The organism is Paenibacillus glufosinatiresistens, from assembly GCF_031470375.1.
Classification (GTDB): domain Bacteria; phylum Bacillota; class Bacilli; order Paenibacillales; family Paenibacillaceae; genus Paenibacillus_AQ; species Paenibacillus_AQ glufosinatiresistens.
Genome location: NZ_JAVFHT010000026.1, coordinates 1 through 44723 on the forward strand (window position 1 = coordinate 1; position 44723 = coordinate 44723).

At 57.5% G+C, this 44723-nt stretch carries 42 protein-coding genes, 1 tRNA gene, 1 rRNA gene, 1 other RNA gene and 2 riboswitches; of the genes, 32 read left to right on the plus strand and 13 right to left on the minus strand.

Features of this window, described 5'->3' with window-relative positions; all coding sequences use genetic code 11:
- Positions 1-403 precede the first annotated feature (403 nt).
- From guaB to RBI05_RS18110, 9 genes are all read left to right on the plus strand, one after another.
- Positions 404-1861 (plus strand): IMP dehydrogenase, encoded by a 1458-nt coding sequence (gene guaB / locus RBI05_RS18070; RefSeq protein ID WP_150459786.1) that lies wholly within the window; start codon positions 404-406, stop codon positions 1859-1861.
- 151 nt (positions 1862-2012) lie between these two features.
- Positions 2013-3404, plus strand: coding sequence for a D-alanyl-D-alanine carboxypeptidase family protein (locus tag RBI05_RS18075; RefSeq protein WP_310552062.1), 1392 nt, complete (start codon positions 2013-2015; stop codon positions 3402-3404).
- A gap of 87 nt (positions 3405-3491) precedes the next feature.
- Entirely contained in the window at positions 3492-4373 is an 882-nt protein-coding gene (pdxS, locus tag RBI05_RS18080; RefSeq protein WP_310552063.1) for a pyridoxal 5'-phosphate synthase lyase subunit PdxS, read from the plus strand.
- 19 nt (positions 4374-4392) lie between these two features.
- Entirely contained in the window at positions 4393-4983 is a 591-nt protein-coding gene (pdxT, locus tag RBI05_RS18085; protein ID WP_310552064.1) for a pyridoxal 5'-phosphate synthase glutaminase subunit PdxT, read from the plus strand.
- Positions 4984-5095: 112 nt separating this feature from the next.
- Positions 5096-6385 (plus strand): serine--tRNA ligase, encoded by a 1290-nt coding sequence (gene serS, locus RBI05_RS18090; RefSeq protein ID WP_310552065.1) that lies wholly within the window; start codon positions 5096-5098, stop codon positions 6383-6385.
- A gap of 70 nt (positions 6386-6455) precedes the next feature.
- A tRNA-Ser gene (locus RBI05_RS18095) sits at positions 6456-6544 on the plus strand.
- A gap of 129 nt (positions 6545-6673) precedes the next feature.
- A complete protein-coding gene (locus tag RBI05_RS18100; protein WP_150458255.1) occupies positions 6674-7015 on the plus strand; it encodes a hypothetical protein in 342 nt (113 codons plus the stop codon).
- A 22-nt stretch (positions 7016-7037) separates the two neighbouring features.
- Complete coding sequence (locus RBI05_RS18105) at positions 7038-7193, plus strand: small acid-soluble spore protein P (protein ID WP_310552066.1); 156 nt, start codon at positions 7038-7040, stop codon at positions 7191-7193.
- 105 nt (positions 7194-7298) lie between these two features.
- Complete coding sequence (locus tag RBI05_RS18110) at positions 7299-8378, plus strand: hypothetical protein (protein WP_150458253.1); 1080 nt, start codon at positions 7299-7301, stop codon at positions 8376-8378.
- 56 nt (positions 8379-8434) lie between these two features.
- On the opposite strand, the gene RBI05_RS18115 is transcribed toward RBI05_RS18110, so the two are convergent.
- On the minus strand, positions 8435-9025 hold the full coding sequence (locus tag RBI05_RS18115; protein ID WP_310552067.1) for a GNAT family N-acetyltransferase: 591 nt from the start codon (positions 9023-9025) through the stop codon (positions 8435-8437).
- Positions 9022-9516: a tRNA adenosine(34) deaminase TadA gene (gene tadA, locus RBI05_RS18120; RefSeq protein ID WP_310552068.1), complete on the minus strand. Its 495-nt coding sequence runs from the start codon at positions 9514-9516 to the stop codon at positions 9022-9024. Before tadA ends, RBI05_RS18115 begins: the two co-directional genes overlap by 4 nt.
- A 297-nt stretch (positions 9517-9813) precedes the next feature.
- On the opposite strand from tadA, the gene RBI05_RS18125 reads away from it, so the two are divergent.
- Positions 9814-12129, plus strand: a complete 2316-nt coding sequence (locus tag RBI05_RS18125; protein WP_310552069.1) for an ATP-binding protein — start codon at positions 9814-9816, stop codon at positions 12127-12129.
- Positions 12116-12820, plus strand: coding sequence for a 23S rRNA pseudouridine(2604) synthase RluF (rluF, locus tag RBI05_RS18130; protein WP_150458249.1), 705 nt, complete (start codon positions 12116-12118; stop codon positions 12818-12820). Before RBI05_RS18125 ends, rluF begins: the two co-directional genes overlap by 14 nt.
- Before the next feature lie 91 nt (positions 12821-12911).
- Here the strand turns inward: rluF and motB are convergent, their stop codons facing one another.
- A complete protein-coding gene (gene motB / locus RBI05_RS18135; protein WP_150458248.1) occupies positions 12912-13805 on the minus strand; it encodes a flagellar motor protein MotB in 894 nt (297 codons plus the stop codon).
- A complete protein-coding gene (gene motA, locus RBI05_RS18140) occupies positions 13783-14589 on the minus strand; it encodes a flagellar motor stator protein MotA (protein WP_150458247.1) in 807 nt (268 codons plus the stop codon). Before motA ends, motB begins: the two co-directional genes overlap by 23 nt.
- Before the next feature lie 210 nt (positions 14590-14799).
- On the opposite strand from motA, the gene RBI05_RS18145 reads away from it, so the two are divergent.
- Positions 14800-15093, plus strand: a complete 294-nt coding sequence (locus RBI05_RS18145) for a hypothetical protein (protein WP_150458246.1) — start codon at positions 14800-14802, stop codon at positions 15091-15093.
- Between the two features lie 193 nt (positions 15094-15286).
- A complete protein-coding gene (locus tag RBI05_RS18150) occupies positions 15287-15574 on the plus strand; it encodes a 4a-hydroxytetrahydrobiopterin dehydratase (RefSeq protein WP_310552070.1) in 288 nt (95 codons plus the stop codon).
- Positions 15575-15651: 77 nt separating this feature from the next.
- Here the strand turns inward: RBI05_RS18150 and RBI05_RS18155 are convergent, their stop codons facing one another.
- The 5 genes from RBI05_RS18155 to RBI05_RS18175 form a co-directional block, all read right to left on the minus strand.
- Positions 15652-16104 carry a GNAT family N-acetyltransferase gene (locus tag RBI05_RS18155; protein WP_150458258.1) on the minus strand — a complete coding sequence of 151 codons (453 nt, stop codon included), beginning with the start codon at positions 16102-16104 and terminating at the stop codon, positions 15652-15654.
- Between the two features lie 256 nt (positions 16105-16360).
- Entirely contained in the window at positions 16361-16852 is a 492-nt protein-coding gene (locus RBI05_RS18160) for a C40 family peptidase (protein ID WP_150458244.1), read from the minus strand.
- Positions 16853-16857: 5 nt separating this feature from the next.
- Positions 16858-17000, minus strand: a riboswitch (cyclic di-AMP (ydaO/yuaA leader).
- A gap of 364 nt (positions 17001-17364) precedes the next feature.
- Positions 17365-17850, minus strand: a complete 486-nt coding sequence (locus tag RBI05_RS18165; RefSeq protein WP_310552071.1) for a C40 family peptidase — start codon at positions 17848-17850, stop codon at positions 17365-17367.
- Positions 17851-17855: 5 nt separating this feature from the next.
- A riboswitch (cyclic di-AMP (ydaO/yuaA leader) is annotated at positions 17856-17994 on the minus strand.
- Between the two features lie 242 nt (positions 17995-18236).
- Positions 18237-19070 (minus strand): hypothetical protein, encoded by an 834-nt coding sequence (locus tag RBI05_RS18170; RefSeq protein ID WP_310552072.1) that lies wholly within the window; start codon positions 19068-19070, stop codon positions 18237-18239.
- A gap of 11 nt (positions 19071-19081) precedes the next feature.
- Positions 19082-21124 (minus strand): M1 family metallopeptidase, encoded by a 2043-nt coding sequence (locus RBI05_RS18175; RefSeq protein WP_310552073.1) that lies wholly within the window; start codon positions 21122-21124, stop codon positions 19082-19084.
- A 123-nt stretch (positions 21125-21247) separates the two neighbouring features.
- On the opposite strand from RBI05_RS18175, the gene RBI05_RS18180 reads away from it, so the two are divergent.
- Positions 21248-21751 carry a YwhD family protein gene (locus tag RBI05_RS18180; RefSeq protein ID WP_150458256.1) on the plus strand — a complete coding sequence of 168 codons (504 nt, stop codon included), beginning with the start codon at positions 21248-21250 and terminating at the stop codon, positions 21749-21751.
- Positions 21752-21852: 101 nt separating this feature from the next.
- On the opposite strand, the gene RBI05_RS18185 is transcribed toward RBI05_RS18180, so the two are convergent.
- The 3 genes from RBI05_RS18185 to RBI05_RS18195 form a co-directional block, all read right to left on the minus strand.
- The gene (locus RBI05_RS18185; RefSeq protein ID WP_150458241.1) at positions 21853-22338 is read right to left on the minus strand and encodes an AbrB/MazE/SpoVT family DNA-binding domain-containing protein; all 486 of its coding nucleotides are present in this window, start codon (positions 22336-22338) and stop codon (positions 21853-21855) included.
- 212 nt (positions 22339-22550) lie between these two features.
- A complete protein-coding gene (locus RBI05_RS18190; RefSeq protein WP_310552074.1) occupies positions 22551-23213 on the minus strand; it encodes a DNA-3-methyladenine glycosylase in 663 nt (220 codons plus the stop codon).
- A gap of 73 nt (positions 23214-23286) precedes the next feature.
- Positions 23287-25347: a transglycosylase domain-containing protein gene (locus tag RBI05_RS18195; RefSeq protein WP_310552075.1), complete on the minus strand. Its 2061-nt coding sequence runs from the start codon at positions 25345-25347 to the stop codon at positions 23287-23289.
- A gap of 197 nt (positions 25348-25544) precedes the next feature.
- Between RBI05_RS18195 and RBI05_RS18200 the strand changes: the two genes are divergently transcribed.
- From RBI05_RS18200 to argS, 3 genes are all read left to right on the plus strand, one after another.
- Positions 25545-26741, plus strand: a complete 1197-nt coding sequence (locus RBI05_RS18200; protein ID WP_310552076.1) for a WD40/YVTN/BNR-like repeat-containing protein — start codon at positions 25545-25547, stop codon at positions 26739-26741.
- Positions 26742-27241: 500 nt separating this feature from the next.
- The gene (locus RBI05_RS18205; RefSeq protein ID WP_310552077.1) at positions 27242-27682 is read left to right on the plus strand and encodes a DUF1934 domain-containing protein; all 441 of its coding nucleotides are present in this window, start codon (positions 27242-27244) and stop codon (positions 27680-27682) included.
- On the plus strand, positions 27679-29367 hold the full coding sequence (gene argS / locus RBI05_RS18210) for an arginine--tRNA ligase (RefSeq protein ID WP_310552078.1): 1689 nt from the start codon (positions 27679-27681) through the stop codon (positions 29365-29367). Before RBI05_RS18205 ends, argS begins: the two co-directional genes overlap by 4 nt.
- A gap of 130 nt (positions 29368-29497) precedes the next feature.
- Here argS and RBI05_RS18215 read toward each other — a convergent pair whose 3' ends face one another.
- Positions 29498-30682 (minus strand): S8 family peptidase, encoded by a 1185-nt coding sequence (locus tag RBI05_RS18215; RefSeq protein ID WP_310552079.1) that lies wholly within the window; start codon positions 30680-30682, stop codon positions 29498-29500.
- 389 nt (positions 30683-31071) lie between these two features.
- On the opposite strand from RBI05_RS18215, the gene rpoE reads away from it, so the two are divergent.
- The 15 genes from rpoE to RBI05_RS18290 form a co-directional block, all read left to right on the plus strand.
- Positions 31072-31629 (plus strand): DNA-directed RNA polymerase subunit delta, encoded by a 558-nt coding sequence (gene rpoE, locus RBI05_RS18220; RefSeq protein ID WP_310552080.1) that lies wholly within the window; start codon positions 31072-31074, stop codon positions 31627-31629.
- A 289-nt stretch (positions 31630-31918) separates the two neighbouring features.
- Positions 31919-33526 carry a CTP synthase gene (locus tag RBI05_RS18225; protein ID WP_310552081.1) on the plus strand — a complete coding sequence of 536 codons (1608 nt, stop codon included), beginning with the start codon at positions 31919-31921 and terminating at the stop codon, positions 33524-33526.
- A 250-nt stretch (positions 33527-33776) separates the two neighbouring features.
- On the plus strand, positions 33777-34163 hold the full coding sequence (locus RBI05_RS18230) for a response regulator (protein WP_310552082.1): 387 nt from the start codon (positions 33777-33779) through the stop codon (positions 34161-34163).
- A gap of 250 nt (positions 34164-34413) precedes the next feature.
- Complete coding sequence (fba, locus tag RBI05_RS18235; RefSeq protein WP_310552083.1) at positions 34414-35268, plus strand: class II fructose-1,6-bisphosphate aldolase; 855 nt, start codon at positions 34414-34416, stop codon at positions 35266-35268.
- A gap of 212 nt (positions 35269-35480) precedes the next feature.
- Positions 35481-36734, plus strand: a complete 1254-nt coding sequence (locus tag RBI05_RS18240; RefSeq protein ID WP_310552084.1) for a UDP-N-acetylglucosamine 1-carboxyvinyltransferase — start codon at positions 35481-35483, stop codon at positions 36732-36734.
- Between the two features lie 367 nt (positions 36735-37101).
- Entirely contained in the window at positions 37102-38469 is a 1368-nt protein-coding gene (gene rho, locus RBI05_RS18245; protein WP_310552085.1) for a transcription termination factor Rho, read from the plus strand.
- A 17-nt stretch (positions 38470-38486) separates the two neighbouring features.
- Positions 38487-39770, plus strand: a complete 1284-nt coding sequence (locus tag RBI05_RS18250; protein ID WP_310552086.1) for a radical SAM protein — start codon at positions 38487-38489, stop codon at positions 39768-39770.
- A 147-nt stretch (positions 39771-39917) separates the two neighbouring features.
- Entirely contained in the window at positions 39918-40115 is a 198-nt protein-coding gene (rpmE, locus tag RBI05_RS18255) for a 50S ribosomal protein L31 (protein WP_150458227.1), read from the plus strand.
- A 223-nt stretch (positions 40116-40338) separates the two neighbouring features.
- Positions 40339-40607, plus strand: an RNA gene (ffs, locus tag RBI05_RS18260) — signal recognition particle sRNA large type.
- Between the two features lie 148 nt (positions 40608-40755).
- The gene (dnaX, locus tag RBI05_RS18265; RefSeq protein ID WP_310552087.1) at positions 40756-42510 is read left to right on the plus strand and encodes a DNA polymerase III subunit gamma/tau; all 1755 of its coding nucleotides are present in this window, start codon (positions 40756-40758) and stop codon (positions 42508-42510) included.
- A 40-nt stretch (positions 42511-42550) separates the two neighbouring features.
- Positions 42551-42862, plus strand: a complete 312-nt coding sequence (locus RBI05_RS18270; RefSeq protein WP_150458225.1) for a YbaB/EbfC family nucleoid-associated protein — start codon at positions 42551-42553, stop codon at positions 42860-42862.
- A gap of 32 nt (positions 42863-42894) precedes the next feature.
- On the plus strand, positions 42895-43494 hold the full coding sequence (gene recR / locus RBI05_RS18275) for a recombination mediator RecR (protein ID WP_150458224.1): 600 nt from the start codon (positions 42895-42897) through the stop codon (positions 43492-43494).
- Between the two features lie 158 nt (positions 43495-43652).
- Entirely contained in the window at positions 43653-43910 is a 258-nt protein-coding gene (locus RBI05_RS18280) for a DUF2508 family protein (RefSeq protein WP_150458223.1), read from the plus strand.
- Positions 43911-43938: 28 nt separating this feature from the next.
- The gene (locus RBI05_RS18285) at positions 43939-44205 is read left to right on the plus strand and encodes a pro-sigmaK processing inhibitor BofA family protein (RefSeq protein WP_150458222.1); all 267 of its coding nucleotides are present in this window, start codon (positions 43939-43941) and stop codon (positions 44203-44205) included.
- Between the two features lie 341 nt (positions 44206-44546).
- Positions 44547-44723: ribosomal RNA gene (locus RBI05_RS18290) — 16S ribosomal RNA — on the plus strand; the annotation flags it as partial.

Genomic DNA, 44723 nt, shown 5'->3' on the forward strand with positions numbered 1-44723 from the left:
ACCGAAGGGTCCTGGGAGAGTAGGACGCCGCCAAGCACAGATAACCACTGCCGATCTTTCGGCGGTGGTTTTTTGTTGTAGAAGAGGAAATAATAAGGGTGCCCTTTCCGTTGCGGTGTCCTCCATAAGCAGACAAATGTGTGTGAATTCGCTTCCGCCACGCAGGATAAGGTGATCCTGGAGAGGTCCGTGTTAATTTCTTGACAGGGTAGGGGGCCTTTGCTAAGATGGCAATAATAAATTTTGGGGACCGGCATTTTCAATTCGGGATGGAGCCGCAGTCTGACCGGACTGCGGCAGCCGAAAGGACTGTCCATCCGAGAAGGACTGAACTTGAAGATTCTTCATTTTGGCAGAGTTTGCAGGCCCGACAGTTGAACCATTTGAAGGAGGAATGACCCAGGTGTGGGAGGACAAGTTTGGCAAGGAAGGTCTGACGTTTGACGATGTGCTGCTGGTGCCGCGCAAATCGGTGGTGCTGCCGAAAGAGGTCGATGTTTCGACCCAGCTCAGCAAGAATGTGAAGCTCAATATTCCGCTGATCAGTGCGGGCATGGACACCGTTACCGAAGCGGCAATGGCGATTGCCATGGCACGTGAAGGCGGCATCGGCATTATTCATAAGAATATGTCGATCGAACAGCAGGCGGAGGAAGTAGACCGGGTAAAACGGTCCGAGAGCGGCGTCATTACCAATCCTTTTTACCTGAATCCCTCACACAAAGTTACAGACGCCGATCGTCTGATGGGCAAATACCGGATTTCGGGTGTTCCAATTGTGGACGAAGAGAACAAGCTGGTCGGGATTATTACCAACCGGGATATGCGCTTCATTCATGACTTCAATGTTCCGATCAGCGATGTCATGACACGCGACAATCTGGTTACCGCTCCGGTGGGAACGACGCTTCAAGAAGCGGAAGTCGTGCTGCAGAAGCATAAAATTGAGAAGCTGCCGCTGGTGGACGAGAACAATATCCTCAAGGGGCTCATTACCATTAAGGATATCGAGAAGGCCATTCAGTTCCCGAACGGAGCGAAGGACGCACAGGGCCGCCTGCTGGTTGGCGCAGCCATCGGGATTTCCAAGGATACGTTCGATCGCGCCGAAGCGCTGGTCAAGGCAGGCGTCGATCTGATTACGGTCGATTCGGCGCATGGCCATCATATCAATATTCTGGATGCCGTCCGGAAGCTGCGTGAGCTGTATCCGGAGCTGACCATCATTGCGGGCAATGTCGCCACGGGCGAAGCCACGCGCGATCTGATCGAAGCCGGCGCTTCTGTGGTGAAGGTCGGTATCGGTCCGGGCTCGATCTGTACAACCCGCGTTATTGCCGGGATCGGTGTACCGCAGGTAACGGCCATCTACGATTGTGCGGCTGTGGCCCGCGAGTACGGGATTCCCATCATCGCCGACGGCGGGATTAAATATTCGGGCGAGATTACCAAAGCGATTGCAGCGGGCGCCCATGCCGTTATGCTGGGCAGCCTGTTCGCAGGTACGGAAGAGAGTCCTGGCGAATCGGAGATCTATCAGGGACGTAAATTCAAGGTATACCGCGGCATGGGCAGCATGAGCGCCATGAAGCAGGGCAGCAAGGACCGGTATTTCCAGGACGACGACAAGAAGCTGGTTCCGGAAGGAATCGAGGGTCGGGTTGCTTTTAAGGGGCCGCTCTCCGATACGGTTCACCAGTTGATCGGCGGTCTTCGCTCCGGCATGGGCTATTGCGGTACCAAGTCGCTCGAAGAACTCCGCAATGACACATCGTTCATCCGGATTACGGGTGCCGGTCTGCGCGAGAGTCACCCGCATGATGTGCAGATTACGAAGGAAGCGCCCAATTATTCCCTCTAATAAATAGGTACGAAGTCGGTGGCATCGGAAAATCGGCGAGGCAGCAAGCAGGCGGACAGGACGAATTGATCCTGTCCGTCTTTTTTTGAACATACCCCTGTGATAGAATAGAACAAGCAATGGATCAGTACCATAAAGGAGCGTAAAGGCATTGAAACTCAAGAAGCACGACAAGACGAAGAGAAGGAATCTCGTTAAAAAGACGGCAACCACGGGTTTGCTTATCAATATGCTATTATTCTCGGCCGTTCCGGTAATGGCTTCCGCCAGCTCTCCGGCCCCCAGCGCCCAGCCCGCAGCTGTGGCTGCACCCGCTGCGAAGCAGACGGTCAAACTGCCGACGGTAGAGTCGCTCAATCTTAATCTGCAATCGGCCATTCTGATGGAGCCGACGACGGGGCAGGTGCTGCTCTCCCTCAATGCCGACAAGCCGCTTCCTCCGGCAAGCATGACGAAGATGATGACCGAGTATCTGGTGGCGGATGCCGTGAAGAACGGGCAATTCGGTTGGGATACGCAGGTGACGGTAGGGGAGAATGCGTCGAAGCAGATCGGTTCGCGGATTTTTTTGGCGCAGGGCGATATCCACACGGTGAAGGAATTGTACATAGCGATGGCCGTCGGTTCGGCCAACGATGCGACGGTGGCACTGGCGGAGTTCATGTCGGGCAGCGAGCAGGAGTTCGTCAGCTTAATGAACCAGACCGCGCAGAAGATGGGAATGAAGACCGCGTATTTCATTAACTCGACCGGGCTCAGCCGGGCCGATATGCCCGAGAAATTCCGGCCTCAGACCGATAAGGAGACGGTGATGTCCGCCAAGGATGCAGCGATCCTCGCTCAGCATATCGTAACCGAGCATCCAGACTTCAGCGAATTTACAACTATTCAGTCCTATAAATTCCGGGAACGCGATACGGCTCCGATGATTAACTACAACTGGATGCTGGAATCGAACAAGAATATTCCGAACTTCAAAGCCTACGCCTATGAGGGTCTGGACGGTCTGAAGACCGGACACACCTCCAGTGCCGGCAACTGCTTCACCGGTACCGCCGTTCGGGACGGCATGCGACTGATCAGCGTCGTCATGGGCGCCGATTCGGAAGCGCACCGCTTCACAGAGACGAAGAAGGTATTGGACTTCGGGTTCAATAACTTTGAGGTGCAGCAGGTGGCCGCTCCGAAGGCTGTCATTGCTGGACATGAGACGGTTGCCGTCGATAAGGGCAAGAAGAGCAAGGTGGGCGTTGTAACAGACGCAGGAGCCACATTCATGGTACTCAAGGGTACGAATGCGCCTGCCATTGCGACTACAGTGAAGCTGGACGAGAACTCCAAGCTGGTAGCGCCGATCGCCCAGGGGACCAAAGTCGGCAAGGTGACGTATGTCTATACGATAAACGGCATGCAACCCCAGCAGACGACAGTAAATCTGATTACTTCGGAAGAGGCAGAGAAGGCGGGGTGGTTCAAATTGTTGATGCGCGCCATCGGGGATTTGTTCCGCGACTTGTTCAAAGGCATCAAAAACCTGTTCTAGAATTCCGAGTAAATTCGTTGTATATTTGACCGTTCTGCGGTAAAATAAAAAGTTAGATTTAGATCGATTAATCGGGAGGCTGGAACGATGGAAACGGGAACTTCGAGAGTTAAAAGAGGAATGGCTGAAATGCAAAAAGGCGGCGTCATTATGGATGTCATGAACGCCGAGCAAGCTAAGATTGCCGAGGCTGCCGGCGCAGTTGCCGTCATGGCCCTGGAACGCGTGCCTTCCGATATTCGCGCCGCCGGCGGTGTTGCCCGGATGGCCGATCCGACTATTGTCGAAGAAGTCATCAAAGTGGTCAGCATTCCGGTTATGGCCAAGGCTCGTATCGGCCATTATGTAGAAGCGAAGGTGCTGGAGTCGCTGGGCGTCGATTACCTGGACGAGAGCGAAGTACTGACACCGGCCGATGAAGTGTTCCATATCGACAAGAACGACTTCACGGTACCTTTTGTCTGCGGAGCCAAGGACCTGGGCGAAGCGCTGCGCCGCATTAGCGAAGGCGCATCGATGATTCGTACGAAGGGCGAACCCGGAACCGGCAATATCGTGGAAGCCGTTCGACATATGCGTCTCATCAACAGCCAGATCCGCAAGGTGCAGAGTCTCTCGAAGGACGAGCTGTACGCCGAAGCCAAGAACTTGGGCGTCTCCTACGAACTGCTGCTGGAGGTGCACACCCTTGGCAAGCTGCCGGTAGTGAACTTCGCGGCAGGCGGTGTGGCCACACCGGCGGATGCAGCGCTGATGATGCATCTGGGAGCGGACGGCGTGTTCGTCGGCTCGGGGATTTTCAAATCGGACAACCCGGAGAAGTTCGCCCGCGCCATCGTCGAAGCCACCACGCATTATACCGATTACCGCCTGATTGCCGAAGTCTCCAAGAATCTCGGAACGGCAATGAAAGGGATCGATATCGCGACCCTGACCCCGGCCGAACGGATGTCGACACGCGGCTGGTAAGAAGAGAGAAGGTAGCGGCATGAAGATAGGAGTTCTGGCGCTTCAAGGCGCTGTGGAGGAACATAGAGTCAGCCTGGGACGCGCGGGTGCGGAGAGCATGCCCATCAAGCGCGTGGAAGAGCTGCAGACTGTAGACGGTCTCATTATTCCGGGCGGGGAGAGCACGACCATCGGCAAGCTGATGCGCAAGTACGGCTTCATTGAAGCGATTCGCGATTTCGCTGCCCAGGGAAGACCGGTCTTTGGCACCTGCGCCGGTCTGATCGTGATGGCGAAGCGGATCGACGGCGGTGAGCCGGCGCATCTGGAGCTGATGGACATGACGGTATCGCGGAATGCGTTCGGCCGTCAACGGGAAAGCTTTGAATGCGACCTTGAGGTCAAGGGAATTGACGAACCGGTTCGCGCCGTCTTTATTCGCGCCCCGCTGATCAGCGAAGTCGGCCCGGAGGTGGAAGTGCTCTCCACCTACCGGGATGAGATTGTGACCGCCCGGCAGGGGCATCTGCTGGCGGCCTCCTATCACCCGGAGCTGACGGAGGATTACCGGCTGCATCAGTATTTTGCCGATATGGTAGAGAGCAGCCGCCCGGCAGGGTCGATCATCTGACCTGTTGGGACACATCTGCGGTAATTGCATAATAGAAACAACCTCGACTCTTTCATACGGCCTTTACAGACCGCTTGAAAGAGTCTGGGCTGTTTTCAGGGAGGAATTTGTAGTGTTGGATGTTAAAGTATTGCGCGGCGATTTCGCGCGGGTGGAGCAGGCGCTCCAGAACCGGGGGAAATCGCTCGATATGATTGCCGGATTTCCGGAGCTGGACCGGCGCCGCCGGGACCTGCTGCAGGAGACGGAGAGCCTCAAGAGCCGGCGGAACACCGTCTCGGGCGAGGTAGCCAAGCGCAAGAAGAACGGCGAACCCGCCGAAGACCTGATTCTGGAGATGCGTACCGTATCGGACCGGATCAAAGAACTGGACGACGAAGTGCGCGAACTGGAAGTCAAAACGCTGGAACTGACCTCGAGTATCCCGAACATTCCGCATGAGTCGGTTCCGGTCGGCAAGTCGGAAGAGGAGAATGTGGAAGTCCGCCGCTGGTCGCAGCCGCGGGAGTTCGGCTTCACGCCGAAATCGCACTGGGAGGTTGCCCAGGGCCTCGATATTCTCGATTTTGAAGCAGCGGCCAAAGTGACGGGTTCCCGGTTCACGTTCTACAAAGGTCTGGGAGCCCGGCTGGAGCGTGCGCTCATCAACTTCATGATGGACCTGCACAGCGGAGAGCACGGCTACGAGGAAATGCTGCCGCCTTACATCGTCAACAAGGACAGCCTGTTCGGCACGGGGCAGCTTCCGAAGTTCGAGGAGGACCTCTTCAAGCTGCGCGATACCGAATATTATCTGATCCCGACAGCGGAAGTGCCGGTAACGAACTACTACCGCGAAGAAATTCTGGACGCATCCGAATTGCCGAAGTATCATGTGGCCTACAGCTCCTGCTTCCGTTCGGAAGCAGGCTCGGCGGGACGCGACACCCGCGGGCTGATCCGCCAGCATCAGTTCAACAAGATAGAGCTGGTGAAGGTCACAACGCCCGAGAAGTCTTATGAAGAGTTGGAGAAAATGACGGCGGACGCCGAACGCGTTCTGCAGCTTCTGGAACTGCCGTACCGCGTGCTGTCGCTCTGTACCGGCGATATGGGCTTCACTGCCGCCAAGACGTACGATCTGGAGGTATGGCTGCCGGAGAGCGGCATGTATCGCGAGATTTCGTCCTGCTCCAATACGGAGGACTTCCAAGCGCGGCGGGCCAATATCCGGTTCCGCAAAGAGCCGAAGGCCAAGCCGGAGTTCGTGCATACCCTGAACGGCTCCGCGCTTGCGGTAGGCCGGACGGTTGCCGCCATTCTGGAGAACTACCAGCAGGAAGACGGCAGCGTCGTGATTCCGGAGCGCCTGCGTCCGTACATGGGCAATGTGGACGTTATCCGCCCGAAGACAGCCAAGTAAAGTGGTTGCGCTGCAGAGGGAGCGTATGGTACAATTTCTAGTGCATGTCTGAACAAAAGAGATGCACCAAGGAGAGGTACCGAAGCGGTCATAACGGGGCGGTCTTGAAAACCGTTAGGGGGCAACTCCACATGGGTTCGAATCCCATCCTCTCCGCCATTCAATTCTACATCCATGCCGTTCCCCCGAGGGAACGGCTTTTTTGGCGTTCGCTGCCCTCTCGCCAAGGCTACAGCGCATAAAACCTCCTTCTTCTTCGCACTGTATAGAGGAAGGAGGCTGATAAGAATGGAACAACCCTTGAATACGGATCAAACGACGCTGGTGGCCGCTTGGCAGGAACGCCTGCCGGATGTCATCGACGGCAACGACAGCTTCACGGTGCAGGCTGACGCCGCCAGCCCGAACAGTCTGCTGCTTCATTTCAATGCAGCGGGTCGTCAGGAGTACTCGCTTGATTTCCGCTGCACGTATGTGGACAACCGCGAAGTACAGGTTCAGTTGGTAGATGTGGAGAAAGCCGGCCGGCATGAGGATGAACATACCGCTGCGGTGCAGCAGCTGGCCAGTCATTATACCCGTCAGATTCATGAATGCGCCCAGTCGCTTCAGGATCTGACGAATCCGTAAGCAGACGAGGAGGGCAGCAGCCATGAGCAAACCGAAGAGCATGCCCGCACCGGGTTCCCATCCGGGCAGCGGCCAGAAGGAGCGCCAGGCGGGCCACAGCGGCGGACAGGAACCCTTGTCCGGCTCGAAGAAGGTCAAGCAGGCGAACCATGTCGATCACCATAATCGGCAGGGTTAGAGAAAAAAAGGACGCTTTTTCAAATTAAAGGGTTTCCCCGGTTTCCCAGATGGTTTATCATATATTGGGGGAATATGATTTCTCAACTGGGAGAGGAGAACTGAGATGTTCAAGAAATGGGGACTATCCGCAGCCGCTCTGCTGCTGACGACGGCTGTCGTCCTGCCGGGTTGCGGAAAAAAAGAAGAGCCTAAGGAAGCGCTCCAGCAATCGGCTTCCAAAGTGGCTGCCATGGAATCGTATGGATTGACAAGCAAGCTGGTAATCAACAACCTTACGATCGACACGCCGAATGAAGATGCGGATATGACGCAGGTGCTCAGCATGCTGAAGAATGCAGAACTGAGCGTAACCGGGGTGTACCAGGCGAAGCCGATGCAGACCGAAATGACGATGGTATTGAATCTTAAGGGCGATATGGCGATGAGCTTCACTGTGCCTATGGTCATGACCACGGAGAAGATGTTCGTTAAGATCCCGAGCATTCCATTCCTGCCGCTTCCGGAGACGGTAGTAGGCAAGTTCCTGGAACTGGATCTGAAGGAACTGGCCGAGCAGGAAGGCGCCGAGTTTAATCCGGCTACGATGGACACGAAGAAGACCCAGGAGCTGTCCAACGAAGTCATGACCACCCTGCTGGATCAGTATGACCAGAAGAAATACTTCAAGGACATCTCCGTCAAAGACGCCAACCTTCCGGAAGGCGTAGACGCCAGACAGGTCGTGCAGTTCCAGGTAACCAACGACAACGTCAAGGAAGCGATCACCATTCTGGTGAATGATGCGCTGCCGAAGATCATCGACATTCTGTCGAAGGAAGAATACCGGAACATGCTGCAGATCGATCAGAAAGACCTGGATCAGGCCAAGAGCGAAATCCAGAGCGGCGAAACGCGAAGCGAGCTGGACAAAGGTCTGGCCGACCTGCACAAATACCTGACGGTCAACAAATTCGTCGTGAATACGGCGATCGACAAGAAGGACTATCCGGTCTATCAGGATGTCGATATGGATATCAACATGAATAACCCGGATGACAACACGAAGATTGGCCTCTCCATGAAGGCGAGCAACCATTACAGCAAGATCAACGAGAAGCCGGTGTTCCAGTACGGCATTCCTTCCGGCGATGAGGTCATTACCCAGGACCAGCTGATGGAAGAGTTCGGAACGTCGAGCTACTAATGGCATCGGATTGAGGCAAAAGCAAATCCCCGGACCAGGTCGGTCCGGGGATTTTTTTAGGAAGAGCCGTCCGCTTCAGCCTTCAGGTCTTCCGCGAGCAGCCCGTAGATCCGGTGGTCCTGCCACCGGCCATCAATCTGCAGCAGACGCCGGGCGAGTCCCTCCGGCTGGAAGCCCACCTTCTCCAGCACCCGGCGGGAGGCGTCATTGCCGGGCAGAATGACGGCCTGAAGCCGGTGCAGGTCCAGCGAGCGGAAGGCAAAGGCGGCGGTCAGTCTTACCGCGGCCGTCATGCGGCCTTGTCCCTGCCAGGCCGGGTCCATGCCGTAGCCGATGTCGGCATACTGCGCGGCACCGCGGACGACATTGGACAGCGTAAGCTGTCCAATGAGCTGTCCGGCGGCCGTGAAGATGCCAAGCAGGTAGGCCCGGTCCCGGGCGGCCTCCCGGGTGCGCTGAAGCAGCAGCTGCCGCTGCCCCTCCAGCGTATAGAAGGATTCATCCCGCAGCGGTTCATAGCGCGAGTTGGCCTCCCGGCTGCGGAGCCGAAGATCAAGCAGCAGCCCGGCATGGCGGGGCGTCAGCGGAGCCAGGCAGAGATCGCGCGGGGTATCGTGAAGCCGGAGCCCGCTCCAATCGCCGATCACGGCGTGTCTCCTTCAGCCGGCAGGAGCGGGCGGGACCGCCGCTTACGGAGCTGACGGAAGAAGCCGGTGAGCAGTTCGGCGCATTCCTGCTGAAGCACGCCTGAGAGAACGACAGTACGGTGATTGAACCGGGGATCATCCAGCAGATTCATCAGCGTTCCGGCGCAGCCCGCTTTGGGGTCCGGAGTCCCATAGACAGTCAGCGGCACCCGGGACTGAATCATAGCGCCTGCGCACATCGGGCAGGGTTCCAGCGTCACATAGAGCGTGCAGTCCAGCAGACGCCAGGAGTTCAGGGCGGCGCTGGCCTCCCGGATCGCCACCATTTCGGCATGCGCAGTCGAATCCAGCGTCGTTTCGCGTAAATTATGGCCTCTTCCGATAATTTCGCCGTTGTGCACGACTACAGCCCCAATGGGCACCTCGCCGAGCGCCTCAGCCTTTCGGGCTTCGGTAATGGCTTCCCGCATCCAGTATTCATGTTCGTTCATCGCTTATCCTTTCGGTATCCGCCATTGTCCCGCGAACGGATATTCCGTTCTTAACAGAATGTGCACAACTCTGTGGATAACGCCTTGGTTATACACATTATTATTCACAAAAGCGCAAGGGAAAACGGGGATATGTTTATAACTTGTGGATGATTCCTTTACAATTGTAGAGAAAAGAGAAGGGTATTGCAACGGCGGGGCCGCCGCCGGAAATGCTTTTCAAATAAGTGGGCAACAGGTATGATAAGGAGGAATCCGAGAGGATTTACCAGCTCACATAAAGGGTGAAGAACCACCTTGTCTATCAAAACCAAGCTTTCCGCCATTATCTTCGGCTCGGTGCTGTTGTTCCTTGCCCTTCAGATAACGTATAACTCGATTTCTACAAGAGAGAAGCTGCGCGAAGACAGCGAGCGCAATATGAGATCCGCCGCCATGCAGGTGGCGGTATCCGTCGAACAGAGCAGTCACAACTCGAAATATGTCGAGGAGCAGATCGCCCATTACCTGCACCTCGCAGCCGTAGTGGCATCCGAGGAGCTGGACCCCGATATCGCGAACGTGACGCCTGCGCAATTGAAGGCGCTCGCCGCCCGGCTGGAGGTCTCCAACATCTCGCTGCTGGTCCGCACGCCCGATGACATCATCATTGCCAAATCCTCCGACCCCAACGAGGTCAATCTTTCGACCCGGGGCTGGGGATTTTGGCATTCCGCTTTTGAGGAACTGTTCGATCTGAAGCCGGTGAGCCAGGCCAAGGGCGAGGCCATGGACCATTTCTGGTCCGGGCCCTTTGAATATTCCTCCTCCAGCCCGGAGTATATTGAGAAGTGGGGATATTATTACGATGGACGCGCCAACTATATGATCGACCCTTACCTGCGCAGCACCTCCATCAGCAATTATGTCCAGATCTCAAGTCCGGAAGAGGTCGTTCGCCTTACCCGTCAGGTCAACCCGAATATGCTGGAGATTACCGGCATCAATCCGGACACCTTCGGCGGAGCCACGATGGCGGCCAACGGTAGCGATTCGGCGAATACCAAGCTTCGCAACCGGCCGATTAAATTCGGAACGTACCGATACAGCGATGTGAAGGACGACAAGACGGCGATTGCCCGGGCGATGGTCCGGAAGCAGCCGGTAACCACGGAGACGGTCATTAACGGACGCCGGGTGCTCAAAAGCTTCATTCCCGTTACCCAGACGGATACGGGAACCTATCTGATACGGGTCGTTGCCGATTATTCCGGCATCAGTTCGGCTCTGGGCAGCCAGCTGCGCCGCAGTCTGTTCGCTTCCATGGTCCTGCTGCTGCTGAGCGTGGTCGTCAGCCACCTGCTGTCCAATCTGATTACCCGTCCGTTCCAGGCTATTCTGGCCAAGGTCAATGCCGTCTCGAGGGGCGAGTTCGAACCGCCCCTCGTGGTCGGCAGCCGCGACGAGCTCGGCCAGCTGGCGCTGCGAATCAATGCCATGACCCATAATTTATCGCAGCATACGACTCAGCTCGGTCGAACCCTGGAGGAGAACCGGGCGGTTAAGGAGCATCTGGAGTCTGTCATCAACGGAACGACCGATGCCATTCATACCGTCGACCTGACCGGGAGAATACTCAGCGTCAACCGGGCGTTCGAAGAGATTTACGGCTGGCCGTCGGAGGAGGCTGTCGGGAGAAAGGACGAGCTGGTGCCGGAATCGTGCCGGGAAGCGGAAGCGGCCCGGTTGGCCGCTATTGAGCGGGGGGAGCAGCTGGCTCCCAAGGAGACGGTGCGGCAAAGGAAGGACGGCACTTTGGTCGAAGTCAGCGTCAGCACTTCGATTATCCGGGACGATCTCGGCCGTCCGTTGTCCTTTGTCCATGTGTCCCGCGACATGAGCGAGCGCAACCGGATGGAGGAGCTGCTCCGGAATTCGGAGAAGCTGACGACGGTCGGCCAATTGGCGGCGGGCGTTGCCCATGAAATCCGCAACCCGCTGACCACCCTGCGCGGATTCTTGCAGCTTCAGCGCGAGCGGCGCAGCATCGATCTTCAGCATGTCGATCTTATGCTCTCCGAGCTGGAGCGGATCAACCTGATTGTCGGCGAGTTCCTGATTCTGGCGAAGCCGCAGGCGGTCCTGTACCAGCATAAGAGCCTTCGGCGGATTCTCGGCGATGTCTTGTCGCTGCTGGACAGCCAGGCCAACCTGCACGGAATTGTGTTCCGCACGCTTTGGGAAGAGCAAGATGCCCAAGTATACGGCGAGGAGAACCAGCTGAAGCAGGTCTTTATCAATGTTCTCAAGAATGCGATTGAAGCGATGGAAGACGGAGGTACGATTACGCTGGAGCAGTACAGCCAGTCCGGCAGCGTAGTCATTATCATTACCGATGAAGGGGAGGGCATTCCCGAAGAGCTGCTGCCCAAGCTGGGCGAGCCCTTCTTTACCCGCAAGGAGACAGGGACCGGACTCGGCGTCATGGTCAGTCAGCGTATTATTCAAGCCCATAAAGGGACCATGGACATCACCAGCAAGGCCGGGGAAGGAACCCGGGTTACCATCATCCTTCCGGCAGCCCCGGAACGCAGGAATGACACAGGAGGAGCACAGCCCCATGAGAATCAATAAGTTTATCAGCGAGACCGGATATTGCTCCCGGCGGGAAGCGGACAAGCTCGTCGAAGAAGGCCGGGTAACCGTCAACGGCGTGAAGGCCGTTCTGGGAAGCCAGGCGGAGGCCGGCGATGAAGTGCGTATCGACGGCCGCCCGCTGGCGGCGGAGAACCGGATTGTGTATATTGCCCTCAATAAGCCGGTGGGCATTACCTCGACGACCGAGAGCCAGATCAAAGGCAACATCGTCGACTTTGTCGGACACCGGGAACGCATCTTCCCGATCGGCCGGCTGGACAAGGATTCGGAAGGTCTGATCCTGCTGACCAATGACGGCGATATCGTGAATCGCATTCTGCGGGCGGAAGGACGTCATGAGAAGGAATATGTGGTAACGGTAGACCGGCCGATCACACCCTCCTTCGTACAGGGCATGTCGAGCGGCGTCCGGATTCTCGGTGAGCGGACGCTTCCTTGCCAGGTCACCCGCATCAATGAGCGCGTCTTTCGCATCATTCTGACGGAAGGGAAGAACCGGCAGATCCGCCGGATGTGCAGCGCCTTCGGTTATGAAGTCCGCCGTCTTCAGCGCATCCGGATTATGAATATCCGGCTCGGCAATCTCCCCGTGGGACAATGGCGGGATTTGACGGCCGACGAGAAGGCCGTTCTCGGAGAAATGCTGGATTATCGGCTGCTGGATTAGACGGAACAGCACTGGACCAGGCCAGGCCAGGCAAGAAGACGCCGCCCTCTCGCATAGAATGCGAAAGGGCGGCGTCTTCTTCTTACCGGCGCTATTCCACCGTACTGACGGCAGCGGTGCCGGGGTCTGCGGTGCTCTTGCTTGCAGATCCCGCCGAGGACGGCGACGAGGGCGAGACCCCGTTGAAGGTAGTCTGAGAGCTTGCCGCAGCCTGGTATTTCCGGATAATGGACACTTCCACGCGCCGGTTCTTGGCCCGGCCGGCGGAAGTGGCGTTGTTCCCGATCGGGTGGTATTCCCCGTAGCCGATGGGGCTGAATTTCGTGGGGTCGAGATGGTTGTTCAGCAGCAGAATCTTCATAAATTCCAATGCCCGGGCAGCGCTGAGGTCCCAGTTGGACGGGAACTTGCTGTTCGAGATCGGAATATTATCCGTATGGCCTTCCACAACGACGTTATAATCCGGGAAATGCTCCAGCATCGTCGAGATGGACTTGGCCAGCTGGCGGGCACTGTCCTTGACGGTGGCTTCGCCGGAAGGAAAGAGCGCGTTGTCCGTGATGGTAATCGTCAGCTGGGACTGGTTAAGCTTCGTCTCGAGCATATCCGTTAATCCGTTGTTCTTGATATAGCTGTCGAACTGCTTCTTCAGCTTCTCCATGTCCTCCTGCTCTTTCTGGCGCAGCTTGGAAATCTCGGATTCGCTGGTGCTCTGATCGACCACACTGGTCAGCTTCTTGGCCTGGCCCTGATCCAGATTGCTCTCGGTCGGCGCCATGGAGGAGTAATCCAGGATGCCCGAACCGCCGTTCAGCGCAGAGTTGAAGGCTTGAGCCATCTCCTCGAATTTCTTCGCATCGGTAGCGCTCATGGCGTAGAGAACGAGGAAGAGCGCGACCAGCAGAGTCATCAGATCGGAATAGGGAAGAAGCCAGGATTCATCCGCGTGCTCTTCATGTTCCTCATGACGCGTCTTTTTGCTCACTGGCGCCACCTTCCTTCGCGTTCAGTTTGGCACGCTCCGACGGGCTGAGGTATACGGACAGCTTCTGGTTGATCGCAATGGTGGACACACCCGACTGAATGGACAGAAGGCCTTCCAGCATCATCATCCGCAGCTCGATCTCCTGCTTGGAGAGCCGCTTCAGCTTGTTCGCCATCGGGTGCCAGAGGACATAACCGGTGAAGATCCCGAGCAGGGTTGCGATAAAGGCGGCGCCGATGGCATGCGCCAGCTTCTCCATGGCGCTCATGTCCGCCAGCGCGGCGATCAGACCGATAACGGCTCCCAGCACCCCGAGCGTCGGCGCGTACATCCCCGCCTGGGAGAACATCAGAGCGCCGACCTTATGCCGGTCTTCCGTAGCGTGAATATCTTCCAGCAGTACGTCACGGACGAACTCTTGGTCGTTGCCGTCGATGATCATCCGCATGCCGTTTCTTAGAAAATCATCCTGAATCTCTTCAACCTTCGATTCCAGCGCGAGAAGCCCTTCGCGTCTCGTAATGGAAGCCCATTCCATGAACATCGTAATAATGTCTTCTTTCTTGGCCAGCTTCTGGCCCAGAAAGAGAATTTTGAAGAGCTTCGGCATCTTCTTCATTTCCGACATCGGGAAGGCCATGAACAGCGAAGCCAGAGTACCGACAATGATGATCGTGAACGCAGCCGGATTCTTGAGCGCGATAATCGGCGCTCCTTTCAGATACATCCCGAAGACAACTGCGACCAATCCGAGAATTATTCCAACAAAAGATGATATTTGCATGCATGCACCTCGTCCATGAGAATGAATAATTGCGGCGCTTGTCCTCCGCGCCTTCCTTCTTGAATAACCGATCCTTGCGCCAACTGTCGATCCGCTGTCGCGGTACATTCTTATTTATCGACAATCTATTCTTTTTTGTGAAGGCAATTTTTCGGCTATAATGAGGAGGCAGGGCCGGATTCATAAGCGAACATAAATGGAGTGATAGACGTGGGAGTCAAGCATGGCAGAGATTACGGGGATATTCTGGTTGATTTTACCCGGGCTGTCGGACGAATTCCGGACAGTTATCTGTTCTTTGAAATGGAGCCGGAGGAGTGGCGCGAGTTGCCGGAGGAGTCGAAGCAGGAAGTATGGGAGGCGCTTGCGGAGGATCTCTTCTTCGCCCTGGGCGATGAGCCGGTGATTCATGTCGGCAGCGGCGTCGTGATCTACGACAAGGAAGCGCACCGGATCAATATTCTGGCCGGAGACGAGGATTTAGAGTCGGTCTCCTTGATTTAGCGGATCGGCAGTGCCCTTAGGGCGGTTTGCCGCGGCGGGGCCGGCCGTGTTAGAATAGGAGTGTCTCAAGAGACGCGAACTTCACACCCGATACATGGAGCATCCCCTGGACCTGAGGCTAAGGGATGCTTGTTGTCATGCCGGGCAGCCGGCCGCTATGGCGGGGAGAACGCGAGCAAGGGAGGAACCCACATTGCTGTACACCGATGGAGAGCTGGATGAGCAGCTCAGACAGTTGGAAGGCTGGAAACGGGAAGAACATGTATTGATCCGCAAATATACGTTCGAGGAATTTATGAAGGGCATCGCCTTTGTGGATGAAGTCGCCGCGATCTCCGAAGCGTTCGGACGTCATCCCCATATCACGATTGACTACCGGAACGTTACGCTGCATCTGGCAACGGACCGGGAGAACGGGATTACCGCCCAGGATATTCGGCAGGCGCACGAATTTAACGAAGCCTTCGACAAGACGCGCTGACCGCGCGATGAATGAGAAGAACAAGCCCCGTCCGGGCATCCGGGCGGGGCTTGTTCACGTCTTGCGCCGCTGGCGCGCTATTTTTGATACACCATGCAGTAAAAGGGCTTGACCCCCGTGGGTGTCTGCCGCTCATAGGCATCGGTAATTGTGAATCCGCCTTTCTGATAGGCCCGGATGGCCCGCTGGTTCCAAGTCAGAACTTCCAGGTCGATCTCACGGTCCGGATAGCGGCGGAGCGCCTCCTGTACAATAGCTCCCACGAACAGATGGCCGGTGCCCTGCCCGCACATATCGGGACGCATGCCGATGCCGAGACGGACGACGGAAGGCTCTACCGGAAAAAGCTGGGCGAAGCCGCATAGAACGTCCTGGTCATTGACTACGGATACATACTGCTCCTCGCGGATCTTAGGATCGCCGAACTCGACGCCGAGCGCTTCAAGCTGATCCCAGGGCAGCCAGCCGTATATGTTATAGGGGGGCTCATACTGCCAGCCGCAGATTTCGCGGGCATGCGCAACATCCATCGGAAGAGCGCGGTAAAGCTCGGATGAATGGATCAAAGGTCATACTCCCCTTTCCTGTAGCGTTGCTCCTGCTTATTATGACATACCGGACGGAAGGATAGAGCCGCCGCGGCAGCAGAACCGAAAAAAATATCAAGCGGGCCGGCAATTCGGGTTTATCTTTCGGAAGCAGGGGTATAAAAAGGGTAAGAGGGACAAAAAATCCCCCCTGCCGGAACGGCAGGAGGGATGGTGAAAGTCCTACTTCGACACGGGCTTATTGCACGTCGTCGTTATCTTCGGAATCGACGGCTACCGACTTGTAGGCTGTCGTGCTCAGTACCCGCTTGGCTCCAACGTAACGGTTCACATAGTAGCTGTCGCCCAGGGAGCTGATGGTAACGCCCTTGCTGGAAGAAGCGTGTGCAAAACGGCCTTCGCCCACGTAAATGCCGACATGGGAGACACCCCGTCCCGTCGTGTTGAAGAACACGAGGTCGCCAGGTCTGAGATCGCTCTTCGCTACCGCGTCGCCAAGCTGATATTGGGAACCCGACTGGTGCGGAAGATCAATGCCGATCTTGTTGAACACATACATCGTGAATCCGGAACAATCAAACCCGCTGGTCGAGGTGCCGCCGGAAGAATACTTCGTTCCAATGGCCTTGTCGATCACCTTGTCGATCTTGGAATCGGCGAATGCGCTTCCTGCTCCGAGCGTAAGTGCAATGGACATGCTGAGAAATGCTGCTGCGAATTTCTTCTTCAAAGAGATTAAACTCCTTCCAAGGCCTGCGAGGTTAGCTTAAGGATTCGGTTGAAGGTCCCCTATGACCCCTCTGTGAATAGGAGGTCAATTCACCCAACGTGGTTCCCCCGCTCCCCCAGTAATACGGGGAATTCGGCACAGTATGTATGATGTCTTGCCGGCAATCGTGACAAAAACGTATAAAAAAGGGGAAACAATCATTACAAAAATGTTACTAAAAACTCACTGGCATCATTGTAACAAACCTGAAGACGGTTGGCAATCACTCTAGACTCCGGTTTGTGAACTTTATGTAGCGCTTTCATTGCAAAAAAACGCTTTATAGCGCCTTTTTTTCCCTACATAAAGGTTACCTCAAAAAAATTTGAAGAAATCGGAGAATAAGAGAGAGAGAACTGTTTCACCAGGAAGAAAAAGGGTTAATGAACAATAAGAAGGCCCGAAATGCTGGGGAGCAGCAGACTCGGGCCACAGAAAGCGAATAAGCAGCTAAATGGATGTAGAAACGATAATCAATCGTAAGCGACGGCCTTGAATGCAGTGGAACTCATGACGCGTTTGGCGCCGACATAACGTTTGGACCAGTAGGACTGGCTCAGCGAGCTGATATTCACGCCGCGTGAAGACGAAGACTGCGCAAATTTGCCGTTGCCGACATAAATGCCAACATGCGAGACGCCGCTCCCCGTCGTGTTGAAGAAGACAAGGTCACCGGACCGCAGATTGCTGCGGGAAACCGTTGTGCCCATTTTGTATTGTTCTCTGGAAGTTCGAGGAAGGTTAAGTCCCAGCTTCTTGTATACATACTTGGTAAATCCCGAACAATCAAATCCGGCGGTGGTAGAGCCGCCTACTTTATAAGATACACCGATCGTTTTGGCAATAACGCTGTCCATTTTGGAGTCGGCGAAAGCGCTTCCGGATCCCAATGATGTGAAAACAACCACAAGTCCCAGCGTCGCTGCTGCGAGTTTTTTGCGAAATTGTGCCTTATTCAAAACGTTAGAGCTCCTTCCAATGCCTGCGTGGTTAGCTTAAGGATTCGGTTGAAGGTCCCCTATGATCCCTCTGTTACGAGATCAATTCACCCAACAAATGGTTCCCCCGCTCCCCGGTGCCCGGGAATTTGGCTTGTTATGCACCTTGTTATGGCATCCAACGGTACGACAACCGGCAAAAGTGACGAACCGGCTTTGAAAGATTACAAACTTGTTACCAACTGATGTCCTCATTTTAGCAGAGGCATTACTCTTTTGCAAACTTTGGTGTGCCGAAAATCGACAAAAAGAGCCCCTCTTCTGTGTCAGAAGAATGAACTCTTTGGAAGAGTAGAACATTTGTTTCTCTTCTGTTCGCTGTTACCGGAAGAAATGGGGGCATAAGTTCAGTCAGAAATTCCCTCCTGCCGGGCACGCCAATGATGATATTGCGCAGCGATCCCCCATAGAGCGAACAAGGTTGCCGGCAACGGCGCAGCCTGGCGAATGAGCAGGGCGGGCAAGCCGGGAAGAAGATACCCGGAGGCTGCGCAGAGCGCGGCGGTCAGCGCGCCTCCTGCGCCGATGAGCAGCCGGAGCGAGGCTGCGGGAATGAAATAGCGGAGCACATGGCCCAGCGAGGAGAGGACCCGGCCGCCGACGTAGCCGAACTCCAGATAGAGCCAGATGAGCCGAAGGATGAACAGATAGAGCAGCCAGGGCGCAAGAAGGGGGAGCAGCCCCCACAGGCGGGAAGAGTCAAAATAGGCGGCGAAGAGCGTTCCTCGGGCTTGCGGAATGATCCAGTACAGCGGAAGCAGGGCGAAGGCCCATTCGGCCATGCTGAAGAGCAGAATCGGCAGGCCGTATTTGCGCATGCCCGGAAAGAAGAACAGACCACGTTCTCCCAGACTCTCCTGCCTCAGTTCGTGCAGCAGCCCTGCCCGGATGAAGGAAGAGATCAGCAGCCTAGTCAGAAGCAGGAGGGCAAGAATCAGGAGCCAGCGGCGGACATCCGGGCTCCCCTCCAGCCGCAGGCGGCCTTCGAGATAGAACAGCACTCGTCCCATCGTTGTTCCTCCGGCTTCAGCAGCCGGATAGCGCAGGAGCAGGGGGACAATTGCCGACCGGAGGAACCCGTACAGAAAGTAGCCCCACAACAGCCGGTACAGAAAGAGAAGAATGAGAATATAAGTCTGTTCTTTGGTGCTTCGCCAGCCGCATTTGATCCAGGTTCTCATGTGCGCTCACCTCACCATGACAGAATGCCGAGCAGGGCCTCGATTCCTTGCGCCACACCCATCGTCCAGCGGGAGACGGAGGCTGCGGGAAGTTCCGCTCTTCGGAAATTGTTGACATGCGCGTTCTCCAGCAGGATCTCGTGTTCCGGATCAATCTCGGCCGAGAGGAGCGGGGAAGGGTAAGTCAGCTTAAAGACCGTTCCTCTGCTGTATCCGTCCCAATCTTTAAGAATGCTCCTGCCGTCCGCGAAGGTGAACCGGACCTTGACTCTGCCGTACAGCGAGCCGGCGTTGGAGAGGGTGACCTCCGACCGGTACAGGACCGAGGCGCCCTTGGCCGGTTCCCGGACGATCCGTATGCGGTCGACGGCAAAGTCCGGGACGCCGCCGCTGTAGACGTAACGATCGAAGTAGGCCTGCCACGAGGAGCCGGTTACCTTCTCGACCGTCTTCTGAAAGTCGGCGGTGGAGGGATGACGGAACCGGTATTTGCGCGCATAGGCGGATAGAACCGCGTCCATCTTGGCTGTTCCCATTTCCCGCTCCATGTCTTTGAGCAGGAGTTTTCCGCGGATGTAGACATTTTGGGTATAACCGCTGCTGCCCCCATACTTCCATGCTTCCAGGTCCATGGGCTTCGGCTTTGTCACGAGACTGGCCTGCAGCGCAAGGTTCGGCGTCTCTCCGTATTCCTGCTCCATCAGCTTGTCTTCGGCATAGGAAGTGAAAGCCTCGTCCAGCCACGGCTCTTCGAACTCATTGCTTGCGACCATGCCGTAGAAATACTGATGTCCAATCTCATGAATAACCGTTCGTTCAAGGGAAGTGTCCGGCGCGGCCTCCTGGGCGGCCCAGGCGGTAACCAGCGTCGGGTACTCCATGCCCCCGGCCCCATTACCGTTCGAAGGCGGCACCACAATAGACAGGGTCGTGTAAGGATAGGAGCCATACCATTTGCTGAAGTTGGCCAGGGCAGCCTCGGCTGCCTGGAAATAACGCTCCTTGAGTCCCTTGTGGAGGGGATCCAGATACAGTTTGATTCGTACGCCGGGAACTCCGGGAGAAGAGAAGGCTTTGTCCGCAACGACGAAGTCGGGAGAAGCGGCCCAGGCAAAATCGTGAACGTCATCGGCATAGAACTGGTAGGTCTTCTCCCCTTTTGAAATGGCAGGAGTGCGTACCGGGAACCCGGTTGCCGCCACGGTATAGGTCTGCGGTACAGTAATCGCGACGTTGTAAATACCGAAATCACTGTAGAATTCGGAATTGCCGTGATATTGGTGCAGGTTCCATCCTTCCTCCAGCCGCCCGCGGGTACCCGCCGGTTCATAGACGCTGAGCTTCGGAAACCACTGGCCGGCCATGACAAAACGGCCGTCGCTCCCCATCCGGGCGAAGATTGCAGGCAGCTTCAGCTCGTAACGGAGGTTCAGCGTGACACTCTGCCCGGCGGCGACCGGCTGGGGCAGGTGAATGCGGACGAGGGTCCGGTCCTTGGCGTTGCCGTCATCAGGCTGGACAACCTGGACCCGGTGGGTCAGAGAGACGCCGTCCGGGGTGTGAACGTCGAGAAGAGTCATGGAGCCGTAGCCGCCTTCAGGCATGGCATCGCTTCGCAGCCGTCCGCCCGATTCCTTCATGAATGTAGTTTCTGACGAGGCGAAGGCATTGGGGTACAAATGGAAGTACAGATCGCGGACCGGTCTGCTGCCCGGATGCGTCCACGTTACCGTCTCCGTTGCCGTAATCGTATCTGCCGCCGCGTTCAGACGGGCATTGAGATGATATTCCGTCACCCGGCGGCTCAGTGCCTGAACAGGGGAGGGAGTGCTGACAGGCGGCAGTACCGAACCGGAGTCTGCCGCCGTTAGCGAGGCGGGGGACTTGGCCGATTTCGGAATGTCCGGAACCGCAGGAGCCGGGGCGGCCGCAGAGGATGCCGTATCCACGGCCTTTTGAACAGCGGACAGATGCCAGCCCCACCCGCCTGCGGCCAGACAGAGGGCGGACAGAGCCGCGCTAAGGAAGACGGTACGGATCGATCGTCGTTTCATACTGGAACTCCTCCCGTTGACAAGCATCTACGGGATGTATATGTTTGCATTCCGGACATTATTAGCTAAAATTAAAACGAGGAATCAGAAACGTTCTATGGAGAGCAGGAAGGGTGAGTGAAGGTGGAACAATCCGGAGCGGAGGGCAAGAAGCCGATTGCCTTGAATATTGTGAACGCGAAGAGCAAACATAAAGGGTTCGGGGCGGGATCCATCGACCTTAACCACGTGTCGCCCGTCATTATCGACGGCGGAGAAGCGGTAATCGACATCGGCGCGATGCATGCGAAGAGCAAGGTGGAACGGGGAATCAAGTTCACGGCCAACCGGGAGGAAGTTCCGGGCGGACGCCGGGTATGGGTCGTCTGGGTGGCCGTGGACCGCACACCTGAAGGCCAGCACTATGCCGGCCTGACGGCCTGCGAGATGCAGATCGACAGCGAGGCCAAGAAGGGCTGGAAGATTCTTGCCGACCACGTGAACAAGCTGGATGCGGCGCTGAAGAGGAAGGTCATTCTTGAAGGACTTGGCGCTGCCGAGAAGGACGCGCTGCGCAAGCTGCTGATCAGCCACAACGAGCAGTGGTGGGCGGACTCGCCGGACAGTCTGAAGGAAGCTCTGCAATAGGGTCTGCTTGAAGCAGGAAGAACAACAAGGCTTCGGCCGCTTCCAAGGAAGCGGCCGAAGCCTTGTTGGCGTTTCCAAGCAGATCGGAACGGCTGCCCGAATCAGTCGGCAACGGGCCGGGCGGGCGGGATTTTGCGCTTCAATTGACTGACCCGGGCCTGACTGATGCCCAGCAGCCGGGCCAGCTCCTTCTGGTTGGCCCGCGGATGCTCCGCAATGGCCGCTTCCAGACGCCTGCGCATTTCATCTGTCTTGGAACGAAGTCCGGAGGCGGAATGATTGGGAGCAGGGATTGCCTCCGGAGGAGGGGCAGGCAGCTCGGCGGTCTCTTCCGGGCGGCTCGGATCGGCCAGTTCTTGCAGACAATGATTACATATAAATTGATCTCTGAAATAGCTGACATTATCCAGACTGCGGCAGAATGTGCACTCGGTGGAGGTGTATTTGCGCAGCACAATAATGCGGTCATCGAGAATAAAAAATTCGATCGGGTCCCCGATATCAATGTTGCGTGTCATGCGGATTTCAACGGGAACGACAATGCGTCCAAGACTGTCCAAGTTCCGGATCATCCCAGTGTCCTTCATCCCATGTCCCCTCATTAAAATTTTATTTACGTTATTTATTCAGTATAACATTAATTGTAAGCGGAAGGGTAGCCATTTTTTTCCCGAATTTTCCCGCTTATCGCGGCATAAAAAAGCCTCCGCCTTTCTCGCGGAAGGGCAGAGGATTTCCTTGGGGTTAATTCTATATTACCCCGGGCGAGCCGGGGTGAAACGCTTCCACCGTAATTTGCTTAACCCGGGTAACGGACGGCGGCCGGATCAAGGACCGAGACATAAGGATTGTCCCTCAGGTAAAATCGCCAGGGGCGGGCCGCATATTCTCCGGCATACGGGATGTTGATGCGGGGAGCCTGCATAATCTCCAGGCTCTTGGGGTCGTCACCCCGCTCAAGCCAGAGCGGACTGTCGCCGGGGCGGTCCAGGCGGCAGCCGCCGAGGCTCCGGTCGATGCGAAGAACCCGGCAGAGCCGCCCGGGGCCGCCCGACAGTTCGGCGGGGCGGCGCGGGGCTCTGCCCCGGTGAGCCGCCATCCGGGCGGCGTCCTCCGGCGAAAGAGGCTGCACCGCCCGAATCAGAACGGCCTGCGGATCGTCTGCCTGGCCGGTAACGACATTCAGACAGTGGTGCATGCCGTAGATCAGATAAATGTAAGCAACGCCACCGGCATGGAACATGATCTCTGTGCGGGCGGTGCGGCGTCCTCCGGCGGCATGGCTGCCGAGATCCTCGGCGCCGCCGTAGCTCTCCGTCTCGACGATCCGGCAGGCGATCTCGCCGTTCCCGGTCTGCCGGATCAGTATCTGGCCGAGCAGAAGCGGGGCCGCAAGCAGCGCCGGAGCGGCGAAGAGAGCGGAGGGCAGCGGCTCGCCGCTGCGAAGATTGGCAGGGGTCATAGCGAATTCCTCCTCCCGGCAGAACTGGTATCCTTTCATTTTACCCGTTCCGGGGGCGGGCTGCCAGAGGCCGCTAATTCATCCACCAGCGTTTGAGGTCGCTCCACCAGGAGCGGTCTTCTTCATCTGCCGCCTGCTGCCCGGCCGGACTCGTCTTGGCCGGCTTGCCGTGAAGCGGACAGTAGTCCTTCGGCTCCGTTCCGGCGATGAAGGCCATCAGCTTCTTGCCGGGGCAGTCGGCTGTGGCCAGTTTGCCCGACTGGGGATCGATATAGAGGCTGACGACCCCTTGCGGAATTGGGAAAATTTTGGGCGGAACGCCGGCAAGCGCCTGCTCCGTATACCGGGCAAAGATCGGAGCGGCCCGCCGTCCGTCGGCCGTTGCAATCTCCCGGCCTTTGTCGTAGCCGACCCAGACCGCCGTGGCGAGCTCCGGCGTGAAGCCGACCATCCAGGCGTCCGTATCGGTCGTGCCGGTCTTGCCGGCAACGGGGCGTTTGAGCACCGAGGCAACGCGGTTGCCGGTTCCGCCGGTCTCGAACACGCCCTCCATCAGCCGGGTCAGAACATAGGCGGCGGCCGGATCAACCGCCTGCTCCGCCTTGGGGGTGGGGGCGCTGTAGAGCGTATGGCCGTCGGCATCGGCGATCTTCAGAATGGCGGTCACCGGGAGACGGGCGCCTCCGTTGGCGATGACGCCGAAGGCCGAGGCCATTTCCAGCGGACTGACCGGCGACGTGCCGAGCGCAAGAGAAGGGACGTTGCCGAGCGGACTGTCGATTCCGAGCTTCCGGGCCGTCTCGATGACGCGCTCCGTACCGATCTTCATCATCGTGTTCACGGCGTAGATATTGTCCGACGCCGCAATCGCTTGGCCCATCGTAATCTCGCCCAGGTACTTGTCCCCGAAGTTGCGGGGCTGGTACGTCTTGCGGTTGTGGTCATAATGGAACAGCGTCGGCTGGCTGTTGAACACGGTCAGGCCGGTCATTTCCTTTGAGGCGAGCGCAGTCAGATACATGACCGGTTTGAAGGAGGAGCCCGGCTGGCGGGTAACGGCCAGCGCATGGTTGTACGAATTGGTCCGGTACTGCACCCCTCCGACCATCGCCTGGATATAGCCTGTTCGGGGATCGACCGATACCAGCGCCGTCTCCAGACCGGTAGCGCCGGCCATGCCTTGGGCCACGGCGGTCTCGGCGGCCCGCTGTTTGTCGGGATCGAGCGTCGTGTATACGCGCAGGCCGCTGTGCTCCATTTCATCGACGCTCATCCCCAGCAGCGACGCCGCCGACGACGCGACATAATCGCGGAAGTAGGGAGCCGGATCGGCCGCGGCGGCGCCCTCGCTGCGGGGCTTCAGCGCCAGGCTCTCAGCCTTGGCGCTTTTGGCCTGCTCGGGTGTGATTTTGCCGAGGTCGGCCATAATTGACAGAATCAGCTCCTGACGGCGCTTGGCATTGTCGGGATGCGCGTATGGCGAATAGTAGGTCGGTCCCTTCGGGATGCCGGCCAGCAGGGCGCTCTCCGCCAGATTGAGCTCCGATGCGGATTTGCCGAAGTACATGCGGGAGGCTGCCTCAATTCCGTAGGCGCCGTGACCGTAATAGATTTCATTTAGATACATATGAAGAATGTCGTCCTTGCTGTACTTCATTTCGATCTGGAGCGTATACATGGCTTCCCGCATCTTGCGGGTCCAGGTCTTCTCATGGGAGAGATAGAGATTGCGGGCAAGCTGTTGGGTCAGCGTGCTGGCGCCTTGGGAACGCCGTCCGCTCTCCAGGTTGGCCAGCACGGCCCGTCCCATTCCTTTGAGATCGAACCCGGCGTGGTGATAGAAATGACGGTCCTCGATCGACAGCGTAGCCTGAATAAGATAAGGAGACACGGCGTTCAGCGGAACCGGATCACGCGTCTGGCCGCTGCCGGAGAAGACCGCAAGTTCCTCGCCCCGGACATCGTACAGCCGGGAGCGCAGGTCGTCCGGTATGGGCGGGAGGTCTTTATGCGACAAATAGAGGAGCAGGCCTCCTGCGCCCAGCAGCAGAAGCAGCGTGAAGGCCAGGGCCAGCCGCAGCAGACGGCGCAGCGGGCGGCGGCGGGCGGAAGAGGGACCGGTACGATGGGCCATGGCGTCAGGCTCCTTTTCGGCAAAAGTGGAAGTTCCTTCTATCCATTATGGGAAATGCCGGCCGGGGATATTCAGCCCGGAGAGAAGCGGCAAAAGGAATCATGAAGAAACTGACGCTCTTTTGTTACCGCTCGAAGGTGGCGGCAGCAGGTCCCGGAGGGTATAACAGAGAGAAAGAACGACAGGGAGGGTATCTAATGAAGAAAGACAACCGGCATTCCTGCAGAACCGCCGTCACTTTGAAGGCCCTGCTTGCCGCAGTGCTGATCCTCGGCGGCGCCGGACCCCGCCCCGCTCCGACGGCTTCGGCGGCGCCTGCTTCCAAGACGTCCGCTTCCTGCGGTACAGGAGACCACGGGCTGCTTCAGTCCCTGCAGGCCGGTGCGGCCGCAGAGAACACGGCGCTGCATTTTACGGATTTGGATTTTCTAAGCGCAGGGACAGGCCGGGCGGCCGGACCGGGATTTCTCATCGGGACCTCGGACGGCGGCTGCAGCTTTCAGACGATTTATCAGGGACAGTGGCAGTTCGCGGACATCGAATTCCCCAATAATGTGGAGGGCTGGGCCCTCGCTTCAACAGCTTCCGGGACGGGCCGCTATCTGATCCGCACGGCGGACGGCGGCTCCACCTGGAAGCGGATCGACGGGCTGCCCCTTACGATGAGCCGAATCGACTTTCCGGACCGCCGCACCGGATTCGCCTATGACTGGGCGTCTGCCTACGTTACCGGAGACGGCGGCTCGACCTGGAGCAAGCTGCCCCTTCCGGCCAATACCCGGGGCGCCGCCTTCGCAAGCCGAAACCTCGGATATGCGTCGGTTGTCGTCCCGGGAACCGGGTACCGGGTGATGAAGACCGCAGACGGAGGCAAGCATTGGAAGAAGGTGCTGACGGTCCCGTTCGATTCCCCCTATTATACGGAGATCCGTATCCGCGGCAGTCAGGTATGGGCGGTTCTGTACGGCGGCGTCGGCATGTCTCAGACTTCGTATTCGCTCTATGCCAGCAGGGACGGCGGATCGCACTGGAGACGCGTCATCGCGGCGGACAGCGCGGGGGGCGGCCCTGCTCCGGGAACGGGTCCGGCGCTGCTTACGGAAGGACCGGCTGCAGGGAAGCCCGGCAACCTGTCGCTCGCCTCCGGCGGCGCGGCATTCCTGCTCGGCTATTCGCCGGCGGGAGAGCAAATCGGCGTCGGCCGTTCCACGGACGGCGGCCTTACCTGGAGCAACCGTTCAGTGCTTCCGGGTTACGACGGCAGCATTTCCTTTGCAGGCCCGACCACCGGCTGGATGGCTGCGGACACGCCCAAGGGCTGGGCGCTCTATGCTACGGGTAACGGCGGCATGACCTGGTCCAAGAAGTTCTCTTTCCTCAAGCGGGAAGAGTAGGCACACTGGAAGAGGAAGAGGAAGAGGAAGAGGAAGAGGAAGAGGAAGAGGAAGAGGTCGGGGGTCGGTAGGGCGCGGGGCAGGTGCAGGGAGCACAGACCCGATTCGGGCAGGCACAGGTCGAACTCGCCAGAAACAGACCGGAAGCGGGCAAGCACAGACCCGACTCAGACGTAACAGACCGGAAGCGGGCAAGCACAGACCCGGCTCAGACGTAACATACCGAACTCGGGCAGACACAGCCGGAGGAAGCAGGGGTGGCCCCCCTGCTTTCTCCGGTCTTTTGGCGCGGCTGCCGGATTTCAGCGGCCGGTTCGTTCCCCGGTTCCGCCTGCTCCGCCGGTGTGATACAATGAGGAAATCTGCGGGTTCCGGGATTGAATTGCGGCCCGTGACTGGATATAGTGTACAATGATAAGCGATAACGGGCTTTAGGATTGGTGCCGCCGGCGGACGACGCTGCGGCGGATCTGCGGCCCGGCCAGAATGGAGGACAGGCTGTGTCCGAGCCACAATCCCGCCCTTACCCCGTCGCCGTCCTGCTGGAGAGCATCCGGGATGGACAGCGCAGCGTAATTCGGGCCTCCGGCGAAGCCGTTGAGAGGGGAACCCAGCTCTATGTCCGTTTCGAGGAGAAGAGTGAAGGTCCGCGCGGCGAGTCTTTATCGGTACGAACAACGATTAAGGCCGGCCAAGGCGAGCTCAAGCTGATTCGCCACGGAGCGGTAGAATCGGAGCAGACGTTCCGGGAAGGCGGAAGCCAGCCCGGTTTTTACCGCTCGCCTTATACGCAGTTCAATTTGTCGACGGAGACCGGACGGCTGGAGATGGTCCGCTCCGGGCGCTCGCTGCAGGCGAGCTGGACCTATGAGCTGTATGTATATGGAGAAGCATCGGGATCATTTGCGATCAGTTTGGATATACAGGAGGAACCGAAATGACGACACAAGACCACAACCCGCTTCATCAGATTGAAGAACGGGTGAGAGAAGCCATTGCCCGGGCGGTGGAAGCAGCCGGCCTGGTGGCCCGGGAAGAAATGCCCGCCATCGTGCTGGAGGTGCCGCGCGACAAGGCTCACGGCGACCTGGCGACCAATGCCGCCATGCAGCTGACCAAGATTGCGAAGAAGAACCCCCGCCAGATCGCCGAGGCGATTCTGGAGCATCTCGACCGGGATGCCGCGGGCATCCAGTCGGCGGAGATTGCCGGACCCGGCTTCATCAATCTGACGCTGTCCAAAGCGTACCTGTACGAGGTCATTCCGCTCGTCGCCCGCCAGGGCGCCGATTATGGACGGACCGGCGCAGGCGCGGGCCGCAAGGTTGAAGTGGAGTTTGTCAGCGCCAACCCGACAGGCAGCCTGCACCTGGGCCATGCCCGCGGCGCCGCAGTCGGCGACGCGCTGTGCAATGTGCTTGATTTTGCCGGCTATCAAGTAACGCGCGAGTATTATATCAACGATGCCGGGAATCAGGTGGCGAACCTGTGCCGGTCGATTGAAGCCCGTTATCTTCAGGAGCTGGGACAGCAGGCGGAGATGCCGGAGGACGGCTACCACGGCGAAGACATCAAGGGCTTTGCCCGGGAACTGGTCGCCGAGAAGGGGACTGCGCTGCTGGAGATGGAGCCCGGCGAGCGCGCCGCCTTCCTGAGAAGCTACGGTCTGGAGAAGGAACTGGACAAAATCAAACGGGACCTCGCCCGTTTCCGCGTCTCCTTCGACATCTGGTTCAGCGAAACCTCGCTGTACGAGAACGGCCAAGTTCTGCGATCGCTCGACGATCTCCGCGAGCGCGGCGAAGTGTACGAGCAGGACGGGGCAACCTGGCTGAACACCACCAAATACGGGGACGACAAAGACCGCGTTCTTATCAAAAACGACGGAACGTATACGTATCTTACCCCGGATATCGCCTACCACAGCGACAAATACGGCCGGGGCTATGACCGCATGATCAACATTTGGGGTGCCGACCACCACGGCTATATTCCGCGGATGAAGGCGGCGATGTCGGCGCTCGGCTACGATCCCGACAAGCTCGTGGTGCTGATTGCCCAGATGGTCAGTCTGTTCCAGGACGGTGAGAAGGTCAAGATGTCCAAGCGCACCGGCAAGGCGGTTACGATGGAGGACCTCATGGAAGAGGTCGGCGTGGACGCCATCCGCTATTTCTTCACCATGCGGAGCATGGACTCGCATCTGGATTTCGACATGGACCTGGCGATTTCGACTTCGAACGAGAATCCGGTCTTCTACGTGCAGTATGCGCATGCCCGCGCCTGCAGCGTATTCCGCCAGGCGGAAGAGCAGGGCATCGCTCTGCCGGACCCGGGGACCGTCGATTACAGCAAGCTTACCAGCGAGCATGAATTCAATCTCCTGCGCAAAATCGGCGAGCTGCCGTCCGAAATCGACACGGCAGCCGAGAACTACGCCCCGCACCGGCTGATCCGGTACGTCTACGAGCTGGCGTCGCTGTTCCACAGCTACTACAAGGCCGAGCGCGTCATCACCGAGGATGCCGCCCAGACCGCAGCCCGCCTCGCGCTGCTCGGCGCGGTGCGCCAGACCATCGCCAACGTGCTGCGCCTCGTCGGCGTCTCCGCTCCCGAGCGCATGTAAGCCTGCGCTCGGCACACCGCAAGCCCCGCCCCCGCGGCAGACGCCGGGGGCGGGGCTTGGCGCGTTCTCCCGGCGCTTCGCCGGCCGGGAGAGCGCTCCTTCCGCCGCCAAAGGCCGGCGGAAGGGGCATTTAGGGCCGCGGCGCTTTGCCCGCCGCGGACGGCTTGCGCCCTGCGCGCAGCAGCCGCAGGGCATCGAGCGCGCCGCCGCCGAGCGCGGCGCGCCGCTGGCCCGCGCGCAGCCGGAGCGGCTGCGCGGTACGCCGGAGCAGCCGCTTGAGCTCGCGCGGCGACAGACCGGGGCGCAGCGCCAGCAGCAGCGCCGCCGCGCCTGTCACATGCGACGTCGCCATGGACGTGCCGCTCATCTCCTTGTAGCCATCCTTGAGCCAGCAGGAGGACACGGCTTCGCCGGGAGCGTATACGTCGATGTAAGGCCCGCGGTTGCTGAACCCTGCGATCTGCCGGCCTTTTCCCAGCGCCCCGACAGCAATCGTCTCCGCATAGCGGGCGGGGTAATCGCCTCCGCGTTTGCCGTCGTTGCCGGAGGAGGCGATGATGGGGATGCCGGCCTTGTACGCGCGGATGACCACATCATGGAGCGCCTTGCTGCGCGTCTTCATGCCAAAGCTCATATTGATGAGATCCATCCGGTTCTGGACGCACCAGTCGATGCCGAGCACAATGTCCGAGACGTACGCCGACCCGCTGTGATCGAACGCCTTTACGGGATAGAGGAGAGCCCTTGGCGCTACGCCCATCATGCCGTAGGGGCCTCCGGCCGCGGCCAAGGTGCCGGCGATGTGGGTGCCGTGGCCGTTGTCGTCCAGCGGCAGCATGCCGCGGTGCAGCAGATTGACCCCGGTGGCGAGGCAGTGCTTCAGGTCGGGATGCCGGAAGTCCGCCCCGGTGTCGATGACGCCGACCCGAACCTGAACCCCTGTGGATTTCGACCAGGCCTGCGGAGCGCGGATGGCCTTGATGCCCCAGGGCAGCGAAGCGCCTGCTTTTTCCCCGGGTTGGGGAAGCGTGACCGCCGCGTGGAGCGTGATGCGGACATCCTCTTCCACGGCGACGGAGCCCCCGTATTTCCTCGCCAGCAGCGAAGCGCCCGAAGCCGGCACAAAAAAAGCCCGGATCAGCGAAGAGACGCGGACCTGACCGCCGGGCGGCCGCTTCCGCCGGAGCGCCTGCCACTGCGACAGCGCTCCCGCATACTGCCGGGGTTCCCGGAACGTCACGATGCGGCGCTCTCCGTTCGCAGGCGCGGACTGGGTCTGCTCCATCCAGTCCTGCCAAAACCGGTAATCCTCCATAGCTACAGCCGCTCCCTCCTGCTCATGCTGCCAACAGTGTATGAGCAGGGCGGAAGAGCCGCATGGGAACTTGCCCTTTTTGGCGGAAATAGGCCGCTTCTCGTGTCAAACCCCGCAGGCGCACATACACTGTAGCGAAAGAGCGCCGCATGTGCGTTCCTTCGCCTCATCGGCAGGCGGGAGCATTCCCGGGGCCGGCGGATACAGTCGGGTGCGGAGGATTTTCCTCCGCCTTTTTCGCGCCCGGCGGCAGGGAAGGCGTGTTTTACATAAACTCCGGCATGGCCCGGACGAGGACAGGCTGCAAGCGGCTGGACTGGTGCTTGCTTTTTGCGGTCAAATAGGTTTTACTTAGTCGTGAACAATGCGTGAGAGGAAGTGTACCTGAAGTGAGTACGCCGCTGAACTTGAAGCTGGACCCCGAGAAAGTGAAGGAAATGTCGATGGTCGATCTGGCATTCCTGGTTCTCAAGGCTGCCAATACGCCGTTTTACTACCGCGACCTGATGGTCGAAGTGGCCAAGCTGCGCGGAATGACCGAAGAAGAAACCAACGATACGATTGCCCAGCTATATACCGAAATCAACATTGACGGCCGGTTTGCCTGCGTCGGCACCAACCTGTGGGGCCTGAAGCGCTGGTATCCGCTGGAGCGTTCCGACGATCCGATCGGCAATGCGAAGCGTCCGCGCATCATTAACGATGACGACGACGATCTGGAGGACGACGACTTCACCGAGGAAGAAGATACGTACTCCGGCGACGAGGAAGATTTCGACGTGATGGACGAGGACCGCGACGATCTCTACTCCGACGACGACAGCGAAGAAGGCGTCGATGACGAAGAAGTGGTCATGGACGAGGATGAGCTGGAAGGCGAAGATTTGGCGGAAGACGAGACCGAAGAAGAAGAAGCGGAAGAAGCCGAAGAAGAAGACGAGTTCTAAGGAACCCACTGTTTTTTCTTTGAATTGCATTCTTGACAGGGATAGGGCCACCATGTAAACTATTGCATGGGCTTTTCAAGCAAGTAAATAGGGTTGTTTATTCAAAAAGTGCCCCGGTGCTACCGGTGTCACTTTTTTTGTGTTTACAGACCCTGTTGAAGACGGGGAACGGGTTCTTCGCTCCTTCGTCGGACTTTGGGATTCCCCCGTTTTGCCATTGACAAAACGGGTAACGATAAACATCATGCGTCGCCAGATTGTGATGGACTTTATTTAGGAGGGTATTGCATTGACCAAGTATATTTTCGTAACGGGTGGCGTTGTGTCTTCCCTGGGCAAGGGCATCACGGCCGCCTCGCTCGGCCGGCTGTTGAAGAACCGGGGACTGAAGGTGACGATTCAGAAATTTGATCCGTATATCAACGTAGACCCGGGAACGATGAGTCCGTATCAGCACGGCGAAGTATTTGTGACCGACGACGGGGCGGAGACGGACCTGGACCTTGGGCACTATGAACGGTTCATTGACATCAACTTGTCCAAGAACAGCAATGTTACAACCGGCAAGGTGTACTCCTCCGTAATCAGCAAAGAGCGGCGCGGCGAATATTTGGGCGGCACCGTTCAGGTCATCCCTCATATCACGAACGAAATCAAAGAGCGCGTCTTCCGTGCCGGACGCGAGACCGGCTCTGACGTGGTCATTACCGAAATCGGCGGCACGGTCGGCGACATCGAGAGCCTGCCGTTCCTGGAAGCCATCCGTCAGATCAAGAGCGACATCGGACGGGAGAACGTAATGTACATCCACGTTACGCTGATTCCTTATATCAAGGCTGCCGGCGAAGTGAAGACGAAGCCGACCCAGCACAGCGTCAAGGAACTGCGGAGCATCGGCATTCAGCCGAACGTCATCGTCTGCCGGACCGAATACCCGCTGTCTCCGGACATGAAGGCCAAGATCGCGCTGTTCTGCGACATTGACGCCAATGCCGTCGTGGAATGCCGCGATGCCTCCACCCTGTATGAAGTTCCGCTGAATCTGCGCAACGAGGGATTGGACGAGATTGTGGTCAACCACTTGAAGCTGACGACGCCGGCTCCGGATATGACCGAATGGGAAGCGATGCTCGAGCGAATCCAGAAGCTGGAGAAGAACGTCGAGATCGCTATTGTCGGCAAATATGTGGCGCTGCATGACGCGTACCTGAGCGTAGTGGAGTCGCTCTCGCATGCCGGCTTCGCGGCCAATGCCGAAGTCAGCATCCGCTGGGTGAACGCCGAGGAGGTTACGGACGAGAACGTCGATGAGCTGCTCCGCGGCGTAGGCGGCATTCTCGTGCCGGGAGGCTTCGGAGACCGCGGGATTGAGGGCAAAATTTCGGCCATTCGCTATGCCCGCGAGCGGCAGATCCCGTTCTTCGGCATCTGCCTCGGCATGCAGGTGTCCGTCATCGAGTATGCCCGGTCCGTTGCCGGCCTGGCGAACGCCAACAGCTCGGAGATTGATCCGGCTACCCCGTACCCGGTGATCGACCTTTTGCCGGAACAAAAGGATATCGAGGACATGGGCGGAACGATGCGCCTGGGCCTGTATCCGTGCAAGCTGCTTCCGGACTCGCTTGCCATGGAATGCTATGACGACGAGCTGGTCTACGAGCGCCACCGCCACCGGTATGAGTTCAACAATGCCTACCGCGATGTTATCGAGAAGGCGGGGCTGGTCATCTCCGGCACCTCGCCGGACGGCCGCCTGGTCGAGATCGTCGAGCTGCCGGGCCATCCTTGGTTCCTGTCGGTACAGTTCCATCCGGAGTTCACCTCCCGGCCGAACCGTCCGCAGCCGCTTTTCCGTGAATTTGTCCGGGCTTCCCTGACCCACACCGAACAGCAATAAGCCTTGGCCGCAGAGAGACAGCCTGTCTCTTGCCTAAGCAGAGTCTTCCGCTTGCGGAAGGCTCTTTTTTTGTCGGTTTATCCCCCGGATGCAGATTCCATTCATATAATTTTACTCATAATTGTCAAAAAGCAGGATTCAAAACCGGGATAGTCGAATAATAGTTCTTCGTGTGCATTCCGGAAGCATGAACCGCCAAGCGCCGCAAGGGATCGGAGCAAATCTGCCTTATACTCTGGGAGGGTAACGGATGAAGAACAACAAAGTACTGATTGTGGATGATCAGAACGGAATACGCATCCTTTTGATGGAGGTCTTCAACAGCGACGGCTACAGCACCTATCAGGCCGCCAACGGCAAGGCGGCGCTCGACATTGTGCGTGCGGAGGCGCCGGATCTGGTCCTTCTGGACATGAAGATTCCGGGGATGGACGGACTGGAGATTTTGAAGCATATCAAGGCAATCAATCCGGAGATCAAGGTCATTATGATGACTGCCTACGGAGAACTGGACATGATTAAGGAAGCGACGAAGCTTGGGGCGCTCATGCACTTTACCAAGCCCTTTGACATTGACGAGATGCGCGTTGCGGTCAACATGCATTTGCGAGGCAGTTCGTCGGACCGTCTGCACTAGAGGCGGGAAGAGAGAGAAGACAGGGGTTCCATAGAGGAGCCCCTTTTTTGACGGGGAGCAGTAACATTCCGAAATTGGGTAATAATAGAGAAGAATGTCTCCGTATACAGGGGTGGGGGCGATACGTCCCGCCGGGACATTTTTTTGATAATTCTATTTAGTATTTGAGACGGGTTGTGCTATAATGAGCCTGTATAGGATGCCGGCTTGAGACAAGCGGTGCAATCTAACCATCTTAGGAGGATGAATCATGCCATTAGTATCGATGACTGACATGCTGAACAAAGCCCTGGAAGGCAAATACGCTGTAGGCCAATACAACATCAACAACCTGGAGTGGACGCAGGCGATTCTGTCTGCCGCTGAAGAAGAGAAGTCCCCGGTTATCCTGGGCGTATCCGAAGGCGCTGCCCGCCACATGGGCGGTTTCTACACAGTGGTGAAGATGGTTGAAGGTCTGGTACACGATTTGAAGATTTCGGTGCCGGTAGCCATTCACCTCGACCACGGCTCCAGCTTCGAGAAATGTAAGGAAGCCATCGACGCCGGCTTTACTTCCGTTATGATCGACGGTTCGCACCATCCGATCGACGAGAACATCGCCATGACGAAGAAAGTCGTTGAATATGCGCACGCCAAGGGCGTCTCCGTTGAAGCCGAAGTCGGCACTGTAGGCGGACAGGAAGACGACGTAATCGGCGGCATTCAGTATGCCGACCTGAACGAATGTGTACGCATCGTGAAGGAGACCGGCATTGATACACTGGCTCCGGCGCTCGGCTCCGTGCATGGTCCTTACCATGGCGAACCGAACCTCGGGTTCAAGGAAATGGAAGAAATCCGCGACGCTGTTAAGCTTCCGCTCGTTCTGCACGGCGGTACCGGCATTCCGAAGCATGACATCGACAAGGCGATCTCCCTTGGCACCTCCAAGATCAACGTGAACACCGAGAACCAGATTGCATTCGCGAAGACGGTTCGTGAAGTGCTGGCTGCCAAGCCGGACGCGTATGATCCGCGGACATTCATTCAACCGGGCCGCGAAGCCATCAAGCAGACGGTTATCGGCAAAATCCGCGAATTCGGCACAAGCAACAAAGCCTAATCGTCGACTTTATTTTTGGTTTTTCACCAAGAGCGCCCTTCGTTTTTCGGAGGGCGCTTCTTTTGTAGAGAGGATCTCCTGCCCCCGCGCTTGACAGACAGGGAGCATTTGGGGGTAAACTGAAGAGAACGCCGGGGAGAAGCTCCCGGGCTTTTGACTTGTACCGCCGCCGGTTAGCTTCCGGCATTTACGTAGGGGGAACCAAATACACTATGGAAAAACTAATGATCGGCGCAGGGCGTCCGCTTCAAGGAATGGTGACCATCAGCGGCGCGAAGAACAGCGCAATCGCCTTGATACCGGCGGCCATTCTGGCCGAGAGCGAGGTAGTGCTGGACAATCTGCCTGCCCTCAGCGACGTAGCCATCTATTCCGAAATCTTGCAGGAGCTGGGCGCAACCGTTACCCGGTCGGGAAGCCAGATGAGAATCGACCCTTCGCATATCGTATCCATTCCTATGCCCAACGGGCCGGTGAAGAAGCTGCGGGCGTCCTATTACATGATGGGCGCACTGCTCGGGCGCTTCAAAGAAGCAACGATCGGCCTGCCGGGCGGATGTAACTTTGAGCCGCGTCCGATCGACCAGCATATCAAGGGATTCGAGGCGCTCGGCGCCACCGTTACGAATGACCATGGTTCAATTCACTTATATGCCAAGGAGCTGCGCGGCGCCAAGATCTATCTGGACGTTGCAAGCGTAGGAGCGACCATCAATATCATGCTGGCGGCCTCCCGGGCCAAAGGCTCTACCATTATCGAGAACGCGGCCAAAGAGCCTGAGATTATAGATGTGGCCACACTGCTGGTGTCCATGGGCGCCGTCATCAAAGGCGCAGGCACCGAGACGATTCGCATTGAAGGCGTGGACGAACTGCATGGCTGCCGCCACTCCATTATTCCGGACCGGATTCAGGCCGGAACGTACATGATTGCGGCTGCGGCAACCCGCGGCAACGTGTTGATCGACAATGTCATTCCGAAGCATCTCGAGGCATTAACGGCCAAGCTGCTGGAGATGGGTGTCGGCATTGAAGAGCTGGATGAGAGCATCCGCGTTATAGGCCGGGAAGTCTACGAGCCGGCAGATGTGAAGGCTCTGATTTATCCCGGATTCCCGACAGACCTTCAATCCCCGATGACTACGCTGCTTACGCAGGCCAGCGGCGTCAGCGTGCTGAGCGACTTTGTCTACAGCAACCGGTTCAAGCATGTTCCCGAGCTCGTGCGCATGGGCGCCAAGATTCGGGTAGAGGGACGCTCGGCGATCATCGAGGGCAGCCGGCTGAACGCCGCCAAAGTCAAGGCAACCGACCTGCGCGCAGGCGCTGCGCTGGTGATTGCGGGCCTGATCGTCGAAGAAGGCGTGACGGAAGTGACGGGGGTGGAATACATCGACCGGGGATACGACCATCTGGTCGATAGCCTGAACAGCCTCGGCGCCAATGTGTGGCGGGAGACGGAATAGGATAGGGCCTCCCTCGGCCCTTCTCCTTGCTTGATAGGGCTTCGGCCGTCCGGCTGCGGACGGTCCATAGCCGGCTTCGCTCGGTCCCTTAAGTGACATCCACGATTAAGCCTTTTCTACCGTTTTGCCCCTCTTTTTTATCAATTGCTGCATTTCCTCTTCCATTTTTGGGTAAAGCTATCTTAATGGGCGTTTTTGCTGTATACTTGCTATTTTGAACACCCTCGTTTTTTACCCTCTGTATGCAATGGTCCCTGTGTGACCGTTTCACCAGATCCCAATTTATCCGGGAATGACTGTCTGTGCTTGTATTCCTTCATTCTAGAACAGCTCGCTGACTTATATAAATCGAATAGGTGGTTATTAAATGGATCTCCAAATTTCCGATCTGGAAGAAATGAAACTGACGGAATTGTACAAGCTGGCCAAGAAATATCAAATCCCTTACTACGGTCAGATGAAAAAGCGAGAATTGATCTTTGCCATTCTGCGGGCCCAAGCCGAACAGAGCGGCTTGATGTTCATGGAAGGCGTGCTGGAAATTTTGCCGGAAGGCTACGGCTTCCTTCGTCCAATCAATTATCTTCCGAGCCCGGAAGACATTTATATATCCGCTTCCCAGATTCGCAAGTTTGATCTGCGGACCGGCGACCTGGTCTCCGGTAAATGCCGGACACCGAAGGAGAACGAACGCTATTTCGGCCTTCTTCAGGTGAATGCCGTCAACGGAGAGAGCCCGACGACAGCAGCCGAGCGTCTGCACTTTGCCGCGCTTACGCCACTGTATCCGCAGGATAAGCTTCGACTGGAGAATGCGCCGAATCACCTTTCGACCCGGATCATGGATCTGCTCGCTCCGGTAGGCCTTGGACAGCGGGGACTAATTGTTGCGCCCCCCAAAGCCGGTAAGACGCTGCTGCTGAAAGAGATTGCGAACAGTATCTCGGCCAACAACCCCGAGATTGAGCTGTTCGTGCTGCTCATTGATGAACGGCCGGAGGAAGTGACCGACATGCAGCGTTCCGTCAAAGGCGAGGTAGTCGCTTCGACCTTCGACGAGCTGCCCGAGAATCATATCAAAGTGGCGGAGCTTGTGCTGCAGCGGGCGCTGCGCCTGGTAGAGCACAAGAAGGACGTCGTCATCCTGCTTGACAGCATCACCCGTCTGGCGCGCGCGTACAACCTGGTGGTGCCTCCGTCCGGCCGGACGCTGAGCGGCGGCATTGATCCGGCGGCCTTCCACCGGCCGAAGCGGTTCTTCGGTTCCGCCCGCAACGTCGAGGAAGGCGGCAGTCTGACAATTCTGGCGACAGCGTTGATTGACACCGGTTCCCGCATGGACGACATTATCTATGAAGAATTCAAGGGAACCGGCAATATGGAGCTTCACCTGGACCGGAAGCTGGCGGAACGCCGCATTTTCCCTGCAATCGATATCCGCCGGTCCGGAACGCGCCGCGAAGAAGTGCTGCTGGCCCAGGACGAACTGGATACCATCTGGAGCATCCGCAAGAACATGAACGACTCCTACGATTTCGTCGAAGGATTCCTGCGGAAGCTCCGAAACACCAAGACCAACGCCGAATTCCTGGCGACCTTCGACGCGCAGCCGCCATCCGGCAATAACGGCTCGGCCAGCAGCACCGCCAGTTCCGGGGGGACCTCGAACAGCGGAGCTTCCGCTGTACGCCGTCCTGCCCGTCCGAAGACGCCCTCCGTCACCACGACTACCTGAGATTAAGGAGATTTCCTATGCATTTGGTATATGCCGATGAACAAGGCAATGTATACGATCACCCTGAGCTGCTCGGATTGGCGCGCAGCGGGGATATGATTGTTGAGATTCTGGAAGAAGAACTGATTCCGCTCCCCGACGGGGCCACTCTGGTCGGGCTGCCCTGCACGCGCGCGGTCGGAATGGACCCCGAGACCGGAGAAATGCTGCCTCTCCCCGAAGGCTCGCAGGCGGTAGGTGCGCTTCTGCCGCAAGGATTCACGCGGCTCTGTCTCCCGGGCTACGTCAAGACCGATAAGAACTATAAGCTTCCGCTGTTCGGCTATTCCGCCGTGGTCTGGAAAGACGGCGGCTTCTATGTTGCGGCAGATCCGACGGATAATCCGGAACAATGGAATCCACTCAACTGCGACCGCGGCGAGGTCGAGGCCGGAGTGGAGGCGTTCACAAGCCGGTACCCGGACAACCGGCTGTACGGGCACCTGTCCAACTGTGCGCTCGGCTATGAATGCCTGACTTCGTCCAACACCTTCCTGAACCGCTGGGAAGGCGGCGTTCCGGTATCCTATTCCTGCAATGCCGGCTGCTTCGGCTGCATCTCCGAGCAGCCCGACGACAGCGGATTTGTCTCGCCGCAGACCCGGATGAACTTCCGCCCCCGGGTGGAAGAGATCGTTCAGGTCATGCTGGAGCATCTTAAGACGCCTCAGTCCATCATCAGCTTCGGGCAGGGCTGCGAAGGCGAGCCTTCGACGCAGGCGAAGCTGATTATCGAGGCGATTCGCGAGGTTCGATCCGTTACCGATATGGGCTATATTAATATCAATACCAACGCGGGACTCAGCGATCATATCCGCGGCATCGTCGATGCCGGCCTGGATTTGATGCGGGTCAGCACGATCAGCGCGCTGGACGATCATTACAATGCGTACTACAAGCCGCGGGGCTATACGCTTGCCAACGTAGAGAAGTCCTTGAAGTATGCGGCTTCCCAGGGTGTTTATACATCCATTAATTATCTGATCTTTCCGGGAGTGACCGACCGGGAGGAAGAAATCGAAGCTATGGTTGAATTTGTCCGAAGAACCGGGCTGAAGCTGATTCAAATGCGCAATCTGAACATTGATCCCGAGAGCTATCTGGAATTGATTCCCCCGGCGCGCGGAGAAATTCTCGGAATGAAGACCATGCTTGATATTTTCCGGGAGGAGCTTCCGGAAGTGGTGATCGGGTCCTTCACCCATGTTCCTCCGGCGGGACAGGCTCGCCCCAAAGCGAGGCTGGGCGGAATTCCGCTGTGATTTCCGGAACCGACCGGGCCGGGGGTGGCCTTTCCGGGCGCGGATAAAGGCTATTGCCACCTTGTTTTAATCGTGCTAAACTGTAATTATGTGTCTGATATTAACTCTGGACCCGCCTGAGGTTCAGGGCAAAAGAGGTGAAATCTAATGCAAACAGCAATCCAACCGAAGTACAACATGGTTACCGTAACTTGCGCTTGCGGCAACACGTTTGAATCCGGCTCCGTGAAGCAGGACCTGCGCGTTGAAATCTGCTCCGCTTGCCACCCGTTCTTCACAGGCAAGCAGAAGTTCCTGGACGCCGGCGGCCGCGTCGACCGTTTCAAGAAGAAATACGGCATCTAATCCGGATCTGCCCGTCACCGGGCAGCCGACGCATAAGCCCTTTGGCCCTACGGCCGAAGGGCTTGTTTTTATGCTTCCGCGCAGCGGTCACCGTCCGGCCGAAGGCCCGCATCCCTTTGATGGCGCGGACTGGAAGGCCAAGCGTATAAGGACCAATTGAGGGAGCAGACCCCGTCTGCGGCGCGGTTGCTTTTTGACGGGACGTGCGCTATACTTAACTTCGCCGTGCTAGACGGGGAGGTAGCGGTGCCCTGTAACTCGCAATCCGCTATAGCGGGGTTGAATTCCTGTTTAGAGGTACTGTCGATGTGAGGTCTGGTCCCTGGTTGCTGTGTTGACGGTTGGGTCCTTCGCAATGAGCGCTTGTGAACCTGGTCAGGTCCGGAAGGAAGCAGCCATAAGCAGGTTGTCTCTTGTGCCGAAGGGCGGCCTAGCCCGAGCAGTCAATCAGGATTGCCGCTTGGATCGCGGTTATCGATGACAGGTGCACGGTTTAATTATTGGATTGAATTTGGAATGAAACCAAGCGTCTTTGCAGCCAGCGAAGACGCTTTTTGTTTTTGGTCAAGAAACCCGGAGTATAGTATAATGAACAAGTAATGAGCTTCACGAAAGAGGCCGTCAAGAAAGGGTTGTGCCAATGGAACATATCGCGCTGTACCGGGCTTGGCGTCCGCAATCGTTCCGGGATATGGTCGGACAACAGCATATCATTCAGACGCTGCAGAACGCGATCCGGGAACAGCGGGTCTCGCACGCCTACTTGTTCAGCGGACCGCGCGGAACGGGCAAGACCACCGCTGCCAAGGTGCTGGCCAAAGCCGTCAACTGCGAGCGGATGGACGGCCCCGAACCGTGCAATGAATGTCCTTCCTGCAAGAGAATATCTTCGGGAGCAGTCATGGACGTGCAGGAGATCGACGCGGCGTCCAACCGGGGTGTGGAGGAAATCCGCGATCTGCGGGATAAAGTCAAATACGCACCGACTGAAGTGCGCCGCAAAGTGTATATTATTGACGAAGTGCACATGCTGACGACGGAGGCTTTTAACGCGCTGTTGAAGACGCTGGAGGAGCCGCCGCCGCATGTCATGTTTATTCTGGCGACGACGGAGCCGCATAAATTGCCTGCAACCATCATTTCACGCTGCCAGCGCTTTGACTTCCGGCGGGTATCGCTGGAGGAACAGACGGGGCGGCTGGCCGAAATCTGCGCCAAGGAAGGCATCGAGGCCGAACCGGAGGCGCTCCAGTACATTGCCCGTCTCTCCGACGGGGGGATGCGCGACGCGCTGAGCATCCTTGACCAGATTGCGTCGTACACAGACAAGAGGGTCACCTATCAGGAAGTGCTTGGCATGACGGGAGGCATTCCCGCCGAACAGTTCGCCCGTCTGGCCCAGGCTATCCTCGATGAAGATATGGGGCTGCTGCTGGAGCTGGTGGAACAGATGATGCAGGAGGGCAAGAGTGCCGACAAGTGTCTGGAGAACCTGCTGTACTACTTCAGAGACCTGCTTATGATCAAAATGGTTCCGAATTCCGACCGCCTCACCGACCGCGTTCTGAACCCGGAGGAGTTCAAGGCCATCGCCTCCGCGTTCTCCCGCGACCGGCTGTTCGGCATCGTCGATATTCTGAACCGCTATCTCGGCGAAATGAAATACGCGACCCATCCGCAGACGCTGTTTGAAGTAGCGCTGATGAAGCTGTGCAGCCTGCAGGAGACGCCGGCCGTCCACTCGGGGGCGCAGGCAACCGCTCCGGCTGCCGCGGCCGGTGCCGCTCTGGGCGCCGGAGAGCTGGATGCCCTGAAGAAGCAGATCGCGGCGCTGGAGAACAAGCTGGAGCAGGCTGTCCGCTCGGGCGGCGTGGCGGGAGGGCGCGAATCGGCGCCTGCCCGCAGCCAGGCGGCTGCGCCTGCGCCGCGCGCATCGTCGATGGCGAAGCTCCCTCCGCAGATGGACCGCTTCATCGCAGGCAAGGAGAGCGCCGACTTCCAGACCGTCTTCCGGCAATGGAGCGCGGTGCTTCAGGGCGTCAAGGAAGAGAAGGTCACTGTTCACGCCTGGTTCGTGGACGGAGAACCGGTCTCGGTTACCGAAGATGCCGTGCTGGTGGCGTTTAAGAACACCATCCACCGGGAGACCACCGAGAAGCCGGCCAACAAGCAGGTCATCGAGCGGGTGCTGGCGGCCCGGCTGGGCAAGCCGTACCGGCTCGTAACGATGATGCTGCACGACTGGAATGAGGCCTCTGCCAAGTCAGCGCAGCCTCCGGTTAAGGAAGAGCTCAAGCTGGAGCATGAGCATGAAGCCGCAGCAACGCAGTCGGAACCTTGGATTGACGAGGCGATTCAGCTTTTTGGCGAAGACCTTGTTGTCATAAAAGATTGACCGCAATTAGCCTATTAGCCCACTGAAGGAGAGATGACGAATGAACAATATGAATCAGATGATGAAACAGGTCAAGAAGATGCAGGAACAAATGCTGAAGGCCCAGGAGGAACTCGGCAGCAAGACGGTAGAAGGAACCTCCGGCGGCGGCGTAGTTACTGTGGAAGTCAACGGCCACAAGAAGGTGTTGTCCATTCAGATCAAACCGGAAGCCGTCGATCCGGAAGACGTGGAAATGCTGCAAGACCTCGTGATGACCGCCGTCAATGACGCCCTGACCAAAGCCGAAGAGCTGGCTAACAGCGATATGGGCAAATTCACCGGAGGGATGAAGATCCCCGGTCTGTTCTGATTGCCACTTTTGAAATTTAAAGGAGAACGCCATTGTACTATCCCGAACCGCTTGCCAAGCTGATCGACGCATTTACGCGGCTGCCGGGAATCGGGCCGAAGACGGCCGCCCGGCTGGCTTTTCACGTGCTGAATATGAAGGAAGACGACACCATTGATTTTGCCAAGGCGCTCGTAAGCGTGAAGCGAAATCTGCATTACTGCTCGGTCTGCTGCAATATTACGGATACCGACCCCTGCCGGATTTGTCAGGACAAGAGCCGGGATGCATCGGTAATCTGCGTGGTTCAGGACTCCAAAGACCTGGTCGCCATGGAGCGGACGAAGGAATTCGACGGGTATTATCATGTGCTTCAGGGAGCCATTTCTCCCATGGAAGGGATTGGACCTGATGATATTCGCCTGAAGGAGCTGCTAACCCGTCTGAGCGACGAACGCATCAAGGAGCTGATTCTCGCTACCAATCCCAATATCGAGGGTGAAGCGACGGCCATGTATATTTCGCGGCTCGTCCGGCCATTCGACATTAAGGTCACCCGGATTGCGCACGGCCTGCCGGTAGGCGGAGATTTGGAATATGCCGATGAGGTGACGCTGTCCAAAGCGCTGGAAGGCAGGCGTGAGCTGTTCTGACTTTTTAGATGTGCACGAAATTTAAGAGACCCTTCGGGGTCTCTTTTTTTGATTGCGGCTTCGTTCTCACCGGACAGGTTCTAACCGGAGCGCCCCCCCGATATGAATGAATTAAGGTACAAGCCGAAGCTGGATCAGGCGAAAGGGGGAGAACACGGATGTGCTGGTGGAGGAAAGAATCGACAGCTGGACGGAGTAAAAGAGAGGCGGTGCCCGAAGACTGGGGCCATGTTGTTCGCGATGTCCATGCCGCCAGGATGGACTGGGAACGCGCCTATCTGATGTTCGACGAGGCCGTGGGACAGGATCAGATCGATTATGCAATCTATATCCTCGAAGCCGCAGAACGCAAATATCAGATCCAGTTGAAGCAAGCCAAGAAGTTGAGCGCGGAACAAGGGCTGCTCGGAGAATAGAGTGTGAGAAGAAGAGAGGAGAAGAATCATGAAGATGCTGGCTTGGTCCGTTATGCTGGGTGCAGTTCTGTTGCTGCTGGTGGTCGTCTTTCGGCAAAAGCTGGGGTGGCGCTGGCTCGCCCCCTTTTCGACTCATTTAATTGCGGCTGCCGTCGGCCTGTATTTGGTGGACTTTGCGGGGTTGCTCGGCAGCGTATATATACCGCTTAACCCCGTAACGATCGGAAGTGTCGCTGTCCTGGGAGTCCCGGGGCTCGCCATGCTGGTCGGACTGAAAATAACGTTATTTGGATAGTTGACTCACTATCTTTATCTGTGATACATTAATACACGGCTCTTCTGAGGATGGCGGCGCCGAACATGCCTCTTCCAAGAGAAGAATCAAAAAAAGAAATAAAAAATGCTTGACCATTGCTTGCCGACTGTGATATATTATAAAGGTCGCTGCGACGCACTGATAAGTCAAAGCAGACAAGATGGTTCTTTGAAAACTGAACATCGAGTGAGTGAAATATCGAGAGTAACATCTCGTCAGATTCATCTTATGAGCAAGTCAAACGAACTTGTTCGTCCGAAAGGATCGGCTCAGCCGAGATCGATGTTTTTCGGACGTTCAGCTCGACGAAGGTCGAGCCTTTTATGGAGAGTTTGATCCTGGCTCAGGACGAACGCTGGCGGCGTGCCTAATACATGCAAGTCGAGCGGATTCATTCAGAGAGCTTGCTCTTTGAATGAATTAGCGGCGGACGGGTGAGTAACACGTAGGCAACCTGCCCTTCGGACCGGGATAACTACCGGAAACGGTAGCTAATA

What these genes read in the sequence shown, in the direction of transcription:
- RBI05_RS18215 (WP_310552079.1), bottom strand. Translation starts at nt 30,682, where the DNA reads ATGGAGGATTACCGGTTTTGGCAGGACTGGATGGAGCAGACCCAGTCC.
- RBI05_RS18280 (WP_150458223.1), top strand. Translation starts at nt 43,653, where the DNA reads ATGTGCTGGTGGAGGAAAGAATCGACAGCTGGACGGAGTAAAAGAGAG.
- RBI05_RS18100 (WP_150458255.1), top strand. Translation starts at nt 6,674, where the DNA reads ATGGAACAACCCTTGAATACGGATCAAACGACGCTGGTGGCCGCTTGG.
- RBI05_RS18230 (WP_310552082.1), top strand. Translation starts at nt 33,777, where the DNA reads ATGAAGAACAACAAAGTACTGATTGTGGATGATCAGAACGGAATACGC.
- dnaX (WP_310552087.1), top strand. Translation starts at nt 40,756, where the DNA reads ATGGAACATATCGCGCTGTACCGGGCTTGGCGTCCGCAATCGTTCCGG.
- RBI05_RS18105 (WP_310552066.1), top strand. Translation starts at nt 7,038, where the DNA reads ATGAGCAAACCGAAGAGCATGCCCGCACCGGGTTCCCATCCGGGCAGC.
- RBI05_RS18240 (WP_310552084.1), top strand. Translation starts at nt 35,481, where the DNA reads ATGGAAAAACTAATGATCGGCGCAGGGCGTCCGCTTCAAGGAATGGTG.
- RBI05_RS18250 (WP_310552086.1), top strand. Translation starts at nt 38,487, where the DNA reads ATGCATTTGGTATATGCCGATGAACAAGGCAATGTATACGATCACCCT.
- RBI05_RS18185 (WP_150458241.1), bottom strand. Translation starts at nt 22,338, where the DNA reads ATGAAGGACACTGGGATGATCCGGAACTTGGACAGTCTTGGACGCATT.
- rluF (WP_150458249.1), top strand. Translation starts at nt 12,116, where the DNA reads ATGAGAATCAATAAGTTTATCAGCGAGACCGGATATTGCTCCCGGCGG.
- motA (WP_150458247.1), bottom strand. Translation starts at nt 14,589, where the DNA reads ATGCAAATATCATCTTTTGTTGGAATAATTCTCGGATTGGTCGCAGTT.
- fba (WP_310552083.1), top strand. Translation starts at nt 34,414, where the DNA reads ATGCCATTAGTATCGATGACTGACATGCTGAACAAAGCCCTGGAAGGC.
- RBI05_RS18110 (WP_150458253.1), top strand. Translation starts at nt 7,299, where the DNA reads ATGTTCAAGAAATGGGGACTATCCGCAGCCGCTCTGCTGCTGACGACG.
- RBI05_RS18285 (WP_150458222.1), top strand. Translation starts at nt 43,939, where the DNA reads ATGAAGATGCTGGCTTGGTCCGTTATGCTGGGTGCAGTTCTGTTGCTG.
- pdxS (WP_310552063.1), top strand. Translation starts at nt 3,492, where the DNA reads ATGGAAACGGGAACTTCGAGAGTTAAAAGAGGAATGGCTGAAATGCAA.
- tadA (WP_310552068.1), bottom strand. Translation starts at nt 9,516, where the DNA reads ATGAACGAACATGAATACTGGATGCGGGAAGCCATTACCGAAGCCCGA.
- RBI05_RS18195 (WP_310552075.1), bottom strand. Translation starts at nt 25,347, where the DNA reads ATGGCCCATCGTACCGGTCCCTCTTCCGCCCGCCGCCGCCCGCTGCGC.
- RBI05_RS18190 (WP_310552074.1), bottom strand. Translation starts at nt 23,213, where the DNA reads ATGACCCCTGCCAATCTTCGCAGCGGCGAGCCGCTGCCCTCCGCTCTC.
- pdxT (WP_310552064.1), top strand. Translation starts at nt 4,393, where the DNA reads ATGAAGATAGGAGTTCTGGCGCTTCAAGGCGCTGTGGAGGAACATAGA.
- RBI05_RS18155 (WP_150458258.1), bottom strand. Translation starts at nt 16,104, where the DNA reads ATGGATGTTGCGCATGCCCGCGAAATCTGCGGCTGGCAGTATGAGCCC.
- RBI05_RS18175 (WP_310552073.1), bottom strand. Translation starts at nt 21,124, where the DNA reads ATGAAACGACGATCGATCCGTACCGTCTTCCTTAGCGCGGCTCTGTCC.
- rho (WP_310552085.1), top strand. Translation starts at nt 37,102, where the DNA reads ATGGATCTCCAAATTTCCGATCTGGAAGAAATGAAACTGACGGAATTG.
- RBI05_RS18270 (WP_150458225.1), top strand. Translation starts at nt 42,551, where the DNA reads ATGAACAATATGAATCAGATGATGAAACAGGTCAAGAAGATGCAGGAA.
- RBI05_RS18200 (WP_310552076.1), top strand. Translation starts at nt 25,545, where the DNA reads ATGAAGAAAGACAACCGGCATTCCTGCAGAACCGCCGTCACTTTGAAG.
- RBI05_RS18170 (WP_310552072.1), bottom strand. Translation starts at nt 19,070, where the DNA reads ATGAGAACCTGGATCAAATGCGGCTGGCGAAGCACCAAAGAACAGACT.
- argS (WP_310552078.1), top strand. Translation starts at nt 27,679, where the DNA reads ATGACGACACAAGACCACAACCCGCTTCATCAGATTGAAGAACGGGTG.
- rpmE (WP_150458227.1), top strand. Translation starts at nt 39,918, where the DNA reads ATGCAAACAGCAATCCAACCGAAGTACAACATGGTTACCGTAACTTGC.